This window comes from Bacillus sp. FJAT-29790 (assembly GCF_019039215.1).
Classification (GTDB): Bacteria; Bacillota; Bacilli; order Bacillales; family Cytobacillaceae; genus Cytobacillus.
Genome location: NZ_JAHNZZ010000004.1, coordinates 144,525 through 202,195 on the forward strand (window position 1 = coordinate 144,525; position 57,671 = coordinate 202,195).

Below are 57,671 nucleotides of genomic sequence, written 5' to 3' on the forward strand. Positions count from 1 at the left end.
AAAAGCGCCGGTTTTTTTTATAAGGCTGTTTTCATCAACTTTTGTTGCTTTTGTATAAATCAATTCAATAAAGAGCGTTTAGTCACCATAAGAGGAGTTCATGAGGACCTGAAACTCATCGAAAAAGAAAAACCGGTCGCCATGAAGGGTTCATTAGGACCGGAAACCCCTCGAAAAGGAAAACCCGGTCGCCATGAGGAGTCCATGAGGACCGAAAACCCCTCGAAAAGAAAAACCCGGTCGCCATGAGGGGTTCATGAGGACCGAAAACCCCTCGAAAAGGAAAACCCGGTCGCCATGAGGAGTTCATGAGGACCAAAAACTCATCGAAAAAGAAAACCTGGTCGCCATGAGAGGTTCATGAGGACCGAAAACTCCTCGAAAAAGAAAACCGGGTCTCCATGTGGGGTTCATGAGGATCGGAAACTCATCGAAAAGGAAAAACCAGTCGCCATGAGGAGTTCATGAGGACCAAAAACTCCTCGAAAAAGAAAACCTGGTCGCCATGAGAGGTTCATGAGGAGCGAAAACCCCTCGAAAAGGAAAAACCAGTCGCCATGAGAGGTTCATGAGGAGCGAAAACCCCTCGAAAAGGAAAAACCAGTCGCCGTGAGCAGTTCATGAGGACCGAAAACTCATCGAAAAAGAAAACCGGATCTCCATGTGGGGTTCATAAGGACCGGAAACTCAATATAAATAACATAAAGCAACATTCTCTTAGAAATGAGCTTTTTATAAACTGTAAAAATTGCCACATTACCATTCTCGCTTTATTAGCTGAATTTGCATCTGGATCGCTTTAGTAGCTACCGCTTTCCTTTTTACGTCAAAATTGTACATGTCCAATAACGCCATCTTTAGTTCCGGTGATTCTCGAAGAAGCTGCATAATCAATTCAAAATCATGATCATCTGGATTCTCCTTCAAGATATAGGCACGTACATCACCTGAAGATTCCCCATTTAATTCTTCGATTAAAAGGGTTTTATCAACCTTATAAATATTAGCCAATTGGAGAAGGGTCTGATAGGGCGGGATGATCTCGCCCGTTTCATATTTACTGATCGTCGAACGCGATAGATTCATTAAATTAGCAACAAAATCTTGACTCCAATTTCGGTCATTTCTTAGCTTTTTCAGTATTTCAGATAATGTCATCGTGCCCACCGCCATTGCATGTTTTCTTTTTAACTTAACGAGAAAAACAGCGGAAAGGGCTTGATGTTACTAGTAATCACATCAGTTAACGTGAATGATAATCACAACCGGATAAATAGCTGTCTTTATAACATATTAGGAATAAAGAACTAGGAGGGATTTAGTGGAATATGTCGAATTTTAAAATTGGAAATGTAATACCAATATTCTTTTGCGATGAAAAGGAGGAAGTGACATGATTAATCAAGAAGAAAGTGAAATAGCAGGCTCATTGTATTTTAAAGGAGCCCATTCGAAAGGGAATTATTTGAGTATTCATCATCAGCCTAGTTTCTTTGATGCTCTTCAATTGACAAAACCCCAAGAATCAAAACCTTATCAAAGAATTCCACTTAGTAAAAATACTTCGCTTATTTTCCAATACACTGAGAATTGTTTAAAAAAGTCTGTCCATTATAAATTTGACTTAAAAAATGGATCAATTCAAATTAAGGAGGCAGACAATCAGGCCGAGCACCGGTTTCTATCATGCTTTTTAATTAAGGAGGGAAAACGGGTTACATATATGGCGTACCGGCCAAACTGCCCTGAAAAAGCAAAAATTAAAAATCAGCCTCCGACAATTGTGGAATACAAGAGGATTGAAGGCTGAATGTAGTGTAAAAGATATTAAATTTTTATCTGTTTTCGCAAATATTGTTACTTCTGTAACAGTATGAATCAATTCGAAGAGGAGTTTTCGGCATCAAAAAAGGTTCATGGTGACCGGAATCTTCTCGAAAGGCAAAAATTGGTCAAAGAAGGAGGTCAATCCCATCGGAGAGGCCAGAAATCGCGAAAAAAGGTAAAAAACAGTCCCCAATCCCACCGATGAGGCCAGAAATCGCGAAAAAAGGTGAAAAACAATCCTCAATCCTATTAATGAGGCCAGAAATCGCGAAAAAAGATGATAAACAGTCCTCAATGGTGACCGAAAAGTTATTTTACCGTACGCAGAGTGAAAAAAGATAAGTTTGTAGAAGGAACCGTGAGAGCCGATTGCCATTACTAGCCCCAATCATTCCGTTACGAAAATAGACTATATGACTAAGATACAATTCACCAATTGAATCCCATTTTACTGTTGTGGATTACGGTTTCAAGATCAAGATAAATGAACAAGATCCCGCAAATCGACTGTAGATAGCTCGGTAATCCAATTTTCACTTTGGATAATTTGGTCATTTAAGGATTGCTTTTTTTCGAGCATGGCGTCAATCTTTTCTTCAAGTGTGCCGGTGCAGATCAATTTATGAACGTGGACAAAGCGTTTTTGCCCGATTCGGTAGGCGCGGTCTGTGGCCTGATTTTCAACGGCGGGATTCCACCAGCGGTCGTAGTGAATGACATGGTTCGCCGCTGTTAAATTCAACCCGGTTCCGCCGGCTTTTAATGACAACAGGAAGACAGGAAATTGATGTTCCTGGAAGCGGGCAATCATCCGGTCCCGGTCATTCTTCGGCACACTGCCATTCAAAAATGGGACATCAAACCCGAATTTCTTCTGAATCATCTTGCGGATAATATTGCCCATTTCAATATATTGCGTGAAAATCAGACAGCTTTCGCCCTGTTCAATTACCGCATCGACAAGCTCACTCAATTTCTCTAACTTTGCTGAGCGTTCAAGCGGATTCAGCGGCTTTTCTTCCTTCAAATAGAGAGCAGGATGGTTGCAAAGTTGTTTCAAGCGACTCAGCATCTGCAAGATCAAGCCTTTCCGCTCAAATGTTGAGAGCTTATCAATTTGCTCAAGTGTATCCTTCACAAGCTGTTCGTATAATGAAGCTTGCTCTGCCGTCAATGGACAATATTCCTTCTGTTCAAGTTTGTCGGGCAAATTGAGTGCAACGTCCTCATCCTTTTTCGTGCGACGCAGCAGGAAGGGGCGGATGAAAGCTTGAAGCTGCTGGACTTTTTCCTTATCATCCTCTTTTTCAATCGGCAGAACATACCGCTTTTGGAATTGGCCGAGACTGCCCAAATAGCCGTGGTTCGTAAAATCAAAAATGGACCATAGCTCTGATAAACGGTTTTCCATCGGTGTTCCAGTCAGTGCAATATGATGCTTGCCCTTCAATTTCCGAACGGCTTTCGACTGCTTTGTCTGTGCATTTTTAATATTTTGTGCCTCGTCGATGCTAATGGAGCTCCACTCAATGTCGCAGAAATCGTCTGCATCCATATGGGTCAGCCCATAGGAGGTAAGGACGACATCAGCTCCCAGCGCTTTCTCGGAAAAAGCTTCTCCCTTGAGGCGATTTCCGCCGTAATGGAGATAGACGTTCAGTTCAGGGGCAAACTTTTCGATTTCCTTTTGCCAATTGCCTAATACCGAAGTCGGACAAATGATGAGAGCTGGACCGCTGGCTTTTTCCTGTTCCTTTACTTTTAAAAGATAGGAAATAAGCTGGATCGTTTTTCCGAGACCCATATCATCTGCCAAACAAGCGCCAAACCCGTACTGGCGCAAAAATAACAGCCAGCTCATGCCAAGCTTCTGATAGGGACGGAGCTCCCCTTGGAAACTAGCGGGTACCACTTCGAGCGGGATATTTTTCGTATCGCGGAGTTGTTTCACCATTTGCTTCCACTGGCGGTTTAACTCAATTTGAATACGGGCAAACGCCTGTGGATTTTCAAACTCATCACCTGGCTCATCATTGCCTGAAAGAAGCTCCTGTTCAATCAAATCGCGCACATGAAGGCCTTCTTTTTCCGCCTTCTTCATTAAATCCTGAATATGGCGGACGAAATTGGGATCTAGTTTAATCCAACGTCCGCGAATATAGACGAGGCGCCTTTTTTCTTCGACCATGTGGCGAAACTCATCTTCTGATAAGTCGACACCGTTCATTGAGATCCGCCAGTCATAATCAAGCATTGCTTGCAGGCCAACAAATGATGGGCGATGACTGTTTGCTTGCCCTTTTAGCCGTGCCTTTACTTTCAGGCTAGCGTTCTTCATAGCCTGCCACCAAGAAGGCAGCAGAATTTCGACCCCAAGTGAAAGCAATGTTTCACTAGCTTCAGTTAAAAAGGTCCACGCCTCATCCTCTGTCAACTGGTTCGCGATCTCCCCTTTATCTCCTGCAAGCCAAGGAAAAACGTTCAGCCATCTTTGCTGCTCTTTTTCAATCGCCTGTTCATCCTTTTTCCAGCCACGCGGATAATTGGCGAAATCATGCCAATCAACAAGCAAATCAGGCTGTTTTTTTTCGCGCAGGAAGATGCTGAGATCCCAAAGACCATTTAGATCTGCAGGCTCCTCTAATTTAAGACCAATTGTAAAAGGAACGTCGCTTTCCTTCAGGCCAATCCATTCCTGCCAGCTTTCCTCGTCGAAGTAAGCGGCCAGATCACGCGGGGAAAGCTGGTCATTTCGCAGAGCTTTCAGCTTTTCGCCAAATGCTTCCTTCAACTCGCTATTTCGACCCAGATATGCATCAAGAGCATGATGAAACCAATTCTGAATAAAAGGTTTTACAGCTTGATCACCAACGGTTTGCTCCCAAAAGGATGAATTGAATTCGCCCACAACCCTGTCAGGCAACGCCCAGCGGAACTGGTCATTTTCCCATGCAGAAAAATCAGGAATCCATTCCTTTTCCATGATCGTCTCATAGATTGGAAGCCCTGAGGCTAAGCAAATTTGAGCAAGTTCATCCCAATCCCACTCGATCAGCTGGTTGAATCGCTCCTTTGCAAACAAGGTCACAAGCTGCCAGCCGTTTAGGGAGATATCTTTTTCCCCGACGGGCTGATTTATGCCGAAAAGAGTTCCATAAAAGGATTCTTCATGTTGATTAAAAAGGAGCTTAACCCAGAGATCGGGATCTAGGAAACGATCTTTTTCATCTTGGGCGGAAAGGTAGAAAAGGTCGGTATCAATATATTGTACTTTTATTTTTATATATCTTGTTTTAAGCATCGATTAGCTTACCCCTTTTACATTCTTCCTGGAAGGCACGGAGGCGTTTTGTTTTTTCAAGCAGTGTTTCTAGGAATAGCTCCCAGTCATCCTGCCGTTTCAGTTTTTTATACAGGGTGCGGAGCTTTTTCATTTTCCGGACAGCTTCGCGGTAATGGTCCCTGCCTCTAAGTGAGATATGATCATGTATGGAATGATGGTAGAGAGGCAACAGCTTCGCGGGATCCTGCTTTTCGAGCGCTTTAATCCGGTCGTTATGCAGCATGTCAATTTCATATCCCATAAAAGCATGCAAATCTGCCCACTTATCAAAAGATTTATTATCAAAAAGCGTATATTCATATTCACTATAGCTGTATGGCAATGTTTCAATCAGAACTTTTTCATATAAATCCGGACGTCCTGTTGCGGAACAGAACGGCGCAACTGCCTTGATTGCGAGCTTCATGTAACTTGCTTTCGCACGGTAATCTTCCTGAATAGAAAGATAATCTTTTAATTTTTTGATGAACTCCTCGACATATGGGCCCATTCGTTTCCATTCTTTATGCGAAGTAAAGAGGTCAAGCCAGTAAAGCAAGTACGGAGTCATCGCAATTTCTGGGACGGTAACAATTCGTAGCGCCATTTCATCATCTCGCTGCAGAATGTGCAGATGGAGGTCACCTACAATGATCGGGAAGGTTTTTGGCTCGATCGCCTCTAACTTCTCGATTTCTTTCTTACACCAATCCTTCTTCTGAAAAAAATTTGTCCATAACAAGCGATATAAATGAGTCCGCTCATATTCTAGTTCAAAGTCAATCGTCAGCAGTCCCGTTGAGTCATCCTTTAATTTGACAATAAATTCATCGAAGGCAAACGGAAGCGAATGAACGGACAGTTTATTCATGACATCGACCGCCTCATCCATCATCGTTTGAAACAGATGGCGGTAATAACGGTGGATCATGTCCTCGGTATGTCCAAGCTTTATGCTTAATTCCATTAATTTTTTAAAAGAAATCACATAGCCGACAAGCAGATAAAGGAGCTTCCACTCCTGCTCGAAAGGGGCCCCCGCTTTCCAACGCCGTGTATACACTTGAAAAAGCTCAGGGATGATGAAAGGCTTTGGGTCGCCTTGACCTTCCATAATCGCATCGAAGCTTTCGTTAAAGGTGGCTGTCCATCTGTCATAATCTGGTTTTAAGCTGCCGGCTGTTTTCAATAAATCCTTCGCCTTTTGGAGCCCCCACTGTTTGGCTGTATTTTTCTCTTTAATCGGCTGTCTCCATTCCTCCACCCAATTCGTCACACTTTTTGCGTGTGAAAGGAGCTGAAAAAACACGGCGAGCTGATGGCGGCAAAACCCATCTGCCGGACAAGAGCATTCGCTTAAATGAATGAACTCCAGATCCAAATGCACCTTCGCCGGCGTCACATCCTGCACTATCGCAGAAATCCGGTCCCCATCGAAACGTATCTGATAAACAAGCCTCTGCCTGAACAACATCAGTCCAATCTGAACAAGCCGCTCATCCTCCCCAGACTCCGCCCGCAATAACCCTAATAAATCCTGAGCCGCAAACTGCAACGGCTCAACAAACCGTTCGGGAATCATCGTCATATCAAAGACCTCCTTCTTTGCAGTGTCATTTATGGCATCCTTTTGCGGTGTCCATTTGCGGTGTCAGGCACCGCTCGTGGACAGATCGCTTAAAATTGTATGTGTGTAACGGACACTGTGTGTCACTTCACAAAATCAAAAAAAATATCCTTTTATTATAACATTTTTTGGGGGTCGCTAACACTGTACAGCCCGTCGATTGTTACAAGTTCGTTACCGGCCATTATTTCCTGTTGTTTTTCAATGTAAACTGAACCAGTTTAAGCTATAATAGAGTGGTTAAAAATGATGGGGGGAAATTCCCTTTCCGAAATGGCTTCGTATGAAAAATACGAGGCGGAGGAAAAAGAGCCTTGGCTATAAAGCAACAAATCTTTTGGAAATGAGTCTAAAACATAAATCATCCTTCATTCCTAAATGATAGCGCATTTAAACGCTATAATGGTTTCAAATATCGAATTGTATTACATTAATGAATGTCGAATAAGTTTACTAAATTTGAAGGTGGTATCGGTGCCGCCAATCGATGAGGAGGTGGCTGGACTTGAAGATTCGCAAAGCGATTATTCCTGCAGCAGGACTAGGAACACGCTTCCTGCCGGCAACAAAAGCACAGCCGAAAGAGATGCTGCCGATCGTTGACAAGCCTACGATCCAATATATTGTGGAAGAGGCCGTAAAATCAGGCATAGATGATATAATCATCATCAGTGGGCGCGGAAAACGTGCGATTGAAGATCATTTTGATAAATCATATGAGTTGGAAGAAACACTTGCGAAAAAGGGTGAATGGGAACGTCTTGAAGAGATTCAGTCGATTGCCAATCTAGCAAACATACATTATATAAGGCAAAAAGAGCCAAAGGGTTTAGGGGATGCTATTTATTGTGCAAGAAGCTTTATAGGCAATGAGCCATTTGCAGTAATGCTTGGGGACGATATCGTTCAGGCTGAGGTCCCATGCTTGAAACAGTTGAAAAATGTATACGAACAGCATCAATGTTCTGTGATTGGCGTCCAGCAGGTTCCAATGGAAGACGTATCAAAGTACGGGATCATTGACCCGGAGAAACTCATCGCGGATAATGTTTTTCAGTTAAATAGTTTGGTGGAAAAGCCAAGTCAGCAGGACGCTCCATCAAGCTACGCCATTATGGGAAGGTATATACTTGAACCGGAAATATTTGATATACTAGAGACTTTGCCGCCTGGAGCAGGTGGAGAAATCCAACTGACAGATGCAATCCGCAAACTCACTAATACAAAACAGGTCCTCGCTTACTATTTCGAAGGAGATCGCTATGATGTAGGCGATAAACTCGGATTTATAAAAGCGACAATTGAACTGGGGTTAAAAAGACCAGATCTCAGGGGCGACCTTTTGCAATATATTCATAAATTATTGGAGCAAGAGAAGGGATCAAAATGAAGATAACGATAGCGGGAACGGGATATGTTGGACTCGTAACAGGTGTATGTCTTTCAGAAGTTGGACATCATATCACTTGTTTCGATGTAAACAAGCAAACAATATCCCTCCTAAACAGTGGGGAATCCCCCATCTATGAACCTGGATTGGAAAATTTGATCCGGAACAACAAAGAAGCAGGGCGGCTTCACTTTACCTCTAATCCGGAGAAAGCTTATGCTGAAGCCGATTGTATTTTCATTGCAGTTGGTACGCCTGAAAATGAAGATGGATCCGCTAATTTGCTTTCAATTGAAAATGTAGCGTTGTCCATTTCAAAATATGTTCACAAAGATATAACGATTGTCACGAAAAGCACAGTCCCAGTCGGAACGAACGAATGGATCGGCCGCATCATCCAAGAACGAATCCCTAAGGAATATCGAGTAACCGTCGTATCGAATCCTGAATTTTTGAGAGAAGGGTCGGCCATTTATGATACGTTTAACGGAGACAGAATCGTGATTGGATCAGATGATAGAGAAGCGGGGAAGCGAATCGAAAAAATCTATGAGCCATTTAACATACCGATCATTCATACGGACATACGAAGTGCCGAAATGATCAAATACGCTTCAAACGGGTTCTTAGCAGCAAAAATCAGCTTCATAAATGAAGTTGCCAATCTATGTGAGAAAACAGGTGCAAATGTAGAAAAAGTAGCCGAAGGAATGGGTTATGATAAAAGGATAGGAAATCAATTTCTTCGCGCCGGAATTGGGTTTGGCGGATCGTGTTTCCCGAAAGATACGAAAGCTTTGCAGCATTTAGCAGCTCAATATGATTATGATTTTAAAATACTGCAGGCGATTATTGATGTAAACAACGTACAGAAAAACTGGCTGTACGAAAAAGCAAAACAGCATTTCGGCAGCTTAAATGGAAAAAAAGCAGCCGTGCTTGGTTTAGCTTTTAAGCCAAACACAGACGACATTCGTGAGGCTCCGTCATTAGAGCTTATCCAAAACCTACTCTTAGACGAGGCAAATGTGACTGTTTACGATCCGATTGCAATGAGCAACGTGGGAAAAATTTACGGTTCAAAGCTGCAATACGCCGAATCTGTTAAGGAAGCAATAGAAAACGCAGATGTCACGTTCATTGTCACCGAGTGGAAGGAAATCAAGGAATTCCCATTAACAGAAATGAGAAATGGCATGTTAAGTCCAGTTATTTTCGATGGCCGTAATTGCTACAGCCTCGAGGACGCAAGACGTCTGAATGTAAAATATTTTTCTATAGGAAGAATGGCTATAAATGAATTCGAATAAATGTAACGAAATGGCTTGCTCATTCGTTCTATTATATAGTAGTTAGAAATTTTTCCCGCATAAAAGTCAAGCGCAAAAATGCACCAAATATTGTGATTCATAGAGAAATGCTATCATCATTCTACATTTTTCGATATAATAACCTTTAGGTTTAATTAAGTGTGAACCTACCAACGAAAGGAAGAATTATTTTATGACAAAGAAGCTATGTGTAATTGGTCTTGGATATATCGGTCTTCCGACAGCCGTTATGTTCGCCAATCACGGAGTGAAGGTTCATGGCGTTGATATAAATGAAAAAGCGGTTGCACTCATCCGCAATAAACAGCTTCATATAGAAGAAAATGGTTTACAGGACCGTTTGAATACAGCGGTGGACAGCGGTCATTTCACAGTTTCGACTGCACCTGAAGAGGCGGATGTATTCATTATTGCCGTCCCATCACCAATCAATGCTGATAAAACAGCAAACCTAGACTATGTGCGTATGGCAACCGAATCCATTGTTCCACTTGTGAAAAAAGGAAACCTGGTTATTCTTGAATCAACGGTTCCACCGAGAACAGTGGAAGACGTAATGATGCCAGTCCTGGAAAAAACCGGACTTGAGATCGGCACAGATCTTTACATTTCCCACTCACCAGAACGAGTCATCCCAGGGAAAGTATTTGAAGAGCTTGTGAATAACGACCGAATTGTCGGAGGAATTAATGAAGAGTCATCCCGCTTAACCGAAGAGCTATACCGCATTTTCGTAAAAGGGAATATTCATATCACAGATGCGACAACAGCGGAAATGGTAAAAATAATTGAAAATACGTATCGAGATGTAAACATTGCCTTTGCGAACGAGCTTGCGAAAATCAGTGATCAAGTCGGGGTAAATGCCTGGGAAGCGATTAAGCTTGCTAATTATCACCCACGCGTAAATATCCACCTCCCTGGACCTGGTGTTGGCGGGCATTGTATTGCTGTCGACCCATGGTTCTTAGTTGAACTGCAGCCAGAGCTCGCGAAGATCGTTCATTTAGCACGAAAAACAAATGACTCCATGCCAGAATATACGGCACGTCAAGTAAAGTCATTTCTTGATAAGAAGAACATTGCCCATGGACGTGTGGCAGTATTTGGACTTTCCTTTAAAGCGAATATTGATGATATGCGCGAAAGCCCTGCAATGGAAGTGTTGAAGCATTTAGAAGAACTTGGCATTGACTATACAGCCTATGATCCGCATATAAAAGAAAATAATTTTTCCCGTCAGACGCAGAATATAGAAGAAGCAGTTAAACACGCAGATCTTATTATTGTGTTGACAGATCATAATGAATTTAAAGCGATGAATCCAGAAGCATTTGCCGACCAATTGCGTGGAAAGCATATTTTTGATACAAAAAATTGCATTGTCCGTCCTGTATGGGAAAAAGCGGGCTTCGAAGTCACGGTGCTTGGTGATTCAAAGAATGTCACCACGGTATAATGAACCGCTGTGATTTCTCTCAAAATAGGTGATGAGATGAAAGAAAAATTTCTAGGGGTAGACGTTTGTAAACAAAATTATGAACAGTTAACCTCTTCCTTATTGAATGATATCGAACAGAATAAGAAATCCTTTATTGTTGCCATTAATCCGGAAAAGATTATGAAGGCCCAGGAAGATCAATCCTTGAAAGAGCTTCTGAACAAGGCTGATTATCAAATTCCAGATGGAATAGGGATCATCATTGCCTCTAAGCTTAAAGGCGGGCAAATTCGCGAGAGGGTGACAGGCATCGATATGATGCTTACCCTTTGCGGAGCTGCTGCCAGCCATGGGAAAAAGATTTTCCTTTATGGGGCAAAGCCGGGGATTGCCGATAAGGCAAAAATAAAGCTAGAAGAGCGTTTTCCTGGTATTCAAATTGTCGGTGTCATTAACGGCTATGAGAAAGATGAGCGGCTGATTGAACAAACAATCAATGAAGCCGACCCCGATATTATTTTTGTCGCTAAAGGAAGTCCGGCACAGGAATATTGGATTTTGGATCACATGAATAGGCTCGCACCGAAAGTATATCAGGGAGTAGGCGGTTCCTTTGATGTGATTTCTGGCCGGATTAATCGAGCACCTGAATTATTTCAAAAACTAGGGATGGAATGGTTTTACCGGTTAATGAAAGAACCTTGGCGCTGGAAACGCCAGCTGCTCCTTCCTAAATTTTTGATTAAGGTACTCAGGGATTAAAGGAAGGAAAAGCTATGTCAAAATTAAAAATTGCAAGCATACTGTTTTTGCTTTCCACTTTCTTTTTGAAGTTTTCCAGCATGATTCGGGATATTGTCATTTCAGGCTTATATGGTGACTCCTATATGGCAGATGCTTATTTTGCTGCGATGACGATTCCGAATGCGATTGTCCTTTTTATGCTGACGGGGATGAAGGATGCCTTTTTGCCGAGCTATTATAAATACGACCGGCTTGGAAAAGGCTTTTCTCATTTAACGAATATTGTCAAAGGGACATTCTGGATCTCGGCTGGAATCTCCGTTATTGGAGCGGCTGCGTCCCCATGGATGGTCAAAATCCTTTATCCAGAGTTCGCTCATTTTGAGCAAGGCATTCAAATTGCAGCATGGACGGCTGCAATTTACTTTTTATCCATCGCGCTAGTAGGCGTGAATGCCGTATATGAAGGATATTTCGACTCTCAGAGAAAGTTCTCCTTTTCGACCTTTTCGCAAACCATTGTCGTCTTAACAACGATTTTGTTTGCGTTGATCTTTCATAAATCTTTAAGTATTTATGCTGTTCCTCTGGGCTATTTAGCAGGGACCTTTTTGTCCTTCCTTGTTAAGCTATTTTATATGACACCGCCGAAGCTTTTAGCCTGGAGACAAAGAATGGACATGCTTGAAATTCGGCAATTTTACTGGATATTCATTCCTGTCGGATTAACGATCGCTGTTGGGCAAATTAACCTGACAGTCAATATGCTCTATGCTTCAAGGCTTGGAGAAGGGGTTGTTTCCAATCTGAATTACGCTTTCCGGCTCGTGAATATTCCGCAAGCGATTTTTGGCGTAACGATTGCAACGATTATTTATCCGATTTTAGCAAAAGCGAAATCAGAAGGAGATAGCGGCCTTTTCAAGCAGGGAATGGAGCGGGGCCTGTCCTTTATGTTCTTATTCCTTGCACCGACGGTCATCGGTATGATGATGCTGATGGAATCAATCGTCCGCTTAACATATGAGCGGGGGGCATTTACGGAAAGTGCAACCGCCTTAACAAGTGAATACGCGCTATTTTACATTGGCTCAGTCCTGTTCTACAGCATCCAAGCTGTCGTGGCAAAAGGATTTTACACACTTGAAAAAGGCCATTATATGATGAGAGTCGGTATGTTATCCGTTGTCATCAATATTTTTTCAAACTATATTCTCGCGAAGCTCATGGGGCCTGCTGGGCTAGCCTTGTCTACTTCAATTGTAGGCTTCATATACTCAGCCATCACTTTTACAACACTTTACAAAATATCCGGCGGTTTCAATTTGAAATACATCGGGAAAGAATATGCTAAAATTATCGCAGCTGCCGTCCTGATGTATGCTGGACTGACTGGCCTCGGCATCATGGTCACTCCAGAAAAATGGGGCGACATCCCTTATCTGGCCATTATGATTGCTGCTGGTGCGCTGCTATATTTTGCCGGCTTATATTTATTAAGAGCAGCATCCCTATTCCAGCTGCTTTCAAGAGGAGGGAAAGAAAAGTCTTCTAAAACAGGGGATTAACGTCATGAAAAAAATTATCCAACAAATGAATCGCATTGATACATTTTCACCATATTTCTTTATCCCGTTCATCCTGGTTCTTTATTTTTTTACGAGCCTATTCGATTTTAGTCGATTTGAATATTTTGAAGTCAGAAAGAATGTCCTTCCTCCATTATTGGTGGGGCTTGCCTCATACTTTGCTGCCGTATACGTAACGGAAAAGAAGAAATGGACATTTCCTTCCTTCGGCTTATCGTTTTTAAAAGGAAAAATTCTCTGGCTTCTGTATATACTAGGATTTATCGGCTTAGTTGCTTATTTGATTATGCTATTTACTGGGCAAATTGGAATCACGGATGAATCTGTTCGCCGAAATCTCGATCCGAAGCTGAACTTTTTAAGCGCATTATTATGGTTCGCGGTTATTTTCCTAATCTGTAACCGAGTAGTGAAGGAAAAGGAATTAACAAATAAGAAGAAATTCGTCTATGGTGCCATCCTTGCTACGGTATTTGCCTTGTTTATCCTGATGGGCTACCGTACACCAATTGCGATCATGTTCTTCACATCGCTTATTGTTTATCATTATATTATTAAAAGAATTAAACTAACTTGGTTTTTAAGTTTCCTATTTATCGTAGGACTTCTCTTTTCTTTATTCGGGTTCTACCGGATTGTCTCAGAAGATACAACGAAGGAATTTAATAGCAGGCTAGGCCCAGACGTTGAACGGATGGAAGAAGATATCGATCGAGATCGCATGATTCAGCGGAAGATGAACGCAACGCCAAAATGGGTTCGTGCGCTCAATAGTGAAAGTGTGACTGGACATATCGTTTTAAGCAAACTGATGGAATACACTGACAAGGAAGGCTTTTTGTATGGAAAGCTGAACTTTGGTACGTTTGAAGCAGTCCTTCCAGGGAAACATATTTCTCCAAGGAGCCAAATCACGGAAATGGTGAACTCCCTTAGTATTGAAGAAGGAAAATACATTACACGTCCGGGGAGAACGACAACTCCGACTTATCTTGGCCAGCTCTATGTGGATGGGGGATACATTGCCATTGTGATTGGGTTTGCACTTTACGGATTTGTAATCGCCATGCTCTATAATCAAATGCGTGCAACAGGGATTAAATCCTACCAAACGATCGGTTATGCCTTTGTTACAACCATTTTTATGATATGCCTTCATACAGGCTTGCTAGATTTAATATTTATTCTGATGATTGGCTATGCCATTCTTTCAGCAAGCATTGAACAATCAAGAAAGCAAGCTTCTTAAAGAAAGATGGGAAAATAACTGAAAAGCGCAAAATACCAATTGTGATAAATAGGTAACAGTGGTAAAATATATTTAACAGAGAGATTTATTTCCTTCTGCTTTCTTATAATACAATCTCGGTTGGTAGCCCAGAGGGAGAACACCTATCTTGCGGAAGATAGGTGTTTTTTCTTGGGATTAGTAAATACTGGTGACTATGTGTGGTTCCGGGTGCCCGTAACCACTTTTAAAAGCGAGTTAGTTTTTCTGACAATCTAGCCAGCGCCGTGATTGCGGGGATACGGACAAATCGATGGTATTTTGGAGGAGCAGAAGTGTCCATCAAAGTGCTTCAAACGGACAAATTGGGGTAGAAGTGTCCTCAAAGTACTTCAAACGGACAAATCGCTGGCATTTGGGGTAGAAGTGTCCGTTAAAGCGCTTCAAACGGACAAATCGCCGGCATAATGGAGTAGAAGTGTCCGTCAAAGTGCTTTAAACGGGCAAATTGTCGGCATTTGGAGTAGAAGTGTCCGTTAAGGCGCTTCAAACGGACAAATCGCCGACATTTTGGGGTAGAAGTGTCCGTTAAAGTGCTTCAAACGGACAAATCGTCGGCATAATGGAGTAGAAGTGTCCGTTAAACGCTTTCAAACGGACAAATCGTCGGCAATTGGGGTAGAAGTGTCCGTTAAGGCGCTTCAAACGGACAAATCATCTGCAATTGGGGTAGAAGTGTCCGTTAAAGCCCTTCAAATGGACAAATCGTCGGCATAATGGAGTAGAAGTGTCCGTTAAACGCTTTCAAACGGACAAATCGTCGGCAATTGGGGTAGAAGTGTCCGTCAAAGTGCCTCAAACGGACAAATCGTCTGCATAATGGAGTAGAAGTGTCCGTCAAAGTGTTTCAAACGGACAAATTATCGGCTTGCATGATAAGAATTGTCCTTCATCGATGCTATTCCAAAAGGGAAAATCCGCTATAATATAAAAATTAGTGTTTCTGAAATGCAAAAGGGGCATCTCTAAGGCGAAAAGTCGACTTTGAGATGCCCCTTTAATATATTATTTCTGCGGAGGAAACGCCTTCCACTTACTCAAATCCGGTTTTTCCTTCAGTACAAGCTCTTTCGGGAAAATAAATGTCCAAGGTTTGCTTGTGTTTGCTTTCACTTCAAAATTGTCTAGTGCAAATCCGCCTTTAGCAATCAAATCGCCGGCAGCATCTTCAACAATGAGGGGAAGCTGCTGCAGTGTGAGGTTCTTCTTGCCGCCATTGCGGATCAACATCGTAATATGTAATGTCCCATCATCTGCATGATGCGCTTGAATGCCCATAAAGTTTACTTCACCAGCCTTTGGAGGCGTGATATTTTGTACAAGTTGGGCAAGCTTCTCTTTATCAGCATCAGCAAGGCTCTTTTCCCAGCTTTCCGCTAAGTCAAGGGAGTGAGGCAGCTGCTCTTTCTTCAACTCAAACGCAAGCTTCCAATCGGTTTGCGGGATTTCCTCTGCAAAAACATTGCTCTCTTCAAAAATAAACGGCCATGGACGGCTGCTTTCCGCAGGCAGCTCGCCAAGCTGAGAAAGGTCAAAATGCTGACGTGCCAGCGTTTCGCCGTTCGGTCCGATTAACATAAGAGGCATATCCTTTTCAAACTGGATTCCTTTCGCTAGGCTGTTGCGGACAAACGCAGTTACGTATAACTTTCCATCTTCTTTCTTCAATTCAATCCCTGAAAGAGAAATTTGGTTTTCTTTCAGCAGCGGAAGCTCATTGTTTAAAAACTGAAAGTAATAGCGTTCCTCTTGGCCAATCTCCGCTTCAGGAGGAAAAGATAGAGCCGTTTTTACTTCCCGGTCGGATGAAGCTTCTTCTTCCCCTAATAATTCCTTCGAATCAACTGAGCTGTCTGTTCCTTGTTTCTCCATTTTATCTTTGCGGTTAAAAAGTCCAAACATCTAATAACCTCCATTAAGTTCTCCAAGATTAAGATCAACGGGCATGTGGGGACGACCCTTCTTTCGTGTACTACTTATGCAAGCGAGTGTTCCCCGCATTTTGCTAGTAGGACCATGTCTACCCACCCTTATCCCTTTGTTTCCAATGCTCCAACCAAGTTAGCCATTTGACGGCTGATGTCACGCTCAAGCTCATAATACATTTGTGTAAATAATTCAAGCGCCTCACGCGCATATTGTCTCATCGGATCTTCCTGACTATAACTGCGCAAACCGACGCCTTCCTTTAGGCGGTCCATTGCATCAATATGTTTCAGCCAGTGGTAGTCGGTTACAGATAATAAGAACTGCTTGATCGCCTTGCCGATCTCAGCATTTTCTTTATATTCATCAAGCATTGGCAAGTAAGCATTCATTGCAGCATAAATTGGCTCCGTAACCTCATCTAAATCATGAGGATCATTCGGAAAATCAAGCAAGTCATGCGGGAAAATTTGCACGATTCTTTCTTTTAATTTCGTCAGCTTCCACTCTGGTTTGTCGGCGTCAGCAGGACAACAGCGCTCAATTTCCTCTTTAATATACGATTCAATGGACGCTTTCACAAGCGGAAGCAAATCATCACTTGTTAAAACTTTATTCCTTAAATCATACACCGTGTTGCGCTGTAAACTTAGTACATCATCAAGCTTCAGATGATATTCACGGATAGAGAAATTAGCTCCCTCGCAAATACGCTGCACCCGGTCAATAAACTCATGAATGTTTTTATTGATGATTAGCCCATTCGAGTCGGTTTTAAGCGAGTTGCTCATCTTTTCAACATCGTCTCGCGCAAAGCGTCGGATCATTTCATCTTCGATCGAAATAAAGAATTCGGAACAGCCTGGATCTCCTTGGCGGCCTGAGCGCCCTTTCAACTGATTATCAATCCGGCGGGATTCATGCTTTTCTGTTCCGATGACGTATAGCCCGCCAAGCTCAGCGACTCCTTCACCAAGCATAATGTCCGTTCCGCGGCCTGCCATATTGGTGGCTACGGTAATCCTGCCTTTTTGACCTGCAAGAGAGATGAGCTGGATTTCCTGTTCGATCGTTTTCGCGTTTAGCAGTTCGAAAGGAAGTTTTTCCTTCCTTAAGAACTCAGCCACTTTCTCTGACTGGAGAATGGAAGTCGTTCCAATCAAAATAGGCTGGCCCTTTTCGTGCAGTTCTTTCACTCTCTTGATAGCAGCTTCATATTTATGCTCAATGGTGTCATATACCTGGTCAGGCAAATCGACACGGATAATCGGTTTGTTTGTCGGGATTTGGACGACATCCATATTATAAATTTGCTGAAATTCTTTCTCTTCTGTTTTCGCTGTTCCTGTCATGCCTGAAAGAAACGGGTACAGCCGGTAATAGTTCTGAATCGTAATCGATGCCTGTGTTTTATTTTCTTCAGATACTGCAAGTCCTTCTTTTGCCTCAATGGCCTGATGGAGCCCGTTGCTGAGCGTGCGCCCTTCCATTGGACGACCTGTAAACATATCGATCAGAAGGATTTTCCCTTCTTTCACAATATAATCGACATCCCTGCTGAACATGACTCGTGCACGCAGCGCCTGGATCATATAATGATAGAGAGTCTGGTGTTCAAGATCATATAAATTATCAATATCAAACCCGCGTTCAATCCGGGCAATGCCTTCGTCTGTAAAATTGGTTGTTTTCGTTTCGATATCAAAAATAAAATCAACATCTTCTTTAAACGATTTCGCAATTCTTGCACAGAGGTAGCTCAATTCAGTACTAATCCCTGTTTTGCCGGCAATGATTAGCGGCGTTTTCGCTTCATCCACGAGAACACTGTCCACCTCGTCGATGATAGCAAAATGATAAGGTCTCTGTGCACGCTGCCTGATGTCATAAACCATATTGTCACGAAGATTATCAAAGCCGAATTCGGTTCCAACTCCGTAAGTAATATCCGCTTGGTACGCAAACTTCTTGTGATCCGGCTCCATCTGTGGAAGGTTTAGGCCGACAGTTAGGCCGAGGAATTCGTGAATCTGTCCAATTAGTTCACGGTCACGTCTAGCTAAGTATTCATTGACAGTAATGACATGAACACCTTTCCCTTCAAGGGCACGCAAATAGCTGGGCAAAGAGGCAACGAGCGTTTTCCCTTCCCCAGTAGGCATTTCGGCAATATTTCCTTCCGTTAGCACCATTCCACCGATAAGCTGCACATCGAAGTGGCGCATGCCAACAACCCGCTTTGCCGCTTCACGGACAACAGAAAAAGCATCTGCCTGAATATCAAAAATGGTTTTACCATTTGCAAGCTGAGCTCTAAAATAGCCAGTCTTTTCTCGCAGCTCTTGATCGGACAGCTGCTCATATTGCGCTTCTAGCGCATTTATCAATTCTACCTTTTTGTAATACTCTTTAATTTTTTTATCCTGTTTATCTCCAACAAGCTTTTTAAAATAAGCTAGCATTTTGTTCTCTCCCCACAACTAAACACTTGCAATTTTTGCAAATTCCTAGAAACAGTATACCACTGTTTTTCTTGACTTTCATCTAATGGCAGGGAAGAAATTAAATCCATTTCCCAAAGGGAATTATAGTAAAAAATAATTAAAATGGGAATTTTTAATAAATTTTAGTTTATTATGTAACTATTTCCATTTGAAATCGTCTATAATAAAGTGAGTCTATTAATCTATTAGGAGGGTTTCATTTGAAGAAATGGGTGAAGACAGGCCTTTCCATCGGAGCATCTGCTTCTCTTATTATGCCAACCATCGCGTCTGCTGGCACGGTGGATTCATTTGGCAAACTGAAAGACATTGAAAAACCTGATATTTTAAAGGAATTGACAAAATCAGCGTCAGAACAGAAAATTCTTGCCTTTAAAAAGCAGCAAGAAATGAAAGAACAGCAAAGCAAAGATACAATTATCATTAAACACAGCAAGCCGCTTGCCAATTCAGTACACCAGAAAGCAGGGACAACTTTACAAAAATCGATCCCATCCCTTGGCTATGATGTCGTAAAGCTTCGTAAAGGGCAAAAGCTGAAATCTGTCCTTGCCTATTACTCACAGGTCGAAGGCGTTACCGCCGCATTGCCTAGTGTGCAATATAAGTCATTAAGTATGGGCGATCCGAAAAAAAGCGAACAATATCATCATTCTCTATTACAAATTGATGAGGCGTTAAAACTAGCAGGCAATCATAAAGTGACTGTTGCTGTCATCGACACAGGAATGGATATAAAGCATCCAGAACTGAAGTCGGTGGTTCTGCCTCCATACAATGCGGCTGATCCGGCAAACGGAGCATTTACAGATCAGCATGGTACACACGTAGCAGGTATTATAGCAGCTGAAGCAAACAACGGAATTGGTGGGCAAGGAATCAGCCCGAATGCAAAAATCCTTCCGATTGATGTATTTAATGGCGGCTGGGGAGCGAGTGACTATGTAATCGCAGAAGGAATTATGTATGCTATTGAAAAAGGCGCAAATGTCATCAATATGAGCCTTGGCGGCTATATGGAATCCCCGATCTTTGAAGAAGCTGTCCAGAAAGCGATTGATGCAGGCATTACAGTAGTAGCAGCTGCTGGAAATGAATCGTGGGATGAGTATTCTTCTCCGGCCTCCTATGATGGGGTTATCTCTGTTGGGGCAACGAATTCAAAAAATGAATTGGCTTATTTCTCGAATTTTGGTCCATCTGTTAATCTGGTGGCACCAGGGGAAGACGTATACAGCACAGTAATTGACTACTTAAAAGGTTCTTCGTTTATGAGGGCGAGCGGGACTTCAATGGCCTCACCGATGGTTGCTGGGGTTGCAGCCTTATTAAAATCGAAATACCCAGATTTAAAGCCGCAAGAAGTGAAATATATTTTAGAACAAACAGCCACAGATCTTGGCGAAAAAGGCTATGACCTGAAATTTGCCCATGGGCTTGTCAATCCTGTCGCAGCTTTAAAATACGACATGAAAAATCTTCCGAAAATGAACTCTTTAACTCAAGAAGAAAAGCTAGCGAATGCGTTACAACTAAAGGCTAAGGGTGAAGATGTACATACAGGCAAATTCACGAAGCCGGAAGAACGCCATTATTACAAGATTGCTTTAAATAAGGGGGAGTTTGTACAGACTGTTCTCGCAGGTACAGACATGTATGACTACTCCATGGAGTTCTCCTTTGTTCCAAACAAAGGCAATGAAGACAAGGATAAACCGCTGAAAGTGAATGACACAAAAGCGGGCGGAACGGAAGGATATTTATATAAAGCTGAAGAGGACGGAACGTTACTTATTGAAGTCCGTGATGCGAACGGCAATTACAGCTTGGATGGAAAATCCGAATATACATTTAAAGCGGAAAAGCTAGCAGAATTGATCGTTGACAAATCTTCAAAAGACAATGTCATTCCAATTGAAGCTATTCCATATACAAGCTCAGACGATAAAAACGGGCCATTTACGCTAGTTTCTGAGGATGGAGGTCCAGATAAGGACTATTTCTCATTCTCCGTAGAAGAACGACAAATCATTTCCTTTGATGTGTCAGGTGTTCCGGGCGTCGACTCATCATTAGCACTTTATTTTAAAGATGATTTAGAAATGGAGCGTCCGCAAGGCCTTCCTTCATATGAGCCGTGGCCATATCCAATGAAATATGCAAATAATGGTGGCAAAAGCGAAGGGGAAAAGCTCGTATTTGAAGCTATTCCAGGCATGGAATATGTCCTTGAAGTTTCTGGAGAACCAAGTCAGAACTTTTTCTTTGGTTCGTTCTTCTTTGGATTCTTTAAAGAACCAACGCCAAGTGCGTCAGCGATTCCTTATGAATTAAATGTAACGACACTTGATCTTCCACCAGATGAGGACGGGCTTCCGATCAGAGAAGAACACCTTGAACAAGAATACATGGATGGAGAAATGACGGAGGAAGCTTATCAAGAGGCGAAGAAAGCGCAATTTGAAAAAAGCGTGGAAGTGATCGTAGAGGGAGATTACTGGCGCATGTTTGATCGCGAATATGTAGATCAAATTGTTGAACATGCTGTTCCATTTACAATTGGGAAGGATCAGAAGGGGTATTTCCAATTCGATGGGGACGAGGATTTCTATTCTTTCACCTCTGATTCCGATGCGATTTATGAATTCGAATTTGACAAAGCGAAGGATCAGAACCCATGGGCAACAATCTTAGAATATGATGAGAAGAACAATGATTTAATCCCGGTTGAATATATTGGCGGGTATTATTTCTTTGGACCACAGCCTGAAATGAAAGCAACAGTTCCTCTTAAAAAAGACAAAAAATATTTCATTCAGCTGCAAAATGGGAATGGCATTTCAGGTGATCCATATGTCATTAAATCGAAGAATATCATGCCTGTTCCTAAAAATAACAAGAACCCGGATAACAATCCACTTCTTGCGCAAATATTAAAGCCTGGGCAGGCAATTGAAGATCACTTAATTTATGGTGGAGATTCAGATTACTACTATTACAAACATCGTGGCGATGACAAAATCTTCAATCTGCAAGTAACAACGAAGCCATTCACTGATCAGCAGCTGAAGGATTTGCCAAAATCGGTTACGAATGAGCTGATCCCATTCGCTTATGTTATTGAAGACACGAATGGCAATATGAAGATAGATCCAGAGGAAGCTGGAAAGGTCATCGATCTTGCAACCTATTACAACGGTTCAGCCTTTTATGTGAACGGTTCCTTTAAAGCGAAGAAAGACACCGGTTATTTCGTTCTTACTCATGGCTGGTCATTTGATGGACTTTCTGTTCAACCGTACGAAATCCAATTAAATGATTTAACACGTGCAAGCAAACCGAAAGATACTGTCGTAAACAATGTGCCATCAAAGCCACTTAGCTTAAAAGCTGAAAAAGGCCAATTAGTAGGCAAAGGCTACTTTAATGCCGGCGTGGACTTTGGCGACAAAGACTATTATCAGCTGAATGTAGACAAAAAAGGCACGGCGACAATCACGCTGAAAGCTGGATTCACGTTAGATGGAGTTATTAAGGTATATAATGAAAAAGGAACATTAGTCAAAGAATTTGATTACTACGGTGTTGGCGATGATGAAGTCGGCATACTCACTCTCGAAAAAGGAAAATACTTTATCGAAATCAGTGAGGCAATGAGTAGGGCTTCAATCATTCCTTATGAATTAACTGTGCAAATTAAATAGGATAGGAGAAAAGTCTAGTATGATGCTAGACTTTTCTTTATTCTCCAATTTTCTGTTAAAATATAGATAGTTTAAAAGAATAAAAGAAAAGGAGAAAAATAAAGATGTTTAAATCAGCAGCAGGAGCATTTGTTTTCCTGTTCGTTTTTTTATTTTCCGGACAGGCACAAGCACATGTCATAGATGAAACAAAATTAAAACAAGCGGCTGCAAGCTATGAGGATTATTACACCCTACAGCAGAAGTATAAAGGGGAAAGTGGGGTCACCTTTGAAAGCTACAGCTACAAATGGAAATCAATCGAGCAACTAAAAGCACTTGAGCAAGAATTATTAGCGAACAAGCATGGACGTGAGCTTTCCTATTTAGGAAAGGTCGTTATTTATCCAGATTACCCTGCCGGAAAAAATATTCTCGGTCAGTATTATGCCAGTTACGAATACGGTCCGAATGTGATTCGTTATGCGGCTGACCGAAAAATAGAATTATATGGGGGAAATGAACTCACGACTCCCGAACAAATGGCAACGACCCTCTCACATGAATACGGTCATCATTTCACCTATTATCATTTAATCGAAGGTGAAAAGGTTCTTCCTGATAACTGGATGGGTTCCGAATATGCGAAAGCAAGAGGATTAGACAAGCATTCTCAGGCCCACTTAGGGGACGGGGCATATATATGGAATATGGCTGAAATCGTAGCAGAAGACTATGTCCAGCTTTTTGGGACGGAGAATGCGATTAAGACACATATGCAAATGAATGGCCATATTCAATCTGCATTTGACGGAACAGGGTTAATGGAGTACTGGGCAACCTTATTGAACGATCATCGTTATTCAGTCGTTTCTCCGATATCAATGTACGTGACAGGCTTTCAAAAGCAATTATCTGAACAGTATGATCTACAGCTATACACGAGAAATTTACAAAATCAATCCGCCTATTTGATGGCACAGGATAGCTCATTTACCTATGCCCCTGTCCAATTAACAAGCTGGGACCACGTTCCAGAACAGGAAAGCTGGATTCGTTATCGTCAGCTGCCCGCAAGTAAAGCGTGGGTGCTAGATGCATCAAGAGTTGAGGGGATGAGACTTCAGGCCATTCAGCATCAGCAGGAAGGCTTCAATAGAGGGTCAAAAACGGTAACCCTTAACTATGCGAACATGAATCAATCAATCCAGTCGAAAGAACAAATGAATGCGCTTGAAGCGAAACAATATACCATTCCAGAAATTAAAAAAATCCTCAGAGAAACGGCAGTTACTAAGGGCATCCCTGCAGAAATTCTGAAGGCAATTGCCTATGTAGAAACAGGTTTTAAGCAATTTGATGCGAACGATCAGCCAATCATTGCAGACGATGGCGGAATCGGCATGATGCAGGTGACGATGACCGACCAAGAGATGAAGAACAAAGGAATCGACAAAGAAAAGCTGAAATGGGATATCCAATATAATATCGAAACAGGTGCGGACATTTTATTAGCAAAATGGAAGCTTAATATCCCAACGATTAATCACCATGATCCTAATCATCTTGAAGACTGGTATTTTGCCATCATGGCATATAACGGACTCTCGAAGCGAAATGACCCGAACATCAATCAGGGAAAGAAGCCGTACCAAGAAAGAGTATACGATTATATAAGAGGTTTAGGGCAATTAGAAATCGCTGCAACGCCTACGATTGATATTCGCTATCCGAATCCGGAAGCGCCAGACTTGATTGTATTTGGTGATCAGCCAAACTATCAGTGGGGTTCGAGTACAAGAACAAAACAGAATTTAAAGGCTGGAGACACGGTTTACACGTTCAATTCAAGTGCGTACGCCAATTTAAGAGACGGGGTGGATGGGGCTCTGTCGAGGAAGTTAAATCATTATACCCCATTGCAAATCACTAAAGGTCCTTTTGAAACGATCAGCAATCCGAATAATCAGTACGTCATGTACAAAGTAAAGGGTAATGGCTTTGAAGGCTATATGGCATCCTCTAATATAATCAAAGCTGAATTAAAGGTTTTTTCAGATATTAATAGGGAGGAAGTAGCCACAGCGGTCGCTTATCTCCAAGTAAGGAATATTATTAATGGCTATCAGGATGGAACATTCAAGCCGGACAATGCGCTCTCACGTCACAATGCAGCTAAGTTGCTAGTGAATGCATTGAAGCTCAAGCTTCCTGAAGGCTATAAGATGAAGGCGACTGATATGAGTCCGAATCATCCGGGCTATGAGGACATGCGCATTGCAGAAGCTCACAATCTCATGGGGGATGGAGGAAAGCTTCGTCCAGATGAGTTTTTATCGCGTTCACAAATGGCATCGATTCTTGTCCGTGCATTCGGTGATTATTATGAGAAGCCAACGAAGGATTATCCCTTCACAGATATTGGACCGAACACCTATAATTTCGAAAATATGAATACCCTTGCACATAACAAAATCACTATCTCTGATCCATTCAGACCGAATACGTCTGTTACAAGGTCTCAGTTTGCTTTATTCTTAGAAAGAACCATTCAATTGGTGGAGGGAAAACAAGAATAATTGAAAAACCCCCTAGTTCTCATGTTGAGAACTAGGGGGTTTTTATATGAAGATAAAAATAAAGAAATCGGCTATTCGCCGATTTCCTCTAATCCCACCTCTTACATCTAACCTCTAGTTTGGTAGCTTGTCCGATTAGATTGCCTATGTATCCAATAATCTATTAAAATTGCGCTCGATATAAAAACGCAGCAAATTGCGAGCGGGTCACAAACTCTTCAGGCTTAAAGCTGCCATCGTTATAGCCGGTTGTGATCCCGGAAGCGGCGAGCTTCTGCACATCCTCATAGGCCCAATGGCTTGAATCAACATCAGTGAATGTCTTTGGAGAAGCAGGGGCTTTCAAGTTATACGCTCTTGAAATGATCGCTGCCATCTGTCCGCGTGTTAAGGAATCACTTGGTTTAAATTGGTTCGCTCCATTCCCTTTGAAAATCCCCTTCTCAAATACGGCATTGACAACACCGACTGCCCAGTGATTAGAAGAGACATCAGGGAAATTCCCGGAGCGATTGTTCATTTTTAAGCTGAAGGCCTCGGCAAGCATCGCCGCGACTTCTGCTCTTGTAATGTTATCTTGTGGCATGAAGTAGCTATTCTCGTAACCAAGCACTAAGTCTTCTTTTGCTAATTTATTAACAATTGGGTAAGCCCAGTGGCTTTCATCGACATCATGGAACTGTCCGATGTTCAAATCATATGAAAGAACACGTCTCGCACCTAAATAGCGCCCTTTCCAGTAATTATCATTTAAGCCTGAGATGGAAATCCCGCTGGAAGTGGCCGAATGTATAAACCGTTCGTTTCCTATGTAAATACCTGCGTGTGATACACCGGATCCTAACGTATCGAAAAGGACGATATCGCCCGTCCGCAAGTTGTTTCTATCTATAGATGTACCTGTTTTCGCTAAATCCTTTGTTGTTCTCGGCATATTGACTCCTAGTGACCGGTATACAGTCTGAATGTATCCAGAACAATCAAAGCCTCTTTCGTCCGTTCCAGCGTATTTATATGGAACACCTATGTATTTTTTGGCAACAGGTAGAAGCTTGTCATAGTTTGTATTCGCAGAAGCCGTTCCATTTGATAATAAAAATATGGAAAAACACGAAACAATTCCTATTATCGTTCGTCTAATCATATAGGGAAAAACCTCCTTATTCGAAAAAGAATCAGATATTTTGACGATTTATGTAATATGGGTATTTTAGCATATATTACTAATTTGTTATTTTACAATTACGTAACAAAATGATGACTAAATAGATGGGGAGAAGAATAGGCTTGTTTCTATAAGAGATTTGTAATCGCTACACATAAATAATGTGAATTTATTTTGTCATATTGTCATTACGTTGTGAATATAGTGTAAGTGTTTGGTTTTAATTTTAGGAAAAATACAAATTAGGTAAAAAGATGTTAATAAAGGCTTGCTATTTATGCCATTTATTGTAGAATAATAGGAAAGGTATAGAGGAATTTCCTCAAGGAGGGAATTCTACTGGTGGAAAATGACAATCAGTTAAGTGATTGACATTAATTCTATAAAATTCTATACTAATATTTGTTAACAAGTTAGTTTAAGAGGACAATACATAGAAATGTAGACTCTTAGATTTTCTTCAATAATTTTCAAGTATAAAAAGGGAGGAAATATCTCAATGGCTTACCAACCAAAATCTTACCGCAAATTTTTAGCGGGAACAGTAACAGCTGCAGTTGTTGCATCTTCACTAGCTCCTTTAGCTGGCGCAGAAGCAGCAGCAAAAAAATTCACAGACGAAAATCTTTTCGGTGATCATAAGGACAACATCTATAACGCTGTTGAACTTGGATACATCAAAGGATATGAAGATGGTTCTTTCAAACCAAACCAATCAATCACACGTGGTCAAGTTGTAAAAATTCTTGCTCGTACTCTTACTGATGTTGATACAACAGGCGTAGAGAACTTCTCTGACGTTGTTGGACACAGCGACAAAGAGTTAGTTGACGCTGCTCTTAAAGTTAAGGCTGCAGGTGTTTTCACTGGTAGCAACGGCAAGTTAAATGCTGCACAAAATATTTCTCGTCAACAAATGGCGAAAGTGTTAGTGAACGCGTTTGATCTTGAAGCTAATGATGAAAAGACAAATATTAAAGATCTTGATAAAGCGACAGCTGAGTTCCGTCCACTTATCGAGATTCTTGCTCAAAATGGTGTGACTGTAGTAGAGAACTACAACCCAACAGGTGACGTGTCTCGTGCTCAGTTTGCTTCGTTTGCGATGCGCTCATTAGATGCAGTAAAAGAAGTTGGCCCAACTGTAACAGAAATCTCTGTTATTGACAAAACTTCACTATTAGTGAAAATCAAAGGCGAAGTAACTGAAGTTTCTGCTGAAGATTTCGTATTCGATGGGGATCTTGAAGTGAAAGAGGCTAAAATCGTAGACGCTCCAGCAGCTGCGGCAGAAGCTAAATACACATATGTTAAGCTTACTACTTCTGAGCAAGAGGCTGGTAAAACTTATAAACTTGTAAAATTCCAAGGTGCTGAGCTTAAAAATGCTCCTGTAGTTAAAGTTCCAGCTATTGGTGATTTGAAGGTTACGTCGGTAAGTACGATTACTAAAACAGTTAACGAAGGTACATCAACTACACAAAGATTACAACTTGCTGTTAATAATCAAACTACTACAACATCAGTAGCTGACCTTGAAAAAGCTGGATATACTGTTGAATTTGTAACTACACAAGATGTATTTGCAGGTTCTACTCCAAGAAGAAGTGACACTGGAATAGTATCTAGAAGTTCTTTACAAGTTCTAACTGGAGCTGGTACAGAGTTTTTCCAATATAAAGTCCTTGTCAAGAAAGACGGAGAAGTAGTTGCTGAATCACCATTAAGTTACGTTGATATCGTTGATGAAGATGCTACTACTTTAGTATCATTAAAAGTTACAAACGATAATAACGGGGACTTAGAAGTTGAGAGTGGTAAGCTTGCAAGTGACGAACATTATACTTTAGAAGTTTGGGGTAGCCTGTCTTCAGAACCAGGTGTCTTTGAAGATCTATACACTAATGGTGACACATCGTTCACAGTATCATCATCAAATCCTGCAATCGCTACTGTTACTTCAACTGGTACAATTCAATTTAACGGTGGTACGGGAGATGTGACATTTACTGTTACTACCAATGATGGTAAATCTAAATCAATTAAATTCACTGTTCATTCAGGAGAATTAAAAGTTGACGCTTCAAAAAGTACAGTTGATAAAACTCCATTAAAGTTAGAGCAAGGTGTTGTACAACAATTTGTAGTAACTTTGAGAGACCAATTCGGTGATTTAGTTACTGGTAAAAATCTTACTAGTGGAGAAATTGAAATTGAAGAAGCAGAAAAGGTAACTGCAGGATCTTCAACTAAACTTACTGATACAGATGAAGCTACAGTACCAGGCTTTGAAGTTAAAGATGGTCAATATGCATTTGATGTAGAAGCTCAAAATGTAGATGGTAGTGGTGAAATTGAAGTACTATGGGGAGATAACCGAATTGGCAAAATTCCTGTAACAGTATCTAGTAATTCATTAGCTGCTACTAAATGGTCACTTACAACTTACAACTCTGCATATTCAACAACTATTGATGCAAATGGTCAAGAAGTCACTGAATTAGCATTTAGAGAGTTAGATCGTAATAATGTAAAAGTATCTGATGATATAACAGGTGATGGATTACGTAATACTAATTACACTATTAAGGTTAATGGTAAAACATTAAACGCTGCTAATAAATTATCTGGTATTAGTGAATATGTTGATGTAGATTGGAATTCTGACGGAACAATTTCTATTACAGCTTTAAAAGCTGGTTCAGTTAAGATTGAAGTCTTTGAAGGAGAACTATCTAGAGCATCGACTACTATTAAAGTTACTGATTCAAGAACTAAAGTAACAGGAGTTACCTTTGAAAGTAATATTCCTAGCATTGTAGATTCTGCGGGTGTAAGCTTATCTGATGTTTTACAGATCACTGGCTTAAAAACAGATTCTTCAACTAAAGCAATTGCTTTTGCTAAGGATGCCAACAGTAATGCTTCAAATGGTATCTTATGGGTTGTTGACAGCGAAAATGATGTAGTTGCTAGAGTTCAATTACTTGCTACTGGAACTCTAACAGGTGCAGAGTTTGAAACAAATGCTGATGATTACGTTAATAAAATTGTTGCTACTGGATCTGGTAAGAGCGGAACAGTTGTAGTTCAAGTACACAGAGTAGTTAATGACACTGCAACAGATGCAAAACATTTTGAAGCTGTTGGATCAACTACTATTAAAGTACCACGTTTACCTTAATAATTAATTAAGACAATAAGGGGGCTGTCCAGAAAGTAAGTTTTGACTGACTTTCTGGCGCCCCTTTCTTTTTAGAAAAACCAAAAAAATGTACAAAAAAATCGTCCTATTTTGTAAAATGAAGTTGCCACACCACATTGTAGAAAGGACGATTTTTTATGAGTAACCAAATGATCACTACCGAAAATTATACCACACAAATTAGCCAGCCTTAGAAGTAAAAGAATTGGCCCCTACATTCAAATCCTACAATAACCGTCAGGTTCAAGCTATCTTCGATATCTAGGAATTTATACCCGAATACCATGTTACACGCAATAGTAGATAAAATGGTTGAGGATGTACCAGATGAACAATTATTTTCTCATTATAAAGGTGGCGGACGAAGTTCCTTTCATCCGAAAATGATGCTTAAAATCATTCTTTTTGCTTATACTCAAAAGGTTTTTCCTGCCGGGGAATTGCAAAACTGATCAAAGAAAGTATCCCTGCCATGTAGCTGGCTGCAATGCAACAATCAGATTTCCGGACAATCAATGAGTTCCGTGGAGAACGAATGTAAGCCTTAATGGATGAATTATTCGAAGCAATGATTCTTAAGTTGATAAAAGAAAAATACATAACCATGGAAAACTACTTTTTGGATGGTACCAAGATCGAAGCCAATGCCAATAAGTATTCTTTCGAATGGAAAAAGGCAACTTGAAAATTTGAAGCCCAATTAAAGGGGAAAATTCAAGAAACTCTGGAACACATACATGAATTAACACAATTAGAAGCTGGGCCGGAGGAAAAGAAAACTGAGTAAAAGGTAGAGATTTCACCGAACAGGATCTAGAAGTAATTGCTAAAGAAATAGAAGAAAAGTAGAAAAGTTAACGAAAAAAATAGAAAAGGGAACAGATACCAAACTCCGTAAGGAGAATCGGCAAGAGCGTAGTAAGTGGAAGAAACCTTTAAAGATGATTTGGGAAAACTTCTTACCGCGACTATCAAAATACAAAGAATAAAACAAAATCTTCGGCGACCGTAACAGCTATTCCAAAACGGATAATAGCGCAACCTTTATGCGTATGAAGGAAGATCATATGAAAAATGGGCAGCTTAAGCCTGGTTATAATGTGCAAATGGGGACAGACAATCAATTTATCTTTTCATCAATGACCTACAGACACACATTGTTTTATCGCACATATTAAGAAACTGGCAACTACTTCTTTACCGATGCCCAAATCAGTTATTACAGATGCGGGATATGGCGGCGAGAAAAACTATGTATATGTGGTTGGTGGCGAGAAAGAGCCATGATCTGATTTCCTGATTCCATATTGGTCTTACTTACACGAACAAACACGTAAATACAAAAGGGATATAAAAAATGCAAAAAACTGGACTTATCTTGATCAAGATGCTTGTTTTATTTGCCTAAATGGCAGAAAAGTTCAATTTGAAAAATATCAAAACAAAAAGAATCAATCCGGATATGAACAATGTTTTATAATATACGAATGCGAGGATTGTACAGATTGTCCATTGAAATCCCAATCCACCAAGGCCAAAGGAAACCGTCATGTTCATTGGAATACGGTCTTTAAAGCAATGAAAGCAAAGGCAAAGGCATCCTTGAATGTGAAGAACAAACCGCCATCTACGCTAGATGAAAGATTGAAGTAGAAAGCGCGTTCGGTCATTTCGCCGGTTTTCTCTGCGGGGACTCGATAAGGAGCATGTTGAGTTCGGGATTGTGGCTTTAGGCCACACTCACTGAAAGTAGCAGGTATTCGCCAGCTACTTTCAGAAGAAAATTCTAAAAGTAAAAAGCTAGTGGAGAAAATCGATTAATTTTCTTCACTAGCTTTCTTTTAGGGACTTATCAGGCAGCCCCCTTATGTGCAGTTCTAATATTTATTGGGGTTTAGTGAACATCTTTTAAGCAATAAAAACAGAATGATGAACATCTTATTTAAGGTCAAACCATTAATAAGATGTTTTTCTTTTGTTAAAAAATCGTTTCCGTTAAAAGGAAATATGTTTAGTTATCTCCTAATAATTGAAAATGCGTTTAATCGCTTTTAGCTAAAATATCGTGATATAATAGTAAAGGTATGTGTATGGAAAAAGTATGACTTACATAGAATAAAATCTCTATGTTTAATTTGAAATATATGGAGGGGTAATATAATGTCTTTATTTTTTAAGAAAAATAAAAAGGGTGAGCCTAAATTAGATGGCCGTGAAAGTACAATACCTTCTGAGGATTTAGTTGACGCATCCATCGAAAAAAATAAAGAAGATGAGTTAGTAGAAACTGATTTATCGTTCCATCCTGAATGGAAGGTGTCAACAGAGGACCAATATGTATATAGGTTCTTAAATAATGAATGCCCCCCATTAAAGTTTGGTGAGATTTCTCTAACAGGCATTAGTATTCAAAAAAAAGATAATAAAGGTTGTGTTGTGACAGCTTTTATTAGAAATGGTGTAGATAGAAGTATACGTATAGTAAAGGCTAGTCTAGGACTTTTAGACAGTAAAGACAAGTTATTAGGCAGAAAACTTTTTGATTTCGATGAAATAGGAGAAATACCAGCAAAAAGCAGTCGACCATGGCAGTTTCATTTTACAAATAAAGATTTATTTACCGAGGAACTTCCTTTAGAGGGATGGAAGCTAGTTTTTTTAATTGAAAAAGAAAAAGGCAAACATCGACTTGAATTTCATGAAAGTTGGAATAAAACGTTATCAGATGAACAAAAGGAAAATATGCATCGAATCGTAGAATCTATCGATCCTCCTAAAGAGGGGGAGTTAAACTTTATGGGATTACAAATAAACAAGGTGGATAATGGTGAAATACATGTATTAATGCTTATCCGTAACGGTAGGAAAAACGATGTAACCATAGAAAATCTGCCATTACAAATAGAAGATGCCACTGGTAAATTGGTTGCTAAAGGTTCTTTTATTCTGAATCATTTTACAGTAAAGAGCAATACAAGTAAACCATGGACTATTATTTTTCCACAATCGAATGTTAGAAAAGAAAATCTGGACTTTTCAAATTGGAAAGTAACAGCACTGCATAAATAATACTTAAATTATTATTTAGAATAAGAATAGCTAAGCCTTAATTCCAATTACGGAGTTAGGGCTATTTCAATTTTAGGAGGAATCAAATGAATATCAGCGAAATAAGTAATCCAAAACGTCTAGGTCATTCAGGAAGGAACAGCCTGTTCATAACCGAGAAAACGGGATGGTGTTCGATGATGAGGATGGAACAGAATGGATTGGAGCCATTGCCTTTCGACCAAATAGGCCAGAGTGGTTACTCCAGATTCTAGAGGGACACGCGGACAGATCCCTCGCCCCACCAAAAAAACCAGCGAAAAGATTTAGGCTTGAAAGGAAAGCCTTGTAGAGAGTAAAATCTCTGCGAGGCTTTTTGTATTTTCAGAAAAGAAGTATGGTAGAATAGAATCGCAACTATTAGACTAGTTTCGCATATATAAAAATATTGTTAGGAATCGTGTCGAAAAGGATTCTTTTGACACCCCACAAACGGATTAAACCGTTGATATAAGCATTTATAGAGAGAGGAATGAATTTTGATTAAGAAATTATTAGCTTTATTACTAACTACTTTACTAGTTTTTGAAAGTTCCCTGTTTAATGTAACGCAAGTGTTTGCTGAATACCCTGATAATAGTAGCGAAAAAAAAGTAATAGCTGAGAATACCACAAATACTAACGAGGCAATTGAACAATTAAGTAAAAAATTACAGGATAATATTAAGATTAGGGTCATAGTTGGTATTAAAGATGGTAGTCAAATGCCGGATGGTATAACGAGCAGTAGGGCGATTGAAAGTGTGCAAAGAAAATTAATAAGGGAATTAGATCAGGTGATGGAACTTTCAGAAAGTGAAGTTAAGAAATTTAAAACTATTCCTTTCGCTGTTCTTACTGTTAACAGGGAAGGGTTTGAATCCTTATTACAAAATCCAAATGTTGTAAGTGTTGAGGAAGATGTCCCCACCCCGCTTTTAATGGCTGAGAGTAATGGAGTAATTGGATCGAATATCGCTTGGGATATAGGATTCACAGGTAAAGGTCAAACCGTTGCCGTTTTGGATACGGGTGTAGATAAAAATCATCCTTTCTTAAAAGGTAAAATAGTTTCTGAAGCCTGCTATTCAACGAATGAATCTATTTACGGTTCAAAAACACTTTGCCCTGATGGAAAGGAAAAATCTATTGCAACAGGGTCAGGAATGGACTGTAATAAATCGTTTGAAGGTTGTGGACACGGAACCCATGTTTCAGGAACGGTGGCTGGAAAGGAAACCCCATATTTAGGGAAGAAGTTATCAGGTGTTGCTAAGGATGCAAATATTATAGCGATTCAAGTATTTTCGAAGTTTCCGAAGTGGGGTGGCGGTTACGAAGTTCTATCATGGTCATCTGATCAAATTTTAGCACTTGAACGAGTTTTTTTACTAAAAAATCAATATAACATTGCTTCTGTAAATATGAGTTTAGGAGGGGGAAGTTATTCCACCAATTGTGATGAGCAGGAAAGTGGCTTCTTTGGTAGAAAACTCATTATTAACAAACTAACTCAAGAAGGAATTGCTGTAGTCATTGCATCTGGAAACGATGGATTTAAAGATAGTATTTCCGCACCAGCCTGTATTTCTTCAGCAGTAAGTGTTGGAGCCACTTCAAAAAGTGATGAAGTAGCATGGTTTTCGAATAGTTCTAAAGATCTTGATTTATTAGCTCCTGGAATGAGTATTACTTCTTCTGTGCCTGGTTCTAAATATGATTCTTGGGATGGTACTTCCATGGCAACACCTCACGTTGCTGGGGCATGGGCAGTTTTAAAAGAAATGAAACCTGACGCTACAGTTAATGAAGTGTTAACTTTTCTCCAATCTACAGGAAAGCCAGTTACAGATTATAATGAAATTACTAAATCAAGAATTGATCTTAGTAAAATTGGTGAATTTACTCAAGTCGTTGTTTCGTTGTCAGCAGACCCATCAGAAGTGGTTCTAAGCCAAGGTAAAACGAGACAATTAAAAATCACTGCTAATTATTCAGACAACACAGATCAAGATGTAACAAATGAAGTTATTTACACGAGTAGCGATACGAAAAGAGCTGTAATAAGCAAAGAGGGGCTTATTACGATACCGGCAAATGCAACGAATGGAACGGTTGCAATTACTGCTAAGCTTGGAAATCGTTCTGTTGTTATTCCAGTGAAAGTAGAGCAGGAAATTAGAGAAATAAAGCTTAACCAATCAAGTATTTTACTAGAGTCAGGGAAAACAATATATTTTAAATTAACAGCTAATTATTCAGATGGAAAGATTGTTGATGTAACCCGTTTAGCGAAATTCGACATCATAAAAGATGGGAATGAGTCCGAACAGCCTAAATCTGTTAAAGAACACTTTACTACAATCAATGGTACATTGAAGGCTTTATCAACGGCAGAAAAAGGAACATACACACTAATTGCAAAATATCAAAATAAAGAAACAAGCTCAGAGTTAGAGTACAAGCCTGTATTAACGAAAATTACCGCAGATACTCAAAAGCCCGTGCTAAACCCTGGAAATAAACAACCGTTGAAAATTACTGTCCACTTTTCAGATGGTAGTGAAGAAAATATTACGACAAAAGCAACGTATACAAGCAGTAATACACGTCTTGCGAATATAGCTGAAGTAGTTGTAGAAGGTGAACAAGCCAAGGAGTTTATGATAGATATTCCTGAAAACGCATCAAAAGGAACGGCAAAAATCACTGTAAAATATGGCGGACTTTCTGCGGTTATTTCAGTAACCGTTGAGCCTGAACTATATGAAATAAAGCTAAACCAATCCAATATCCATTTAGAGTTAGGAAGAACTGCAAGTTACAATTTAACAGCAACCTATAGTGATCGTACAAGTAAAGATATAACACGGTTAGCAGAATATGAAATCAAAAATGCATCTGGAGAGACTATCGCAGATCAGATTACATTAAGCAATGGCATACTGAGAACTCTAAACACCGCAGAAAAAGGGACTTATACAATAATAGCAAAATATCAAAACAAAGTAGTAAGTGCAGAACTTGAAGTCAAGCCAGTATTAACAAAAATCACCGCAGAGTCTCAGAAGCTAGTATTAAATCCTGGGAAGATACATCAATTAAAAATTACCGCACACTATTCAGATAGCAGCACTGAGGTGATTACTACACAAGCTACATACACGTCTAACAATGTGAAAAGGGGAACAGTTAACGAAAGTGGATTAATTACTATTCTAGCAGATGCAATAAAGGGAACAGTCGATTTCACTGCTAAATATGGTAGTCGCACAGTTGTTGTTTCTGTAACAATTGAACCAGAGCTTACAGAAATAGAGCTAGGCCAATCCAATATCCTAATAGAGTTAGGTAGCAATGCTCGATATAAGCTAACAGCAACCTACAAAGATGGCACAAGTAAAGACATCACACGCTTGGCAAATTATGAAATTAAAAATGCATCAGGCAAAACCATAACAAATCAAATCACAGCAACTAATGGTACATTAAAAGCTTTAGCAACCGCGGAAAAAGGCACGTACACGTTTATTGCTAAATACCAAGATAAAGAAGTAACAGCTGAGTTAGAAGTCAAGCCAGTATTAACGAAAATCACTACTGAATCCCAAAAAATCACACTAAAACCAAGTAGCACACAACAATTAGATATTACTGCACATTATTCGGATGGAAGTACTAAAGTTGCCACTTCACAAGCAACTTATACAAGCGGTAATGTAAAAAGGGCAATAGTAAGTGCAGATGGATTAATCACAGTCCCTGCTGAAGCAACAAGAGGAACAGTTAATATTACAGTGAAATATGGAAATCGTTCAGTCGTCATTTATGTAACGGTAACGCCTTAATCTAGAGGGTGACACGGGGAAGTTATCTGGTACTGTTAAATATCCCTAATGAAGCAAGTGGAAGAGTTATCGCATTTAAAGTGGTAGCTCTTTTCTTTTTGGAGAAATGGGGCCAACAAGAGACAAGAGAACAAGTCAGTCTCTTATCTTTCATATATTTACATTTGGTGGAATTGATTCAGTTCCCGTAAAGATAAGTTTCTATTAGGACTTTCTGTTATGTGGTGTACCAATTCAAAGAGGGAAAAGTGTAGATAGGTTCTAGAAATCGGTGTTAGACACATCTTGTGGATAAAAAGGAGATAGCCATAAAAATGTTTTTTTCATTTTGTTTTATATGGCTTAAAGATTATGATAAAATACCATTAGATGGATAAAAATTCAATTCTTGGGTGCATAAATAGAGATTTAAAAGGAGGGTTTTGAAGATGAGAAAAATGATGCCAATGGTTGTATGTGTAAGTCTATTTTTCGTTGGATTGGCTACGCCTATTCATGTTGTGCATGGTTCTGCTCCTATCCTTAGCGGCAACAGCGTAGGAAGTCCTGAGCATTCACAAGTATCAGCTTTAACAATAGAGGAAGCAATCGATCTGGCTCTATCGAATGATCAAACAATCATTCTTTTAGGCTATCAATACGAAATTCTTAAGCTTGACAGAATAATAAGCGAAAATACAATTATTGATCTAGAGGAAGAAATCAGAAATGCAGAAAATTATAGTGCACAACCGACAAACCCGGATGTAGTAAGACAAAGTATCATAAAAAATATTCAATCTAAAAATGCTGGAGTTAAGGATAAAAGCTATGGAGAAGAGTGGCCACCTGAGCTGATAGAAGAAGTGGAAACCTTAACAGCAAGTACAATTCAAGCAAACAGGGCTATAAATGCCCAGAATGCTTCAAGAGCCAGTCAGGTAAAGGATACACTGACTTCTAATATTGATAGTTTAAAAAATGGATTAAAAAATAATGAAATAAACAAGGAAAAAAATCAATTGCAAGTGGCGGAAACGAAGGAAGGAATTCGTTTCATGATAAAAGGGCGCATTGTCGAGCTTCTAAGTTTAAAAGCAGGCTTGGATTTCCAAGATCAGCATCTTAATCTTTTAAAAGATGACATTAAAAAAGCAGAAACGGAATTAAATACGGGAACTGCTTCTTATAATAGTTTAATAAGGTTGAAGAGGGATTTGCAAACCAACGAGCAAGAAAGGGAAAAAAGGCAAAAGCAATATGATCTTGAATTAACGCGGCTATTACACGATATTAATTATCCCACAAATAAAAAGGTAGAATTAATCTCACCCAATTTAAAAAACCTTAAAAAAATTAACATGTCAAAAGTTAATGAAACAAAGGAGAAATTCTTAGCCAATTCATTTGAGTTAAAACGGATAGATCAAGATTTAGCCAAATTAGCATATGATCGTAAACAAATAATAAACAAAAGAGATGAAGGGAATTCAGATAACGTTGAAAACTCATATCTTTTGGAGGAAATAAAGCAACAAGAGATTAAGATAAAATTAGAAGAAAAAAATAAAATCGAAAAAGACCTCCCTAAACAAGTGACAACCATCTATGAAAAAGCAGATGAAGCTTATTCAGATATTATAAATAAACAAACACTAAAAACACACCAAATTGAAGATGAGAGAAATTTAGAAATTCAATACGAGTTAGGCCTTATTTCTTGGCATGACTATAAAAAGGCTAGCTTTTCAACCAAACAAATTGCATTTGACGAACTAATGGCAAATTACTCGTACTATCTTAAGCTTAGTGAGATGGAAGCGCTTGAAAGAGGGATTATGTTTTCTAAATAGTGGTAGATTCGGTGACGCGTAGGGAATGGTGTCACTTCCCAAAGTAAGTGCGATTAACGCTAAGACTTTAGAAGTTAAATTCAACAGAGCTGTTGATACTGAAAAAGCTGTATTTGAATTGAAGAAAGACGGTTTCAAGTCTAACTGCAATTGCATAAAGTGCAGTGACGACCCGAAGTTTGTCGAAAGATTAGTAGACAAATAGATTGTAGGTAGGCTCTGTGGAGAGAAAATCTCTGCAGGGCTTTTCTTTTTAGAAGATAACCGAAATTGAAAAAGTACCTCTGCCACACCAGGGATTAATAATAGGTATAGAAGTTTAAATCTGCCTCCTCCTAGCCCTCTTGGTACAACAAAGTTCTCATAATCTTCATCTTCACCAAATACAGATTTATATGGATTTAATACCATTCCTTCTCATCGGTATTAGGTAATTAGAGAGGAAAATTGTTAGCATCACGTACTTGTTCATAAGAATTGATTACTTTATCATTCAAATCAACATTTTTATAGCCTTTCATATTGTACCCCTTATTTAAACGTGCTCCGTTCAATGCTTTTGATGCCAGAGCTCTAAAAAAGCACTACTCACTTATTAGAGTGAACAATGCTTTTTTTAGATCTACTTATTGTTTGCTATCAGAGACTATTCAACTGGCAAATAACGATCATCCATCACTCTTGCCATAAAAGAAGAAAATTGAGCACGAGTCACTGGATTGTTTGGTTTAAAGGTATTGTCATTATATCCCGTTGTAATTTTGTTGGCAGCAAGAGCAGAAATATAGTTATGAGCCCAATGTCTGCCTGGAACATCTGTATATTCATTATTATTTTTGCCTGTTAGTTCGTAGGCGTTCACTAAAATACGAGCCATCTCATCACGTGTTAATGGATCATTTGGGTTGAACTTCTGTACATTTGGGTAAATTCCTTCTGCCACTAGAGCAGCAATCGCTCCATATGCCCAATGATTTTTCGGAACATCGGTAAATCCAGGGGCTGGTCGGTTATCAGTGTCTAAATAGAGAGCGCGTGCAATCATGGTTGCTGCCTGAGCACGGGACACTGTTGCGTTTGGATTAAAGCTTCCATCCTGATATCCCTTTATGATTCCTTGATCCGATAAATACGCGATTTCTTTTACAGCCCAGTGCTTTAAATCAACATCCTTAAATGGCAGCGCATTTACTTCAAAGAAATAAGGCCCAGTTCCGTAAGACATTTTTAAATAGTAGGATCCAGGATTTAATTTGATGGTATTATCCCAATATTCAAGTGTCCTTATATAATTCTGTTCTGAATCATAAAGGTTTGTACTGGATGGAAGGTTAAACCCATATAATCCGGCAACCGGGACATCAAATTTAAAATAGTCCACCTCTCTAAAGGTGTCCATAATTGTTTTTAGTTGGTGGATGTTTGCATAATAACGAGTATTGAGTAAAATTGGGTTTGCAGATTTAAAGTCACCGTTGGGTTCTAATTCGTAGTAAATCGGGTCCGACAGCTCCACCGTCATTTTGTATGGGAAAACATCATCTGCATAGTTTGCCGTAAGTCTTATCGTATACTCGCCCTTTGGCAAAGCAATTTCATCTTGAATAAAATCTCTAGAGCTTATGTCATTATGCGTCATTAGAATCTTTTTCTTATTTTCATCAATTAAATCAAAAATCATCACTTCTTCATTTGTATCGACGGTAAACTTAATTTTCTTATTTTTATTCAAGACAATTTTGTAAAAGTCTTCCTTACCTTCTAATCCATTCCCCTCTACAGTAGCAAGCACTTTGGCTCCTGCTTGCTTAAAGGTTAATAGCTTAGGAGATTCAAAGCTAGTTTCTACAGCAATTATCTCTTCTGCATACGCGGGCAATAAAGGCTGGCTTAGAAGCGCAATTCCTGTAACTAGTCCAATAAAGTGTTTTTTCATTTCAAGTTTTCCCCCTAAAATGGTAATAAGTTTTTAACTGCACAAGAAAAAGACTATCCTGATTTAAGAATAGCCACCGTTAAAAAGTTATAGAAATTTCCCCTTCTAACAATGGTAACCCGACTGTCATAGATAAAATATATCCTTAGACTCGTAGCTTTGCGTCCCATACTTTAATATGGTTTGCCTTTTTCATTTGTATAACACTAACTATATTACCATAAAAATCAAAAATAGGAAGTTTGAATTAGGAAAATAGTATTACATAAACTCGCCATATAGAGTAAAAATCCTACTTGTAGCCTATTGAATAAAGTTTGATTAAATTATTTAAAAAATAAACTAATTAAACCACGTTTTGTTACGTAGTTTATGGAAATAGGAGAAATCGCCGATAATCGCCTTTAACCTTAGTTTACATAATCTAATAGGGCTTTTCTTTTTGAGTCCAAAAGGGATTGACGAACAACTTTGTTAGAATAGTGTAAACGAGCACAATATTTCGATTTTTCTTTTACATTAACCCGGAGGAATCTTAAATGAGAAACATAGGGACAGTTCTTACGTATCATCATTCTTCAATTTTGTCGAAGATTGCTAGATTTGGTTGAAAGTTTAATTATGAACAGGGAGCAGCTAAGTTGGCTCCCTGTTTCTTTTTTATTCAAAATTTTGAAGTGGGGGATTTCTGTCTGACAATGGAAAAAATAGTTTTAACAATATCAGTAGCATAATTATTTGCACTTTCTTTGACTTGTTCAATAGAGTTTTCTGCTACGGTTTTTGCAATATCTTTTGCGGCTGATTTTGCTTTATAGCTAATTGAATCTGTATCTTTTGTGTATTTAATTGAATGAAGATCTTGAATTGCTTTTTCTAAATCCTCTATAACTTGCGCATTTTTCGCCGAAAGTAGCTTTTGAGCTTCCTCTAGTTCTTCATTTTTGAAGAATATATCAAATATTTCTTGTGTTGATTTATCATCAAATTCTTGTTGTGGAATTGAAGGCTCATGAACTTCTTTTTCAATTTCGGGTTCCAAGGAATGTGATAAAAATTTATAACCACACTCATGACAAAACTTTGATTCTTCAATTCTCTTAGTTCCACATTCAGGACAAAATTTCATGTTGTTCCCCCTTTTGGTTCACCTTTTCTACATTCACCGCCATAAAGCATAGCCATTCTCATCCAATTGTTTGGAATTCAAAATCGTAGAATTCATCTCCTATCTTCATATCTTTATAGGTATATAATACCATTTAGAAGCCCGGATTGTTGAACAAAGATCAAATATATTCCATTAATTTTAGTACAGTGAGAGCAGGGTCAAAAGGATGTTTTCCGTGTAATGAAAGCGTCTTTTTTGGGACAGTAAAAGTTAATCAAACGTTTGAACAATAAAAACAATCATGATTTTTGCAATCTTAACCAAGTATGTAAATGTCGTCGGCTCCATTTCACTGCGCTGGTGATTACTACGTACATCAAGGCTTGTTCAACGAATCCGACGACGATTTAGTTTTTACATAGAATAAGAATAGGATAATAAAGGGGACTAATCAGGGAAAGGAGGACTAAAGAAAAGGGGTCAGACTCCTACTTCTAGAATTCATCGCACTGCAGTCAAAAAAGAAAAAATACTGTCAAGAATTTAAAAGTACATTTTAGATAAGACAGCGATTCCAAAGATAATAATTCATCTTATATATTTGTAAAATTTTATAATGTATGTCGTATTTTGGAGATTAATAGTATAATATACTTATTTTAGAGGTGAAATGAAAAAAAAGTCCTAGTCAAAAGACTAGAGAACTGCGGAAATTTAATTTCAAGAGACTATAATTAAATAGAGGTGAATAAATAGTGGTTTTTAAGAAGAATGGATTATTAAATAAAACTGTTGCACTTGTTCTAACGGCTGCATTGGCTTCTCCTTTTGCTGTATTATCAGATAATAAGGTAAAAGCAGCAGCTGAGCCAATAACAGGATCTGTTGAATACAGTTTGCTAGATGATGATGGGAAAACTTTTGTCCCATCTGATAAAATAGATTTCAACAATCTTTCCAGGTTTACAGGTGGTGTAGTGGATTATACATCCTTATGGGGATACAGGGAAGAAACTGGGAGTTCCAACGATGGAAAGGCTTTAACAAAAGCCTCTCTCGAACCTGGCAAATATGCAATCACTGCAAAGGTTAGTCCTACAGTAACTGTGACAAGTTTTGTAGAGGTTAAAGCAAGTAGTAAAGCAACAAAGGTTAAAGCAATTGCGCTTCCTTCTTCGGATAAAGTTGATCAAATGAAATCAGGGAAAATCAGCGGTGTTATTGCTGAGGGCACAACGGTAGTAATTAAAAATAAAGATACTGCCTGGACAACAAAAACAGACGAGAATGGTAAATTTACTGTATACGTCCCTGCTGGCTCTTACGATATTATTGTTGATTCAGCTACTGGTATGAAAAATAATAAATACTCTATAAAAGTTCAAGCGGGTCAAAACAACTTGCCGTTTGATGATTTACAGGTTAATACAGTGGTGGATGATACCTTAGGCTTTGAATTAGGAAACGACAAAGCCTCTAAGCCTTCAGTAAATCCTGAATCAAAGGAATACAAAGGCAAGGCTGTTCAAAATTCTACGGTACGAGCTTATACTGTTGATGATAAAGGAAATGTAGATCTCTATACATTGATTGGCGAGACTGTGACTAAAAAGGCAACTGCCTCCTCCACAATTGGAGAATTCTCTATTAAGTTAAAAGAAGCTCAGCCAGGTAAAAAGATAAAGCTTGTTGTGGAAGATGAGGCACTCAACAGCTATTCACCTATTGGTGAATTGTTTGATAAAGCTTTAGATAAAATTGACCCTGTATTAGCAGCTGATTCAAAGGCACAAGTGGGAAAAGACGTAAATATTGCATTCGCTGATAAATCAGGTTCATTAGTAACCTCAATAGACCTAGTAGTAACATTAAAGGAAGGAACGAATAATCCAATTACTTTAACAAAAATGATAAAAGGAACTGATGGTAAAACGACTGGTGATTACAAAATTACGAGTGGAAAAATTACAATCAGTAATCAAACAATCTTAACTAACATATCAGATTTTACAAAGGATACAGTTTTCGATATTACCGTTAAAGCTTCAGGCTTTAAAGATTCAAGCGTAGAACAAACTGTTTTAGCAGTAAGTGCACCGTCATTAACTGCTTCTGTAGCAAAAGCTACAAATGAGGGTGTAAAACTGACAGCATCAACTAAAGTTTCAGGAAATACAATTAAATATAAAATCTCTGCAGATTCAATTGAAACCCCAAAATTGTACTCAACAGTAAACGATGCAACAACATTAACAGCAAGCCCAACCGATAATATTATAGGTGTAGATGCAACAACGAATAAATATTTAGCTGTTTATGAGTTGGATAAAGATAGTAAGGTTATAAAATTTAAACAAATATTATTAACTAAAAACAATATTCAAGTAGTTGCTGCAGATGCTCCTTAACGCGCGCGGGAGGGACACGAGTGAAACACAGGGACGGTTCTTCCGTTTCATCAAAGAAAGGCTCCGTGGAGGGTAAAATCTCTGCGGTGCTTTTCTTTTTCCTTTTCAATTGATTCGCTGACTTTTATTTTCAATTTTGTCGAAGAATTTAATGTATTATAATGGAAAAATATTAGGAGAGTGCGACGGAGTTGGGCAGTGGGCTGGAAAGTGCAAAACGACCTATAAGAAGTGAACCATCAAAAAAAGAGGAAGTCGGGTAAGGAAGAGCTGTTGGAGTTAGGAATATAGGTAAATAGAAGACAGAGAGTAAATATATGAGCTTTCTGTCTTTTTTTGATGATCGTTCATGTGGATGCAAATGGGATCGAATGAGAACAAAAGAGCCAATCTTTAATGAAAGAGATTGACTCTTCTTTTCAGTATTCAGGGATAGGTAATTAGAACTGGGTTGATAATATTTTAGGCTTAGCACAAAACCTTAGATCACTTGGAATATGAAACAGGATTAACTTTTTTAATCAATTGTTTCTCTTCTTTTTTCGTAAAATAAATCCAATTACTAGTAGTTGGGAAGGGTATGAATACATCAGTTGCTAATTCTTGTATAGCCCCACCTTTGACTGGAACTTTTTTTATAGAAGAATAGAAATCCACATAATAGATATAGTTTGAATCTATTTTAATAATAGAGGTTGCATTCGTACGCACCTCTTTTTTAGGATTTTTAGGATCATAGGTTGTTATTTTTTGAGATGTACTATTGGTATTAAGTTCTTTTTTATAGATGAAATGATCATTTTCACTAGACACATAATATAGATCATTACCTGAAATAAAAATACTGTCTTTCGAATTTTTTGCTAGTACTTCTTTTGAAGTCCCATCAAATTTTATCCTTACCAACGTTTCATCGGATAAATAATAAATCCATCCGTTGTTTATGGTAAGGAGCTCAGAACAATCCTCAGCCAAGAGTGTTCTCTCTGACTTATTAGGATTGATTATGAGAAGGTCATATTGGCCATTGGCATTATATGAATCTTTGTATACAATGGTATCTTCTGAAATCAAGAAATTGTTTACCCCATTATACAAAATACTTTTTTTATTATTACCATCCTTTGACATTTTAAAGAAAGAACCAAATTCTTCAGTGTAGTATAGATCCTTGTCAGAGATAGAAGCTTGACTTACATTGTTAGCTAATAAGACTTTATTGCTTCCATCTAATGAGGCTTTGTATAGTGCCCCTGCGCCAAAACGCTGATTTTTTGTATCTATGAAAAAGATGTTTGAAGCATCTGTACCGACGATTGTTTTGTACCCAGAACCGATGAGAGAGGTTTGCTTGCCTTCTGAATCCATTCGATAAAGTGAAGCTCCGTTTTTTGTATACCACAACTGATTTCCGAAAATCTGTAAATTATAACAGTATCCGTTATCTATTTTTTCTGCTTCATTTAAGTCTGTTATATTTGCTGTATTCTTACTAAGTTTATATAGTGCTCCTTCTTCATCCGTTGTGGTCATGGTAAAATAAATCCAATTATCATAAATAATAAAGCTTTCAGCCCAAGCATTTTCCACTGAAATGACAGAAGCTACTGAACCTCCGTTAACCTTTATCTTTTTAATGCCTGGATTTCCACTTATTTTAGGAACAAAATAAATCCAGTCTCCATTTACAAAAAAGGAATTTACTTTTTCATTACTGACTTTTTCGTTTAATGTTCCATCTATTTTCATTTTGTAAAGGTAGGATTGATTGTCTGTATAGTAGATGATGCCTTTATTAATCGAGAATCCTTCTACATTACTCTTTAATTTTGTCTTATTTTTATAATCGGTAGTAAATTTCCATAAGGATTTATCTTCTTCAACATAATAAATCCAACCGTTATCGACTACGAGATTTAAGAAAGTTTCATCTGTATAGATACGGGTATTATTTCCTTTTTGCTCCACTTTTAAGTTTAGTTCTTTAGGGTTTGAACCGTCTTTATTCATTCTGACTAAAGAAAATGAAGGTACGAATCTTACGCTATAAATATAGTCCCCATCTATGGCTAGCTTCATATAATAACCGCAAGAAATTTCCTTCTTGCTTGAACCATCTTTATTCATTCGATAAATACAAGATATTAATGATGGAGTATCAAGATATTCTAAGGAATAAACATAATCACGATCTTCTACCCGGGTAGAATTGAGGTTTCCAAATTTTCGCTCTTGGAATGTAGTCCCATTATCTTGATTTTCTTGCAATATAAATGAATTGATCTCTAAATCAGATAGTCTCTTAAAGAACACGGCTGTTTGAGCCCTTGTCATAGTTCCTGAAGGGTCATATTGCTCAAGTTTTGAAGTTTTATTATTACTTCGCCCGGTTGTGATTCCTTTTTCGAACATCCAATTAACCGCATCAGCTAAATCAATATTTCTCCCTTGCGTTTTAGCAAGCATTTGTGCTAAAAGACCACGTGTTACCGGTTTATCTCGTGATTTAATAGATTCAAAGCCATTCAAGGGAAGATTATATTTTTCTGCTGTTTGATACAAACCATCAGCCCAGTGTGCAGATTGTGTGACACTTTCTTCTTCCAAATGAAAGTAGCGGATTGTGATGGCTAATAACTGTGCTTCTGTAAGTGTGTTATTAGGTTTAAAAGTACCATCAGAATACCCTTTTACTAAACTGTTTTCTTGGGCCCAACCAACTTCCTTATATGCCCAAAAATCCATGGGAACATCTTTAAAAATAATGTTTTGTGCTTCTGCTATAGTGAAATTGAAACTTAGTAAGCACATAAGTAATAGAAAACTAATAATTCTTTTCATAAAGATTGTTATCTCCTTTTGTTCAACTATGATCTAAAGCTAATTCGTCTTCGTACTCTATTCTACAATTAAACCTTCGGGTTAGGAAGATTTACCTACATTGTCGATGTCAGGTAGGTTGATTGACTCATAGTACCTGATACCGATAACGAAACCACAACTCGTCTTAATGAGCTACCTCTAAGCAACTACTTTCTCTCATATACGTCCGACACATCATTACATTTGTGCGTGTCGCATGTAAGCTTGGAAGAAGGGAGTGATCGCTTACGCTGCAGCTCTCTTTCGTTTATAATTTTCGGAAATTCTTCTTAGGAAACAAAGAAAACCCTCGCTTAATCCTTAGTTGGTTAAACAAGTGGAAAAACTTAAACCACACATCCTCTCCATTTCATATTCTCTCAAATAATGATATAATTTCCATATGTCTGCTATAATGGTAAATAATAGATAACCGTCTAGCACTCTGTTATATGCTTATCATTATGGTTTTCTGTTAATTACCAAATACTAGAGTTATAGCAAGTAGAATTAAGGAGGAGAAACATGAGAAAAGTTGGATTTTTAGCTTCCGTTTTTGCTTTAATCTTCGCATTACTTATTCCTGCAGTGAAAGCGGATGCTGCAACAACATTTAAGGATGTACCTAAAGATTTTTGGGCTGCAGAGGAAATTTATCGTTTTACGGATTCAGGGATTATTAACGGGTATAAGGACGGAACGTTTCGTCCGAATCAACCGATTACTCGAGCACAAGCAGCGATTATTTTGGCGGGTGGTTTAGAGCTAGATACAAAGGACCTGTCGTCGATCGCCTTTAAAGATATAGATAAAGGGCACCATGCTTATGCTGAAATTGCCGCCATTACTAAAGCGGGAATCATGAAAGGAAGTAACGGAGAATTTCAACCGAATAAGCCATTGACGCGTGCACAAATGGCGATTATTATCACGAATGCTTTCGGGTTTAAAGGCAATCATACATCTTCTTTTAAAGATGTTCCAAAAAACTTTCACGCCTATGACCACATTGATGCTATATTTGCCAATCACGTGACTACAGGGTATGAGGATGGTACATTTAAGCCGAATGCACCGACGACACGTGCACAGTTTTCTGTATTCCTTGCAAAGGCAATTGACAATAGTCAATCTGTGGCTGATTTGTTGAAAAAGGCTTATGACAATGAGCTAGCGATAGAAACATATGCGTACAAAGGTAGTATGAATCTTGGACTTACGCTCCCAAAATCGCTGCAAAACTCACCAGAAGCTGGTATGATAGCATCCATGCTAAAGGATATCCAGGTTGATATTTCTGGATCGTATCAAAAAGATCCAATGTTAATGGATGCTACTGTGGATCTTACGCTTTCAGGAGATATTAAGACGACAATCAGTCTTCCAATGGTAATCACGAAAGAGAAAATGTGGATGAAGGTTCCGCAAACACCATTTGCCCCATTACCAGAAGAGTTGAATGGGAAGTTCATTGAGTTTGACATGAAGGAATTGCAAGAATTACAAGGTCAACCAATTGGTGCGCTTGATATCGATTTACAAACAGAACTTGCCTTAGCGATCAATCATTTATTTCTGGACCAATTTGCTGATGACTTCTATAACGTAGTTAAGAGTGATTCAATTAAAGTACCAAGTGATATTCATGTCAAACATGTAGTTAAATTTGAACTAACAAATGAAAATCTACAACCATTCGTTGAAACCTTATTCAAGGGATTCTTACCTCAATTCTTTGAATTGCTACAAGAGCCTAAGTATGCGAAAGCACTAGGAATGACCGAAGAGAGTATCGAAATGGCTAAAGAAGGAATGGCGCATATTACCTCTAACATCGATGAAATTGTAAAAGAAATTAACAACGTATTAGCTATAAACAAGTTCGAAGAGTATGTCGTAATCAATCAAGACGATTTCATTGCTTATAACTTGATGGATTTGAACCTTGATATTAAAGTGAAAGAAGAAACTTATGGCTTCAAGTTGAGCTATGATCAGGCAAAATCCAAAATTAACGAAGCTGTTGAATTCCAGGTTCCAATTCCAGATGAAGCAAATGTTATTTCATACAAAGAGCTGTTGGAGTTAGAACAGTAGGTAAATAGAGAAGTGACAAGGGGACAAGGTTCTCTGTACTGTAATATGTTAGCATTTAATATAATTGATAAGGCTCTGTTGAGAGAAAATCTCTGCGGGGCTTTTTTTTTCCTCTTCAATTGATTAGCTAACTTTTATTTTTTACTATTTTAAAAGATTGATAAAAGCAGAGAGTCGATAAGTCATCTCTCTGCTTTTTGTGGTGTAGTTAAACAATATTGTTGAAATAATCGCGGGTGTCGAAGGACGAGTTTAGCTCATGAAAATAGGGTCAAACCGTTTATATTAATCAAACGTTTGATTAATATAAAAAATTAAGTGATTCTTCGTCATGTTCATTCTTTGGCTAAGGATGCCCTATCTGATGGAAACTTTGCTTTCTTTTAATCTCGTATTTCCAAATTCCCCCGCAATTTCTCCTTAGCCCCTTTCCGCCACGCCTTGACAGCAGACATGGAGACATTTTCTTTCTCCGCTATTTCCTTTACTGTCAAATCTTCTACACAAGTATACAAAACCCATTTCGTTTGGTTTTCGGTTAATTGATCACAATAGGTTAATAAAAGTTTCACTTCAAAAGGTACTTCGACACAGGGATCTTCGATGACTTCCCAAAATTCCTCCTTTGGATAAACACTTCGCTCTTGATACTTATTGCTTTTTGTCATTTCTGTTAAAAGTCTTCCTTTAATATAAGAGTAAGCGTAATTAGTGAAACTTCCTTTCTCTTGGTTAAAACGTTTCTTCGCGTCCCAAAGTGCGATTAGTCCAAGCTGGAAGAATTCCTCCTGATTTTTGTAAATGTGTAATGTTCGCATAACCTTATGAATCATCGGTTCGTATTGTTTGGCTAATTGTTCAAAACTCTCCATTTTGGTCTCATTTCAGGAAGCGCGCGCTTGCTAGTGTATTCCCGGGTATCTTTAATCTATCGGGAATCCATCAACTTAGCGAACGGGTAAAAGTGGCGATTTCAGCTGAAGTTCGTATCCATTTAATCGAAATTCAGTCGAGTTTGGAACAGATTGGGATGAATTTAGCTAATATTAGACAAAATGCAGGTAATTTATAAAAGGTTCAATTCTGGAAGAGAGGACGCGGGCACGTCTATATGGACCAAGTCTATTTTCAAAAATATTGTTTCAAAGCGTATTTATTAACCTGACCACATAGTTTTTGTTTTGCTTAAGTGAAAGGATATGGTAAAATATTCCCTGTATAAATAATAAGAACGATATTCTAGGAAGGGAGTTAATGATCAAACTATAAATTCCTCTTGGATTAACTGGTTATACTTGCAGCGGCACCCTTTTTTTCGGCCGTTTTGTCTATTATACTAACTGATAAAAAGTAAAATAAAGTCAATCATCCTTTTTTTTTGCCTACACAGAACCAGCCGGTCAGTTACTGGCAGGTAATTAACCGAATGAGCTTGCCCTAAAATTTTGTCCGTACAATATAAGGAGGATTTGAGATTAAGATGAAAAAAATAACTAGATTGCTAGGAGCTTTATCCTTTATTGCTGCCTTTAGTGTGATTGCAGGTTGCAGCAATGATAAAGCGTCAACAGAAGAGAAAATAGAGAAGGAAATTCCGATTCAGGTTGCGGAAATCCAATATGGTTCTTTAAGTGATAGCAACCGGCTAACTGGTACGATTATTCCCGAATCAGATGTGAAAGTGGTTCCAAAGGCACCAGGTGAAATCAAGAGAATCATGGTGAAAAAGGGAGATATCGTAAAGGCAGGAGCCGTTCTTGCCCAATTGGATGATTCAGCGGAACGAAATGCGGTCGGGCAACAGCAAGCTGCATTAAAACAAGCACAAAGCGGCTTGCAAAGCGCACAAAGCGGAAAGGCTAAAGCGGAAATAAGCTATACACAAGCTCAAAGCTCAATAAGACAAGCAGAAGCTGCTTTGGCAAATGCGCGTAAATCAAGAGACGATAACTTAGATAATATCGAATTTCAAGTCAAAAATGCGCAGATTGCTTTCGATTCGGCCAAGCAAAATTTAGAGCGGATGCAAGCCTTATTTGTAGAGGGACTAATTGCTAAGCAAAATCTTGAAGATGCAGAGAAGGCGGAGAAAAACGCGAAAAACGCTTATGATCAAGTGCAATTGAATAAAAGTCAGGCTTCGAGTGATATTAGTTTTCAATCATTAGAAGCTTCAATTGATCAAGCACGAATTGGGGCAAGCCTTGCTCAGTCATCGATTCATGAAGCAGAAATTGGCATCGTACGGGCTCAAGCAGCGGTGGAGCAGGCGCAACTAGCTGTTCAGTCGGCTAGTGACCGTTTAGCTGATAAAGTCATCGTTGCAACTGCTTCTGGGGAAATCACGGCTGTTACAGGTGAAGTTGGAGCAATGGCATCCGCCCAGAATCCTTTTGCTACCATTGTCTCCATCGACAAGGTGAAAATAAGTGTGAATATCTTACCTACTCAGCTTTCTGCCTTTAAACAAGGTGATTCTGTCAATGTTGAAGTAAGTGGGACTGATAAGGCTTTTACTGGAAAAATTTCATATGTTTCTGCCATTAGTTCCGGGTCTGGTTTGTTTGCGATCGAGGCAGAAGTAGAGAACAAGGATCACGCCATTCGTCCGGGCATGGTCGCCTCCATTATGATGGATGAAGTATTAGTAGATCAATCATTAATGGTTCCATCTGGTGCGGTTATTCAGAAAGCAGGCAAATCTGTCATCTTTGTCGTTGCTGATGGAAAAGCGGTTCAAAAAGAAGTGGAAGTTGTTCACTATGGTACAGATTCTACGGCTATAACTGGTGAATTGAGCGAGAAAGAGAAAGTCGTTACTAAAGGCCAAAACCTCCTGCATGATGGAGATCTAGTGAAGATTATGAAGGAGGAATAATCGTTGAAACTTATTAAAGGTTCGATTAATCGCCCAGTCGGAGTCATCATGATTGTGGTGCTTGCTCTATTAGTTGGGGTGGTTGCACTTAGGAATTTAGCCGTGGATCTGTACCCGAAATTAGACTTGCCTATTGCCGTTATTGCCACGAGCTATCCAGGTGCAGCTCCACAGGAAGTGGAAGAATTAATCAGTAAGCCGATCGAAGAAGCTGTTGGGACAATTGAAGGGCTGGATACGATTCAATCGGTTTCTCAACCCTCATCATCGTTAATTATTATGCAGTTTGACTACGGTAGAGATATAGCGGGTATTTTAAATGATGTTAGGGAAAAATTGGACCGTGTTACAGGTCGATTGCCGGAAGATGCGAATTCACCAATGGTGATGAGGATCGATCCGGCAGCGATGCCTGTTCAAATCATTAGCGTAACGAGTACGGAGCATAGTCTTAGTGATTTACAATTAATTGCTGAAAATGAAATTCAACCGGAATTTGAGCGAGCGAAGGGAATCGCATCTGCCAGCCTTTCAGGTGGGGTAAGACGGGAAATTCGGGTAGATTTGGATCAAGGGAAGCTCGCTAATTTTAAATTGACAGGTTCCCAAGTCGTCCAAGCATTACGCGGGGAGAATCGCTCGGTATCTGCCGGTACAGTTGAACGCGGAGGCGAAGACGTCCAATTGCGGATTGACGGGGAATTCACTTCCGTGGAGGACATTAAAAACACAAAAATTAGTTTAGTCAGCGGTGAGACGATTAAAGTAAGTGATGTCGCCGAGGTGGTTGATACATTCCAAGAGAAGACTACGATCTCACGTGTAAATGGGGAAGACACACTTACTCTATCAATTATGAAGCAGTCAGATGCCAATACGATATCGGCTGCGAAAGAGGTACAGAAAGTTCTTGATAAATTAAACAAACAGTTTAAAGAACGTGGTGTAAAACTAACAATGACTGTTGATACATCCACATTTATTTCACAATCAATCAATTCCGTTGTCTGGAATATGATTATTGGTTTTGGCTGTGCGATGGTTATTCTCCAGTTATTTTTACAAAATGTTCGAGCCACAATTGTGATTGGGATGACGATGCCATTATCCCTTCTTACCGCTTTTATATTGATGTACCTTACAGGTGAAACGATCAATACGATATCAATGGGCGGACTCGCGATTGGGATCGGTCTAATGATTGATAATGGAATCGTTATTATCGAGAATGTTTTTAAAAGAAAGACGGAAGGAATGCCGATTAAAGAGGCTGCGTTAGTCGGGGCCACTGAATTAGCACCATCGGTTATTGCTGCCACATTAACGACTGCGGCGATCTTTGTGCCAATGCTTTTCATTAATGGGATTGTGGCGCAAATGATCCGTCCACTTGCCTTAACCGTCGTCTTTGCGGTAACGGCCTCGTTAATTGGGTCGCTAACACTACTTCCAATGTTGTCTTCCAAATTATTAGGAAACGTGAAGGAAACAATTGAAGGTGAAGAACGTAAAGGATTGTTCAATCGGTTATTGAACAGGCTTACTGAAAACTATGTAAAACTGTTGAAACGGGCTTTAAAATTCAGAAAAACAGTTGTTGCCATCGTTGTTGTAACAGCGCTTGGCAGTTTGCTCCTTATCCCAATCATTGGGTTCCAATTGTCGCCGGATTCTGACAGTGGCGAGATGCAAATTGATATTACGTTAAAAAACGGTACGCAATTGGCGCAAACAGAAGAAACAGTTAGAGAAATCAGTGATCGCTTATCTAGCTATGAAGATATTATCGATATGACTACGATCACAATAGGTGGAAGTTCCGGTAACATGTTTGGGGGCGCATCTGGCTCGGATAAGGCGAGTTTTACAATTAAGCTTATCAGCGCGAGTGAGCGGGATATGTCAACAAAGGAATTCATCGGGGTAGTTGATTCATTACTTAGCGATATTGCTGGTGCTGAGATCATGGTGAAAGAAAATGACCGGGGAATGAGCTCAGGATCACCTATTCAAATTGAAATAACTGGTGAAGACCTTAATGTGCTGGGAGATTTATCCCAACAAGTTGTATGGGTATTTGAAGGCGTAGAAGGTACACTCAATGTCAAAAGTAGTGCAGCAGAAGGACGACCAGAAGTACAAGTCGTTGTGAATCGTGAATTGGCCAGCCAGTACGGATTATCTTATCAAAATGTTATGAATGATGTCAGCCTTGCCTTCAATGGGCAAGTAGCAACGAAATATAAAGAAGACGGTGATGAGTTTGACGTTAAAGTGTCATTGCCTAAAGAAAGTAGTCAAACGATTCGCGATTTAGAAACATTCGTTATCCGTAATAATGAAGGTGTTCTCATTCCAATCACTGCTGTGGCAGAGTTGAAACAAGTTCAAGGCCCAACCGAAATTAACCGAAAAAACCGGCAGCGTTCAGTTAATGTGACAAGCGATGTAATTGGTCGTAACGCAGTTGAGGTTACAAAAGATATTCATGCTCAACTAGATCAGCTTACTTTACCAGAAGGGTATGAAATAAGTACAGGCGGAGAAATGGACGATGTCATGGAGCAGTTAACTCAGCTTGGGATTGCGCTAATTCTCGGGATCATTCTTGTTTATATGGTCATGGCCTTTCAGTTTGAGTCCTTTACTTATCCGTTTGTAATCATGTTCTCCATTCCAACGATGATTATTGGAGCTTTAGTCGGTCTTTTTGTGACGAATTTATCACTAACTGTTCCAGCGTTCATGGGGGTCATCATGCTTGCTGCTATTGTGTTGAACAATGGGATCATTCTTGTGGATTATACGAATATCCTGCGTAGAAGAGGAATGGAGCGAATGGAGGCCCTTATTGAATCAGGTAGAAGCCGTCTTCGACCAATCCTCATGACATCAGTAACAACGGTATTTACGATGATCCCAATTGCCATTGCAATTGGTGAGGGAGCTGAAGCGAACCAGCCTATGGCGGTTGTCGTCATATTTGGTTTAATTGCATCTACCGTGCTAACTCTTGTCTTTGTGCCAGTTATGTACGTATTTATTGATAATCTAGCCGTCAAAATGAAGCGGCTATTTACCCGAAAAAAATCAAAAGAGGTCATTACGGACGAGAGCTTCAGTGGGTAAAAACCTAATCGGTGTCTTTTTACGGTGTCAGGCACCATATGTGGACAAATTGCGATGTTTGTCTTTTTACGGTGTCAGGCACCATCCGTGGGCACCATATGTGGACAAATTGCGATGTTTGTCCGCTTGTGGTGGACATAACGAATAGATAGAGTTATCGCTTCGGTGGGAGCAAACCGAAAACGAATAGGTGTTCATAGTGACATTAATTTCTTTTAAAAATCCAAAAGCAATAAACTCACAGAAATGTGCCTTTTCCTATGACCGGATTTTGGTTACCAACCGTTTAAGATATCACAAATGAATCCGGTGTAGGGAAAGGTGTGATCTATCAATATTTTTAAAGAAAACCGAGATAGGAGTTATAAAGTTGAATAATAAAGTAGATCGGAAGGATCTTATTTTGCGGGCAGCTTTACAACACTTTGTAGAAGAAGGCTACGACCGGGCAACCATACAAAACATTGCAAAGAAGGCCTGTGTTGGAAAAGGCACGATCTATGAATATTTTACGAGCAAGGAAGCCTTGTTTGGCGAAGTTGTTTTAACAGGCCTTACCTATATATTCGATGAATTGATGCAAGTCGTAAAAAGGCCGGGACCGATCTATAGCAAAGTGAAACGATTGTATGAAAAAAATGCACAGCTATTCCATTCTGAGTCTGAATTACGAGCGATCATGTTAAATGACTTTGGCAAAATTCCGAAGCAGCTCCATTTGCAGCTGCAAACGATGCAGAAGGAGATGCAAATCCTAGTAGAAAGCAGCTTAAAAGAGGCAATTGATAATGGTGAACTGAGAAATATTCATCCAGGTATAGCCGCTTCTGTTGTGCTTAACGGACTAAAAGTCATTTACTTTTATCAACTGAGAGAGACAGAGACATATGAAGAAGTCATTGAACAGCAACTCAAAATTACCTTTAGCGGCTTAGCCGTGCCGGGCACTGTCCGTGGACAAATAAGTTGATTTGTGTATGGCTGGAGGACAATTAAAGGAAGAGTTATCGCTTCAATGGCGGTAACTCTTTTTTTAGTCCTATCATTTACCGTATAATGGGAATTGTTTATCGTGGCTGGTGAGTTATGGACACTGCCCGATCTGTCAAGGGCAAATATTGAAGTTCGGATAGATTAGACTATTAGTTAAATAGATAGATAAATTGAAATATGGGGATACGTGACAAGTTCCTTAATTACATTTGTAGGGTTGGTCCACTTAAAAAAGACCTAATCCAACCGATATAACAAATATATAATATTTTCCAATGGAGGTGTCCCAAATGCCTAGAAATCTCACTTTTCTATTAGTCATGGCCATTTTTTTATTTTCAGGATTATATACAGCAAGCCCCGCTTCAGCTAATTCGACCATGCAAGGTTTTTTTGTGAAAGTGACATATGAAGACGATACAGCGGCCGAAAAAAGATTAAAGAGCATTACGATCAAGAATAGTCAGGGAAATGAAACCACGTTACCGATTGACGGAAATGCAAAGCTTACGATCAACTCCCTTCCCACAACAATCAATGCATTCAAACAGGGAATGGAAGTCGAGGCAGATGTTTATTTACGTCGAGTAAAAGCACTTCGTGGCCAATCGGGGGAATCTCAGGGAGAGATTGATCACCGTGAAAAAATTGTAACGGGCACAATCAATCGGATCGATAAAAACGGGAAGTTCCTTTCCATTTTACTTGATGATGGAGATTCGAAAACGTATTACTTGAATAATGAAACGGAGATCTTCAAAGGAACAACGCTCGTCGACCTTAGTACGATATATGAAGGGGACAGGGTCAAACTTCTATTCTCTGAATATGACACGAATTACATCCGTTCAATCGATGTCATTGTCCAAGGAGTAAAAATAGAATCACTCTATAAAGGAACGATCCACCGTATTGAACCGATCAATAACAAGCTAATTGTGAAGAATGAGCAAGTATTTCAAAACTGGATGTGGCAGCCAAATACTGATAAAAGTAATAGCAGCTACAATTTTTCAAGGAAAGTGCCGATATATGTTGGAAATCAACAAATTAAACAAGATCGTCTCCGTTACTATGTCGATCATGATGTTTATTACGTGACAGTTAGCCAGTTTGGCGAAGAAGTAATAGAAAAAATGGTCGTCAAGCGAATGAATGAACGAACATTCTACGAACCTATGCATTCGGTTAGTATTCTTCAAAAATGGATTAAGCTAAAAGAAACAGGGTCCATTAACTATCATGATGGAACCATTCTTATTCGCAACGGCCGGCTAGTTGATTCAAATAGTTTACAATCGAGCGGATCAGCTTTTGTTGTGACAGATGGGGTTCAAAAAAGTCAGTATGCAAATGTCGTTCACATTACGAATGACGGTTTCCAAAGTCCGAATTTAGCGAATCACACCATTTATTTCGGACGAATAAGTTCTACTGCGCCATATGAACTGCAACTAAGGAATGCTAAAGAATTATCGAATAATTATTGGAAAGACACGAACGTATCGAAGCTTTATTTTAGTAATGATACGGTAGCTGTTAAAGATTCAAGAAACTCGGTGTTACGACTCATTGCTAGAGATGAAATGGAGGACCAAATCGATCAATATGGTTATTTCTATGTCTCGAATCAAACAATCGTTGCCGCTCATCTTATTGGAAGGAGTACGCCTGAAGCAAATCTCGTTTCGGTCGGAAGAATTGACAAAATTGATCAGATTAACCCAGCCATCATTAGTATCCGTAATGTCAGCCAATGGCAAAAAGGTGTATGGATTGAAGCGGGGAAAATTTCAAGCATCAATATTGAGCAAGCTACGATCATTCGGGATGGTAAAGTTATTACTGTTGAGGAATTAAAAGGTGGGG

General features: G+C 39.2%; 34 protein-coding genes and 1 riboswitch (1 of these 35 only partly in view). Of the genes, 24 read left to right on the plus strand and 10 right to left on the minus strand.

The annotated features are described in order from the left end of the window. On the plus strand, window positions 1-249 hold a 249-nt coding region (locus BGM26_RS19405), incomplete at its 5' end, for a hypothetical protein (protein ID WP_217041928.1). A gap of 507 nt (window positions 250-756) precedes the next feature. On the opposite strand, the gene BGM26_RS19410 is transcribed toward BGM26_RS19405, so the two are convergent. Next, the gene (locus BGM26_RS19410; protein WP_217041929.1) at window positions 757-1,158 is read right to left on the minus strand and encodes a helix-turn-helix domain-containing protein; all 402 of its coding nucleotides are present in this window, start codon (window positions 1,156-1,158) and stop codon (window positions 757-759) included. A 235-nt stretch (window positions 1,159-1,393) separates the two neighbouring features. Between BGM26_RS19410 and BGM26_RS19415 the strand changes: the two genes are divergently transcribed. Then, window positions 1,394-1,810: a hypothetical protein gene (locus BGM26_RS19415; protein WP_217041930.1), complete on the plus strand. Its 417-nt coding sequence runs from the start codon at window positions 1,394-1,396 to the stop codon at window positions 1,808-1,810. A gap of 492 nt (window positions 1,811-2,302) precedes the next feature. On the opposite strand, the gene BGM26_RS19420 is transcribed toward BGM26_RS19415, so the two are convergent. Together BGM26_RS19420 and BGM26_RS19425 are read right to left on the minus strand one after the other, a co-directional pair. After that, on the minus strand, window positions 2,303-5,128 hold the full coding sequence (locus BGM26_RS19420) for a DEAD/DEAH box helicase (RefSeq protein ID WP_217041931.1): 2,826 nt from the start codon (window positions 5,126-5,128) through the stop codon (window positions 2,303-2,305). After that, window positions 5,121-6,737 carry an SWIM zinc finger family protein gene (locus tag BGM26_RS19425; protein WP_254119769.1) on the minus strand — a complete coding sequence of 539 codons (1,617 nt, stop codon included), beginning with the start codon at window positions 6,735-6,737 and terminating at the stop codon, window positions 5,121-5,123. The genes BGM26_RS19420 and BGM26_RS19425 overlap by 8 nt, the downstream gene beginning before the upstream one ends. A 544-nt stretch (window positions 6,738-7,281) precedes the next feature. Between BGM26_RS19425 and galU the strand changes: the two genes are divergently transcribed. From galU to BGM26_RS19460, 7 genes are all read left to right on the plus strand, one after another. Continuing rightward, window positions 7,282-8,166 (plus strand): UTP--glucose-1-phosphate uridylyltransferase GalU, encoded by an 885-nt coding sequence (galU, locus tag BGM26_RS19430; RefSeq protein ID WP_302053273.1) that lies wholly within the window; start codon window positions 7,282-7,284, stop codon window positions 8,164-8,166. After that, window positions 8,163-9,476, plus strand: a complete 1,314-nt coding sequence (locus BGM26_RS19435) for a UDP-glucose dehydrogenase family protein (RefSeq protein WP_217041933.1) — start codon at window positions 8,163-8,165, stop codon at window positions 9,474-9,476. Before galU ends, BGM26_RS19435 begins: the two co-directional genes overlap by 4 nt. Window positions 9,477-9,669: 193 nt before the next feature. Further along, window positions 9,670-10,956: a nucleotide sugar dehydrogenase gene (locus BGM26_RS19440; RefSeq protein WP_217041934.1), complete on the plus strand. Its 1,287-nt coding sequence runs from the start codon at window positions 9,670-9,672 to the stop codon at window positions 10,954-10,956. Between the two features lie 36 nt (window positions 10,957-10,992). After that, a complete protein-coding gene (locus BGM26_RS19445; RefSeq protein ID WP_217041935.1) occupies window positions 10,993-11,700 on the plus strand; it encodes a WecB/TagA/CpsF family glycosyltransferase in 708 nt (235 codons plus the stop codon). A gap of 14 nt (window positions 11,701-11,714) precedes the next feature. Beyond that, on the plus strand, window positions 11,715-13,250 hold the full coding sequence (gene murJ, locus BGM26_RS19450) for a murein biosynthesis integral membrane protein MurJ (protein WP_217041936.1): 1,536 nt from the start codon (window positions 11,715-11,717) through the stop codon (window positions 13,248-13,250). A gap of 4 nt (window positions 13,251-13,254) precedes the next feature. Continuing rightward, window positions 13,255-14,520: an oligosaccharide repeat unit polymerase gene (locus BGM26_RS19455; protein ID WP_217041937.1), complete on the plus strand. Its 1,266-nt coding sequence runs from the start codon at window positions 13,255-13,257 to the stop codon at window positions 14,518-14,520. Window positions 14,521-15,132: 612 nt separating this feature from the next. Further along, complete coding sequence (locus BGM26_RS19460; protein WP_217041938.1) at window positions 15,133-15,276, plus strand: hypothetical protein; 144 nt, start codon at window positions 15,133-15,135, stop codon at window positions 15,274-15,276. Window positions 15,277-15,564: 288 nt separating this feature from the next. Here the strand turns inward: BGM26_RS19460 and BGM26_RS19465 are convergent, their stop codons facing one another. Then, window positions 15,565-16,461 carry an accessory Sec system S-layer assembly protein gene (locus BGM26_RS19465; RefSeq protein ID WP_217041939.1) on the minus strand — a complete coding sequence of 299 codons (897 nt, stop codon included), beginning with the start codon at window positions 16,459-16,461 and terminating at the stop codon, window positions 15,565-15,567. Window positions 16,462-16,589: 128 nt separating this feature from the next. Further along, a complete protein-coding gene (secA2, locus tag BGM26_RS19470; RefSeq protein WP_217041940.1) occupies window positions 16,590-18,947 on the minus strand; it encodes an accessory Sec system translocase SecA2 in 2,358 nt (785 codons plus the stop codon). A 242-nt stretch (window positions 18,948-19,189) separates the two neighbouring features. On the opposite strand from secA2, the gene BGM26_RS19475 reads away from it, so the two are divergent. Both BGM26_RS19475 and BGM26_RS19480 read left to right on the plus strand, forming a co-directional pair. After that, window positions 19,190-22,693: a S8 family peptidase gene (locus BGM26_RS19475; RefSeq protein ID WP_217041941.1), complete on the plus strand. Its 3,504-nt coding sequence runs from the start codon at window positions 19,190-19,192 to the stop codon at window positions 22,691-22,693. A 104-nt stretch (window positions 22,694-22,797) separates the two neighbouring features. Continuing rightward, a complete protein-coding gene (locus tag BGM26_RS19480) occupies window positions 22,798-25,251 on the plus strand; it encodes an S-layer homology domain-containing protein (RefSeq protein ID WP_217041942.1) in 2,454 nt (817 codons plus the stop codon). Window positions 25,252-25,414: 163 nt separating this feature from the next. Here the strand turns inward: BGM26_RS19480 and BGM26_RS19485 are convergent, their stop codons facing one another. Continuing rightward, on the minus strand, window positions 25,415-26,395 hold the full coding sequence (locus tag BGM26_RS19485; protein ID WP_217041943.1) for a C40 family peptidase: 981 nt from the start codon (window positions 26,393-26,395) through the stop codon (window positions 25,415-25,417). A 520-nt stretch (window positions 26,396-26,915) separates the two neighbouring features. Between BGM26_RS19485 and BGM26_RS19490 the strand changes: the two genes are divergently transcribed. From BGM26_RS19490 to BGM26_RS19515, 7 genes are all read left to right on the plus strand, one after another. Next, window positions 26,916-29,600 (plus strand): S-layer homology domain-containing protein, encoded by a 2,685-nt coding sequence (locus BGM26_RS19490; protein WP_217041944.1) that lies wholly within the window; start codon window positions 26,916-26,918, stop codon window positions 29,598-29,600. 305 nt (window positions 29,601-29,905) lie between these two features. Further along, the gene (locus tag BGM26_RS22035; protein WP_483297826.1) at window positions 29,906-30,073 is read left to right on the plus strand and encodes a transposase; all 168 of its coding nucleotides are present in this window, start codon (window positions 29,906-29,908) and stop codon (window positions 30,071-30,073) included. Between the two features lie 946 nt (window positions 30,074-31,019). Continuing rightward, window positions 31,020-31,274 (plus strand): transposase, encoded by a 255-nt coding sequence (locus BGM26_RS21850; protein ID WP_367949373.1) that lies wholly within the window; start codon window positions 31,020-31,022, stop codon window positions 31,272-31,274. A gap of 507 nt (window positions 31,275-31,781) precedes the next feature. After that, on the plus strand, window positions 31,782-32,690 hold the full coding sequence (locus tag BGM26_RS19500; RefSeq protein WP_217041945.1) for an accessory Sec system S-layer assembly protein: 909 nt from the start codon (window positions 31,782-31,784) through the stop codon (window positions 32,688-32,690). 86 nt (window positions 32,691-32,776) lie between these two features. Beyond that, window positions 32,777-32,944, plus strand: coding sequence for a hypothetical protein (locus BGM26_RS19505; protein ID WP_217041946.1), 168 nt, complete (start codon window positions 32,777-32,779; stop codon window positions 32,942-32,944). A gap of 264 nt (window positions 32,945-33,208) precedes the next feature. Next, window positions 33,209-36,556, plus strand: a complete 3,348-nt coding sequence (locus tag BGM26_RS19510) for a S8 family peptidase (protein ID WP_217041947.1) — start codon at window positions 33,209-33,211, stop codon at window positions 36,554-36,556. Window positions 36,557-36,984: 428 nt separating this feature from the next. Continuing rightward, window positions 36,985-38,388 carry a TolC family protein gene (locus BGM26_RS19515; RefSeq protein ID WP_217041948.1) on the plus strand — a complete coding sequence of 468 codons (1,404 nt, stop codon included), beginning with the start codon at window positions 36,985-36,987 and terminating at the stop codon, window positions 38,386-38,388. A 646-nt stretch (window positions 38,389-39,034) separates the two neighbouring features. On the opposite strand, the gene BGM26_RS19520 is transcribed toward BGM26_RS19515, so the two are convergent. After that, complete coding sequence (locus BGM26_RS19520) at window positions 39,035-40,324, minus strand: S-layer homology domain-containing protein (protein WP_217041949.1); 1,290 nt, start codon at window positions 40,322-40,324, stop codon at window positions 39,035-39,037. A 110-nt stretch (window positions 40,325-40,434) separates the two neighbouring features. After that, window positions 40,435-40,522: riboswitch (cyclic di-GMP riboswitch) on the minus strand. Window positions 40,523-40,988: 466 nt separating this feature from the next. Continuing rightward, the gene (locus tag BGM26_RS19525; protein ID WP_217041950.1) at window positions 40,989-41,453 is read right to left on the minus strand and encodes a zinc ribbon domain-containing protein; all 465 of its coding nucleotides are present in this window, start codon (window positions 41,451-41,453) and stop codon (window positions 40,989-40,991) included. Window positions 41,454-42,190: 737 nt separating this feature from the next. Between BGM26_RS19525 and BGM26_RS19530 the strand changes: the two genes are divergently transcribed. After that, window positions 42,191-43,843, plus strand: a complete 1,653-nt coding sequence (locus BGM26_RS19530) for a carboxypeptidase regulatory-like domain-containing protein (RefSeq protein WP_217041951.1) — start codon at window positions 42,191-42,193, stop codon at window positions 43,841-43,843. Between the two features lie 486 nt (window positions 43,844-44,329). Here BGM26_RS19530 and BGM26_RS19535 read toward each other — a convergent pair whose 3' ends face one another. Then, a complete protein-coding gene (locus BGM26_RS19535) occupies window positions 44,330-46,684 on the minus strand; it encodes a DUF5050 domain-containing protein (RefSeq protein WP_217041952.1) in 2,355 nt (784 codons plus the stop codon). Window positions 46,685-47,230: 546 nt separating this feature from the next. On the opposite strand from BGM26_RS19535, the gene BGM26_RS19540 reads away from it, so the two are divergent. Next, entirely contained in the window at window positions 47,231-48,802 is a 1,572-nt protein-coding gene (locus tag BGM26_RS19540) for an S-layer homology domain-containing protein (RefSeq protein ID WP_217041953.1), read from the plus strand. 383 nt (window positions 48,803-49,185) lie between these two features. On the opposite strand, the gene BGM26_RS19545 is transcribed toward BGM26_RS19540, so the two are convergent. After that, complete coding sequence (locus BGM26_RS19545) at window positions 49,186-49,674, minus strand: sigma-70 family RNA polymerase sigma factor (RefSeq protein ID WP_217041954.1); 489 nt, start codon at window positions 49,672-49,674, stop codon at window positions 49,186-49,188. 608 nt (window positions 49,675-50,282) lie between these two features. On the opposite strand from BGM26_RS19545, the gene BGM26_RS19550 reads away from it, so the two are divergent. The 4 genes from BGM26_RS19550 to BGM26_RS19565 all read left to right on the plus strand — a co-directional run. Continuing rightward, window positions 50,283-51,680 carry an efflux RND transporter periplasmic adaptor subunit gene (locus tag BGM26_RS19550; RefSeq protein WP_217041955.1) on the plus strand — a complete coding sequence of 466 codons (1,398 nt, stop codon included), beginning with the start codon at window positions 50,283-50,285 and terminating at the stop codon, window positions 51,678-51,680. Between the two features lie 3 nt (window positions 51,681-51,683). Continuing rightward, window positions 51,684-54,809, plus strand: a complete 3,126-nt coding sequence (locus BGM26_RS19555; protein ID WP_217041956.1) for an efflux RND transporter permease subunit — start codon at window positions 51,684-51,686, stop codon at window positions 54,807-54,809. Window positions 54,810-55,179: 370 nt separating this feature from the next. Continuing rightward, window positions 55,180-55,779 carry a TetR/AcrR family transcriptional regulator gene (locus tag BGM26_RS19560; RefSeq protein WP_217041957.1) on the plus strand — a complete coding sequence of 200 codons (600 nt, stop codon included), beginning with the start codon at window positions 55,180-55,182 and terminating at the stop codon, window positions 55,777-55,779. Window positions 55,780-56,092: 313 nt separating this feature from the next. Next, window positions 56,093-57,671, plus strand: partial view of a hypothetical protein gene (locus BGM26_RS19565; protein ID WP_217041958.1) — the 5' portion only. The gene runs 59 nt beyond the window's last position; 1,579 of the gene's 1,638 nt are visible here — the first part of the coding sequence; its start codon is at window positions 56,093-56,095; the stop codon falls past the right edge of the window.

Bases quoted from the DNA above. Each gene is read 5' to 3' on its own strand.
- BGM26_RS19410 (WP_217041929.1), bottom strand. From the start codon at position 1,158: ATGACATTATCTGAAATACTGAAAAAGCTAAGAAATGACCGAAATTGG.
- BGM26_RS19415 (WP_217041930.1), top strand. From the start codon at position 1,394: ATGATTAATCAAGAAGAAAGTGAAATAGCAGGCTCATTGTATTTTAAA.
- BGM26_RS19420 (WP_217041931.1), bottom strand. From the start codon at position 5,128: ATGCTTAAAACAAGATATATAAAAATAAAAGTACAATATATTGATACC.
- BGM26_RS19425 (WP_254119769.1), bottom strand. From the start codon at position 6,737: ATGACGATGATTCCCGAACGGTTTGTTGAGCCGTTGCAGTTTGCGGCT.
- BGM26_RS19435 (WP_217041933.1), top strand. From the start codon at position 8,163: ATGAAGATAACGATAGCGGGAACGGGATATGTTGGACTCGTAACAGGT.
- BGM26_RS19440 (WP_217041934.1), top strand. From the start codon at position 9,670: ATGACAAAGAAGCTATGTGTAATTGGTCTTGGATATATCGGTCTTCCG.
- BGM26_RS19445 (WP_217041935.1), top strand. From the start codon at position 10,993: ATGAAAGAAAAATTTCTAGGGGTAGACGTTTGTAAACAAAATTATGAA.
- murJ (WP_217041936.1), top strand. From the start codon at position 11,715: ATGTCAAAATTAAAAATTGCAAGCATACTGTTTTTGCTTTCCACTTTC.
- BGM26_RS19455 (WP_217041937.1), top strand. From the start codon at position 13,255: ATGAAAAAAATTATCCAACAAATGAATCGCATTGATACATTTTCACCA.
- BGM26_RS19465 (WP_217041939.1), bottom strand. From the start codon at position 16,461: ATGTTTGGACTTTTTAACCGCAAAGATAAAATGGAGAAACAAGGAACA.
- secA2 (WP_217041940.1), bottom strand. From the start codon at position 18,947: ATGCTAGCTTATTTTAAAAAGCTTGTTGGAGATAAACAGGATAAAAAA.
- BGM26_RS19480 (WP_217041942.1), top strand. From the start codon at position 22,798: ATGTTTAAATCAGCAGCAGGAGCATTTGTTTTCCTGTTCGTTTTTTTA.
- BGM26_RS19485 (WP_217041943.1), bottom strand. From the start codon at position 26,395: ATGATTAGACGAACGATAATAGGAATTGTTTCGTGTTTTTCCATATTT.
- BGM26_RS19490 (WP_217041944.1), top strand. From the start codon at position 26,916: ATGGCTTACCAACCAAAATCTTACCGCAAATTTTTAGCGGGAACAGTA.
- BGM26_RS22035 (WP_483297826.1), top strand. From the start codon at position 29,906: ATGTTACACGCAATAGTAGATAAAATGGTTGAGGATGTACCAGATGAA.
- BGM26_RS19500 (WP_217041945.1), top strand. From the start codon at position 31,782: ATGTCTTTATTTTTTAAGAAAAATAAAAAGGGTGAGCCTAAATTAGAT.
- BGM26_RS19505 (WP_217041946.1), top strand. From the start codon at position 32,777: ATGAATATCAGCGAAATAAGTAATCCAAAACGTCTAGGTCATTCAGGA.
- BGM26_RS19515 (WP_217041948.1), top strand. From the start codon at position 36,985: ATGAGAAAAATGATGCCAATGGTTGTATGTGTAAGTCTATTTTTCGTT.
- BGM26_RS19520 (WP_217041949.1), bottom strand. From the start codon at position 40,324: ATGAAAAAACACTTTATTGGACTAGTTACAGGAATTGCGCTTCTAAGC.
- BGM26_RS19525 (WP_217041950.1), bottom strand. From the start codon at position 41,453: ATGAAATTTTGTCCTGAATGTGGAACTAAGAGAATTGAAGAATCAAAG.
- BGM26_RS19535 (WP_217041952.1), bottom strand. From the start codon at position 46,684: ATGAAAAGAATTATTAGTTTTCTATTACTTATGTGCTTACTAAGTTTC.
- BGM26_RS19540 (WP_217041953.1), top strand. From the start codon at position 47,231: ATGAGAAAAGTTGGATTTTTAGCTTCCGTTTTTGCTTTAATCTTCGCA.
- BGM26_RS19545 (WP_217041954.1), bottom strand. From the start codon at position 49,674: ATGGAGAGTTTTGAACAATTAGCCAAACAATACGAACCGATGATTCAT.
- BGM26_RS19550 (WP_217041955.1), top strand. From the start codon at position 50,283: ATGAAAAAAATAACTAGATTGCTAGGAGCTTTATCCTTTATTGCTGCC.